Annotated in this window: 54 protein-coding genes (1 of these 54 running past the window's edge); 27 read left to right on the forward strand and 27 right to left on the reverse strand. The window is 46.5% G+C overall.

Annotation, left to right across the window (positions count from 1 at the left end):
• Positions 1-115: 115 nt before the first annotated feature.
• Both porU2 and AC5FX6_RS20945 read right to left on the reverse strand, forming a co-directional pair.
• Entirely contained in the window at positions 116-5,164 is a 5,049-nt protein-coding gene (porU2, locus tag AC5FX6_RS20940; RefSeq protein WP_493598916.1) for a putative type IX secretion system sortase PorU2, read from the reverse strand.
• A gap of 28 nt (positions 5,165-5,192) precedes the next feature.
• Complete coding sequence (locus AC5FX6_RS20945) at positions 5,193-6,287, reverse strand: putative type IX sorting system protein PorV2 (RefSeq protein WP_493598917.1); 1,095 nt, start codon at positions 6,285-6,287, stop codon at positions 5,193-5,195.
• A gap of 281 nt (positions 6,288-6,568) precedes the next feature.
• On the opposite strand from AC5FX6_RS20945, the gene AC5FX6_RS20950 reads away from it, so the two are divergent.
• Positions 6,569-6,913 carry a PadR family transcriptional regulator gene (locus tag AC5FX6_RS20950; RefSeq protein WP_493598918.1) on the forward strand — a complete coding sequence of 115 codons (345 nt, stop codon included), beginning with the start codon at positions 6,569-6,571 and terminating at the stop codon, positions 6,911-6,913.
• On the forward strand, positions 6,910-9,429 hold the full coding sequence (locus AC5FX6_RS20955; RefSeq protein WP_493598919.1) for a GIN domain-containing protein: 2,520 nt from the start codon (positions 6,910-6,912) through the stop codon (positions 9,427-9,429). The genes AC5FX6_RS20950 and AC5FX6_RS20955 overlap by 4 nt, the downstream gene beginning before the upstream one ends.
• Positions 9,430-9,544: 115 nt before the next feature.
• Here the strand turns inward: AC5FX6_RS20955 and AC5FX6_RS20960 are convergent, their stop codons facing one another.
• From AC5FX6_RS20960 to mce, 3 genes are all read right to left on the reverse strand, one after another.
• Positions 9,545-10,972 (reverse strand): CCA tRNA nucleotidyltransferase, encoded by a 1,428-nt coding sequence (locus tag AC5FX6_RS20960; RefSeq protein ID WP_493598920.1) that lies wholly within the window; start codon positions 10,970-10,972, stop codon positions 9,545-9,547.
• Positions 10,973-11,123: 151 nt separating this feature from the next.
• Entirely contained in the window at positions 11,124-11,696 is a 573-nt protein-coding gene (locus AC5FX6_RS20965; protein ID WP_493598921.1) for an L-threonylcarbamoyladenylate synthase, read from the reverse strand.
• A 62-nt stretch (positions 11,697-11,758) separates the two neighbouring features.
• The gene (gene mce / locus AC5FX6_RS20970; protein ID WP_493598922.1) at positions 11,759-12,160 is read right to left on the reverse strand and encodes a methylmalonyl-CoA epimerase; all 402 of its coding nucleotides are present in this window, start codon (positions 12,158-12,160) and stop codon (positions 11,759-11,761) included.
• 117 nt (positions 12,161-12,277) lie between these two features.
• Here mce and AC5FX6_RS20975 point away from each other — a divergent pair, with 117 nt between their 5' ends.
• The 4 genes from AC5FX6_RS20975 (at position 12,278) to AC5FX6_RS20990 (ending at position 14,748) form a co-directional block, all read left to right on the forward strand.
• On the forward strand, positions 12,278-13,492 hold the full coding sequence (locus AC5FX6_RS20975; RefSeq protein WP_493598923.1) for an IscS subfamily cysteine desulfurase: 1,215 nt from the start codon (positions 12,278-12,280) through the stop codon (positions 13,490-13,492).
• An 80-nt stretch (positions 13,493-13,572) separates the two neighbouring features.
• Positions 13,573-13,986 (forward strand): Fe-S cluster assembly scaffold IscU, encoded by a 414-nt coding sequence (gene iscU, locus AC5FX6_RS20980; RefSeq protein ID WP_196116176.1) that lies wholly within the window; start codon positions 13,573-13,575, stop codon positions 13,984-13,986.
• Positions 13,987-14,001: 15 nt separating this feature from the next.
• On the forward strand, positions 14,002-14,409 hold the full coding sequence (locus AC5FX6_RS20985) for a hypothetical protein (protein WP_493598924.1): 408 nt from the start codon (positions 14,002-14,004) through the stop codon (positions 14,407-14,409).
• Positions 14,410-14,421: 12 nt separating this feature from the next.
• Positions 14,422-14,748: a HesB/IscA family protein gene (locus AC5FX6_RS20990; RefSeq protein WP_007656691.1), complete on the forward strand. Its 327-nt coding sequence runs from the start codon at positions 14,422-14,424 to the stop codon at positions 14,746-14,748.
• Positions 14,749-14,852: 104 nt separating this feature from the next.
• On the opposite strand, the gene AC5FX6_RS20995 is transcribed toward AC5FX6_RS20990, so the two are convergent.
• Positions 14,853-16,145, reverse strand: coding sequence for a T9SS type A sorting domain-containing protein (locus AC5FX6_RS20995; protein ID WP_493598925.1), 1,293 nt, complete (start codon positions 16,143-16,145; stop codon positions 14,853-14,855).
• A gap of 289 nt (positions 16,146-16,434) precedes the next feature.
• Here AC5FX6_RS20995 and AC5FX6_RS21000 point away from each other — a divergent pair, with 289 nt between their 5' ends.
• The 3 genes from AC5FX6_RS21000 to AC5FX6_RS21010 are packed head-to-tail and all read left to right on the forward strand — an operon-like array spanning position 16,435 to position 19,546.
• On the forward strand, positions 16,435-17,166 hold the full coding sequence (locus AC5FX6_RS21000; protein WP_493598926.1) for a glycosyltransferase: 732 nt from the start codon (positions 16,435-16,437) through the stop codon (positions 17,164-17,166).
• Positions 17,167-17,217: 51 nt separating this feature from the next.
• Positions 17,218-18,240, forward strand: a complete 1,023-nt coding sequence (locus AC5FX6_RS21005) for an STELLO glycosyltransferase family protein (RefSeq protein WP_493598927.1) — start codon at positions 17,218-17,220, stop codon at positions 18,238-18,240.
• 1 nt (position 18,241) lies between these two features.
• The gene (locus AC5FX6_RS21010) at positions 18,242-19,546 is read left to right on the forward strand and encodes a hypothetical protein (protein ID WP_493598928.1); all 1,305 of its coding nucleotides are present in this window, start codon (positions 18,242-18,244) and stop codon (positions 19,544-19,546) included.
• Between the two features lie 28 nt (positions 19,547-19,574).
• Here the strand turns inward: AC5FX6_RS21010 and nuoK are convergent, their stop codons facing one another.
• The 8 genes from nuoK to murI form a co-directional block, all read right to left on the reverse strand.
• Entirely contained in the window at positions 19,575-19,889 is a 315-nt protein-coding gene (nuoK, locus tag AC5FX6_RS21015) for an NADH-quinone oxidoreductase subunit NuoK (RefSeq protein ID WP_493598929.1), read from the reverse strand.
• Complete coding sequence (locus AC5FX6_RS21020) at positions 19,889-20,401, reverse strand: NADH-quinone oxidoreductase subunit J family protein (RefSeq protein ID WP_493598930.1); 513 nt, start codon at positions 20,399-20,401, stop codon at positions 19,889-19,891. The genes nuoK and AC5FX6_RS21020 overlap by 1 nt, the downstream gene beginning before the upstream one ends.
• 45 nt (positions 20,402-20,446) lie before the next feature.
• Positions 20,447-21,007 carry a 4Fe-4S binding protein gene (locus tag AC5FX6_RS21025; protein ID WP_493598931.1) on the reverse strand — a complete coding sequence of 187 codons (561 nt, stop codon included), beginning with the start codon at positions 21,005-21,007 and terminating at the stop codon, positions 20,447-20,449.
• Positions 21,008-21,209: 202 nt separating this feature from the next.
• Positions 21,210-22,313 (reverse strand): complex I subunit 1/NuoH family protein, encoded by a 1,104-nt coding sequence (locus AC5FX6_RS21030; protein WP_493598978.1) that lies wholly within the window; start codon positions 22,311-22,313, stop codon positions 21,210-21,212.
• An 86-nt stretch (positions 22,314-22,399) separates the two neighbouring features.
• On the reverse strand, positions 22,400-23,158 hold the full coding sequence (gene map / locus AC5FX6_RS21035) for a type I methionyl aminopeptidase (protein ID WP_493598932.1): 759 nt from the start codon (positions 23,156-23,158) through the stop codon (positions 22,400-22,402).
• A 28-nt stretch (positions 23,159-23,186) separates the two neighbouring features.
• On the reverse strand, positions 23,187-24,374 hold the full coding sequence (locus tag AC5FX6_RS21040) for a glutathionylspermidine synthase family protein (RefSeq protein WP_493598933.1): 1,188 nt from the start codon (positions 24,372-24,374) through the stop codon (positions 23,187-23,189).
• Between the two features lie 170 nt (positions 24,375-24,544).
• Complete coding sequence (locus AC5FX6_RS21045) at positions 24,545-25,096, reverse strand: Cj0371 family chemotaxis-regulating polar lipoprotein (protein WP_493598934.1); 552 nt, start codon at positions 25,094-25,096, stop codon at positions 24,545-24,547.
• A 226-nt stretch (positions 25,097-25,322) separates the two neighbouring features.
• Positions 25,323-26,138 (reverse strand): glutamate racemase, encoded by an 816-nt coding sequence (gene murI, locus AC5FX6_RS21050; protein ID WP_493598935.1) that lies wholly within the window; start codon positions 26,136-26,138, stop codon positions 25,323-25,325.
• Between the two features lie 309 nt (positions 26,139-26,447).
• Here murI and AC5FX6_RS21055 point away from each other — a divergent pair, with 309 nt between their 5' ends.
• The 3 genes from AC5FX6_RS21055 to AC5FX6_RS21065 all read left to right on the forward strand — a co-directional run bounded on the left by AC5FX6_RS21055 (position 26,448) and on the right by AC5FX6_RS21065 (position 29,421).
• Positions 26,448-26,975: an RDD family protein gene (locus tag AC5FX6_RS21055; RefSeq protein WP_493598936.1), complete on the forward strand. Its 528-nt coding sequence runs from the start codon at positions 26,448-26,450 to the stop codon at positions 26,973-26,975.
• Between the two features lie 87 nt (positions 26,976-27,062).
• Positions 27,063-27,452, forward strand: coding sequence for an SPW repeat domain-containing protein (locus AC5FX6_RS21060; protein WP_493598937.1), 390 nt, complete (start codon positions 27,063-27,065; stop codon positions 27,450-27,452).
• A 97-nt stretch (positions 27,453-27,549) separates the two neighbouring features.
• On the forward strand, positions 27,550-29,421 hold the full coding sequence (locus tag AC5FX6_RS21065; RefSeq protein WP_493598938.1) for an ABC-F family ATP-binding cassette domain-containing protein: 1,872 nt from the start codon (positions 27,550-27,552) through the stop codon (positions 29,419-29,421).
• A 56-nt stretch (positions 29,422-29,477) separates the two neighbouring features.
• On the opposite strand, the gene AC5FX6_RS21070 is transcribed toward AC5FX6_RS21065, so the two are convergent.
• Both AC5FX6_RS21070 and AC5FX6_RS21075 read right to left on the reverse strand, forming a co-directional pair.
• Entirely contained in the window at positions 29,478-30,566 is a 1,089-nt protein-coding gene (locus AC5FX6_RS21070; protein ID WP_493598939.1) for a hypothetical protein, read from the reverse strand.
• A 48-nt stretch (positions 30,567-30,614) separates the two neighbouring features.
• A complete protein-coding gene (locus AC5FX6_RS21075) occupies positions 30,615-31,667 on the reverse strand; it encodes a sulfatase-like hydrolase/transferase (protein WP_493598940.1) in 1,053 nt (350 codons plus the stop codon).
• Between the two features lie 242 nt (positions 31,668-31,909).
• Here AC5FX6_RS21075 and AC5FX6_RS21080 point away from each other — a divergent pair, with 242 nt between their 5' ends.
• Together AC5FX6_RS21080 and AC5FX6_RS21085 are read left to right on the forward strand one after the other, a co-directional pair.
• Positions 31,910-32,083 (forward strand): hypothetical protein, encoded by a 174-nt coding sequence (locus AC5FX6_RS21080; protein WP_493598941.1) that lies wholly within the window; start codon positions 31,910-31,912, stop codon positions 32,081-32,083.
• 103 nt (positions 32,084-32,186) lie between these two features.
• Complete coding sequence (locus tag AC5FX6_RS21085; protein WP_493598942.1) at positions 32,187-32,945, forward strand: phenylalanine 4-monooxygenase; 759 nt, start codon at positions 32,187-32,189, stop codon at positions 32,943-32,945.
• Between the two features lie 71 nt (positions 32,946-33,016).
• On the opposite strand, the gene AC5FX6_RS21090 is transcribed toward AC5FX6_RS21085, so the two are convergent.
• Together AC5FX6_RS21090 and AC5FX6_RS21095 are read right to left on the reverse strand one after the other, a co-directional pair.
• Positions 33,017-33,688 (reverse strand): hypothetical protein, encoded by a 672-nt coding sequence (locus AC5FX6_RS21090; RefSeq protein ID WP_493598943.1) that lies wholly within the window; start codon positions 33,686-33,688, stop codon positions 33,017-33,019.
• Between the two features lie 121 nt (positions 33,689-33,809).
• Complete coding sequence (locus AC5FX6_RS21095) at positions 33,810-34,967, reverse strand: CaiB/BaiF CoA transferase family protein (protein WP_493598944.1); 1,158 nt, start codon at positions 34,965-34,967, stop codon at positions 33,810-33,812.
• A gap of 709 nt (positions 34,968-35,676) precedes the next feature.
• On the opposite strand from AC5FX6_RS21095, the gene AC5FX6_RS21100 reads away from it, so the two are divergent.
• From AC5FX6_RS21100 to pncA, 6 genes are all read left to right on the forward strand, one after another.
• A complete protein-coding gene (locus AC5FX6_RS21100; protein ID WP_493598979.1) occupies positions 35,677-37,107 on the forward strand; it encodes a DEAD/DEAH box helicase in 1,431 nt (476 codons plus the stop codon).
• A gap of 322 nt (positions 37,108-37,429) precedes the next feature.
• The gene (locus AC5FX6_RS21105; RefSeq protein ID WP_493598945.1) at positions 37,430-39,877 is read left to right on the forward strand and encodes a TonB-dependent receptor domain-containing protein; all 2,448 of its coding nucleotides are present in this window, start codon (positions 37,430-37,432) and stop codon (positions 39,875-39,877) included.
• 160 nt (positions 39,878-40,037) lie between these two features.
• Positions 40,038-40,601: a hypothetical protein gene (locus AC5FX6_RS21110; RefSeq protein ID WP_493598946.1), complete on the forward strand. Its 564-nt coding sequence runs from the start codon at positions 40,038-40,040 to the stop codon at positions 40,599-40,601.
• Positions 40,602-40,927: 326 nt separating this feature from the next.
• A complete protein-coding gene (locus tag AC5FX6_RS21115; protein WP_493598947.1) occupies positions 40,928-41,440 on the forward strand; it encodes a DUF5025 domain-containing protein in 513 nt (170 codons plus the stop codon).
• 85 nt (positions 41,441-41,525) lie between these two features.
• The gene (locus AC5FX6_RS21120; RefSeq protein ID WP_493598948.1) at positions 41,526-42,239 is read left to right on the forward strand and encodes a PIG-L deacetylase family protein; all 714 of its coding nucleotides are present in this window, start codon (positions 41,526-41,528) and stop codon (positions 42,237-42,239) included.
• Positions 42,240-42,396: 157 nt separating this feature from the next.
• Positions 42,397-43,005 (forward strand): bifunctional nicotinamidase/pyrazinamidase, encoded by a 609-nt coding sequence (pncA, locus tag AC5FX6_RS21125; RefSeq protein WP_493598980.1) that lies wholly within the window; start codon positions 42,397-42,399, stop codon positions 43,003-43,005.
• Positions 43,006-43,011: 6 nt separating this feature from the next.
• On the opposite strand, the gene AC5FX6_RS21130 is transcribed toward pncA, so the two are convergent.
• From AC5FX6_RS21130 to rocF, 4 genes are all read right to left on the reverse strand, one after another.
• On the reverse strand, positions 43,012-43,947 hold the full coding sequence (locus AC5FX6_RS21130; RefSeq protein WP_493598949.1) for a 1,4-dihydroxy-2-naphthoate polyprenyltransferase: 936 nt from the start codon (positions 43,945-43,947) through the stop codon (positions 43,012-43,014).
• Between the two features lie 52 nt (positions 43,948-43,999).
• Positions 44,000-44,497, reverse strand: a complete 498-nt coding sequence (locus AC5FX6_RS21135; RefSeq protein ID WP_493598950.1) for a glutathione peroxidase — start codon at positions 44,495-44,497, stop codon at positions 44,000-44,002.
• A 246-nt stretch (positions 44,498-44,743) separates the two neighbouring features.
• Positions 44,744-46,534 (reverse strand): arginine--tRNA ligase, encoded by a 1,791-nt coding sequence (gene argS / locus AC5FX6_RS21140; protein WP_493598951.1) that lies wholly within the window; start codon positions 46,532-46,534, stop codon positions 44,744-44,746.
• 8 nt (positions 46,535-46,542) lie between these two features.
• On the reverse strand, positions 46,543-47,514 hold the full coding sequence (gene rocF / locus AC5FX6_RS21145; protein ID WP_493598952.1) for an arginase: 972 nt from the start codon (positions 47,512-47,514) through the stop codon (positions 46,543-46,545).
• 306 nt (positions 47,515-47,820) lie between these two features.
• Here rocF and AC5FX6_RS21150 point away from each other — a divergent pair, with 306 nt between their 5' ends.
• Both AC5FX6_RS21150 and AC5FX6_RS21155 read left to right on the forward strand, forming a co-directional pair.
• Positions 47,821-49,215 carry a type III PLP-dependent enzyme domain-containing protein gene (locus tag AC5FX6_RS21150; RefSeq protein ID WP_493598953.1) on the forward strand — a complete coding sequence of 465 codons (1,395 nt, stop codon included), beginning with the start codon at positions 47,821-47,823 and terminating at the stop codon, positions 49,213-49,215.
• 90 nt (positions 49,216-49,305) lie between these two features.
• A complete protein-coding gene (locus tag AC5FX6_RS21155) occupies positions 49,306-49,464 on the forward strand; it encodes a hypothetical protein (RefSeq protein WP_155800585.1) in 159 nt (52 codons plus the stop codon).
• Positions 49,465-49,530: 66 nt separating this feature from the next.
• On the opposite strand, the gene AC5FX6_RS21160 is transcribed toward AC5FX6_RS21155, so the two are convergent.
• From AC5FX6_RS21160 to AC5FX6_RS21180, 5 genes are all read right to left on the reverse strand, one after another.
• Positions 49,531-49,971, reverse strand: coding sequence for a hypothetical protein (locus tag AC5FX6_RS21160; protein ID WP_493598954.1), 441 nt, complete (start codon positions 49,969-49,971; stop codon positions 49,531-49,533).
• A gap of 27 nt (positions 49,972-49,998) precedes the next feature.
• On the reverse strand, positions 49,999-50,544 hold the full coding sequence (locus AC5FX6_RS21165) for a GNAT family N-acetyltransferase (RefSeq protein WP_493598955.1): 546 nt from the start codon (positions 50,542-50,544) through the stop codon (positions 49,999-50,001).
• Between the two features lie 46 nt (positions 50,545-50,590).
• Complete coding sequence (locus AC5FX6_RS21170; RefSeq protein WP_493598956.1) at positions 50,591-50,965, reverse strand: hypothetical protein; 375 nt, start codon at positions 50,963-50,965, stop codon at positions 50,591-50,593.
• Positions 50,966-51,033: 68 nt separating this feature from the next.
• The gene (locus AC5FX6_RS21175; RefSeq protein WP_493598957.1) at positions 51,034-51,501 is read right to left on the reverse strand and encodes a hypothetical protein; all 468 of its coding nucleotides are present in this window, start codon (positions 51,499-51,501) and stop codon (positions 51,034-51,036) included.
• 322 nt (positions 51,502-51,823) lie between these two features.
• Positions 51,824-52,345, reverse strand: a complete 522-nt coding sequence (locus AC5FX6_RS21180) for a D-glycero-alpha-D-manno-heptose-1,7-bisphosphate 7-phosphatase (RefSeq protein ID WP_493598958.1) — start codon at positions 52,343-52,345, stop codon at positions 51,824-51,826.
• A gap of 114 nt (positions 52,346-52,459) precedes the next feature.
• Here AC5FX6_RS21180 and hemG point away from each other — a divergent pair, with 114 nt between their 5' ends.
• From hemG to AC5FX6_RS21205, 5 genes are all read left to right on the forward strand, one after another.
• Positions 52,460-53,806 carry a protoporphyrinogen oxidase gene (gene hemG, locus AC5FX6_RS21185; protein ID WP_493598959.1) on the forward strand — a complete coding sequence of 449 codons (1,347 nt, stop codon included), beginning with the start codon at positions 52,460-52,462 and terminating at the stop codon, positions 53,804-53,806.
• Positions 53,807-53,822: 16 nt separating this feature from the next.
• Complete coding sequence (locus AC5FX6_RS21190; RefSeq protein ID WP_493598960.1) at positions 53,823-54,557, forward strand: polyprenol monophosphomannose synthase; 735 nt, start codon at positions 53,823-53,825, stop codon at positions 54,555-54,557.
• Between the two features lie 151 nt (positions 54,558-54,708).
• Entirely contained in the window at positions 54,709-55,659 is a 951-nt protein-coding gene (locus AC5FX6_RS21195) for a TerC family protein (RefSeq protein ID WP_493598961.1), read from the forward strand.
• Positions 55,660-55,921: 262 nt separating this feature from the next.
• Positions 55,922-57,034, forward strand: a complete 1,113-nt coding sequence (locus tag AC5FX6_RS21200; RefSeq protein ID WP_493598962.1) for a chorismate mutase — start codon at positions 55,922-55,924, stop codon at positions 57,032-57,034.
• A 305-nt stretch (positions 57,035-57,339) separates the two neighbouring features.
• Positions 57,340-57,671, forward strand: partial view of a hypothetical protein gene (locus AC5FX6_RS21205; RefSeq protein WP_493598963.1) — the beginning only. It continues 511 nt past the right edge of the window; the window shows 332 of its 843 coding nt (coding positions 1-332); its start codon is at positions 57,340-57,342; the stop codon falls past the right edge of the window.

The raw sequence follows: 57,671 nt of genomic DNA on the forward strand, positions 1-57,671 counted from the left end.
AGCCGCAAGGTATAGCCGCAAGGTATAGCCGCAAGGTATAGCCGCAAGGTATAGCCGCAAAAAAGGAGCACTGTTGGGTGCTCCTTTTTATTATTAATATTAAATGCTATGGGCTTTAACGCAGGATGTAAATCTTGCCATAACCATTCACGAAGCCCTTATCACCTTTCTTCCAGATGTGCTTCATCTCCTCAGTATCTTTTGGCATCACCACACGGTACAAATAAACCCCGTTGGCCAGCTTATCGCCGAAGGTATCAGTACCATCCCAGGCATACTCTGTCTTATTGTTGCCAATTCGAATAGGTCCTATTTCTTCTCGCATAATCTCCTTCACAATTTTACCTGTCACGGTCATGATCTGTATTTTAAAATCCGTTGGAATCACACCGCCTGTTAAGGTGAAGATAAATTGTGTCTTCGAAGAAAAAGGGTTCGGATAAGGGTAGAAGTTCGTAATCTTCGACTCATTTTCAACTTCGAAGTTGATTCGGTAAGGCGAAACCCCTGAGGCTTTACCTGTCACGTCCTTACCCCTTACTTCTAAAGTGTAGATACCATTTTCTAAATGTTCTGGTTTATACTCAAATCGAAAATCATTCTTATCGTCAGCTGGGAAAACGCGCAACTCGCTTGACTTCGCAGTCTCTTTTACATCTACCGATACGTTGGTTGCATTGTTAGTTAAGTACACCTCCATTGCATTTGCGTTCTCTAGGTAAATATGCCTGTTTTCGTCCTTTACAGTAATACTAATAAGCGGGCTTGGCGCTACAAGTTCTCCATCCATGATGTGCACGCCATCAAAGGCTACGTCCATTATCGGATGAAGCTTTGACTTTACAGCAAAGTTCACTTCGTAAATGTTGTTTTGATACTGCTGTTCCGGCTGCAAGCGCGGATTCACATACATACTCAGTTTATAATTACCATCAAGCTCAAGAGATGACATAGTATAATTGAACATGGCCGTTTTATTCCCCTCCAGCGCCTCAATTTTGAACTGCGATATTCTTGGCTCTATCCCTTCCCCTGTTAAGGTTACTTCCACAGTGATAGAGTCTCGGAAAGCATAAGGCGTGACATTCTGGAAAGCCATCGGTACATTAATGGCACCTCGCTCAGCCTGTGCTGTTATGATCTCCTCACTTATTTTTACTAAGTCTGGCCGTATTACTCCTTCTGGTGCTGCTTGATAATAAATCATCCATTGTTTGAGCTGTGGAGCCGTTCGGTCATCTATATCTGTCAATTGAGCTTGCAATTGTAAATATGGATACTTTGTAGCACTTACCTGGCTTAGGTCAAACATTTTTGATGTCACTGCATCATTTAGTAATTCTCGATTACCTTCCTCATCAAGACCATACACGCTCAGTTTGTATTTATCGTCGCCTGACTTGTACTTCTCTATATTATGGTGCAAGCTACCCCAGCTCAGGGCAGGTCCTATAGTAGTTGAGGTGATGGAGCCTTGGGTGTTAGTTGTTTCCATCAAGTAACGGAGAGCAATCCCTTGTGCTGTCGGAGGTATATCACTACTTAAATCGGCTCCTAATTCTTGAATGGTCCCGATAGCAGCACCTTTTTGACCTATGATGGCTAATGGGTAGCCTGTTTTTATATTATCGATTAATTTAGACCCTATTTTACTGAAAGCAGCTTTCAATTCTGGAGTAAATAAATCAAAAGGAACCTTATTAACAGTAACACCGACCACATATTGCCCTTCAGGAATGGCATCCAAAAAACGCAGCATATTTGCTCTAATCGTTGGATTGTTAAGATCCCCAAATTGGTAAAGATTCCACATGAATCTACAAGGTGAGAATCCCGGAACTGTTACGTGATTCAGGTTCTTACTATCAAGCACAAAGAAAAACATTCTGGGTACGGATGAAGCTTTGAAATTACCACAAGCTGCGTCAATTTCGGATACCCCATTTATATAAATCCCATGTGGGGGCATATCAAACCTCTCATCACCTCCAACTGTTCTAATTTCAAAGTTTTTTGTAACAGGGCTGAACTCGATTTTGTCTTGAGCATTCAAACGAAGTCCATCCATCTCTGCTTCCATATACTGACCAGCATGGCTCTGCGACCACCCTTCCTCATTGCCCTTCATATACCTGAAAGAACCATTTACCCAGACAGTATCTTCTCCCTGCTCAAATTGGTCAAATCGAGCTCGCCAAAAGAAAACAGTACTGTCGGCGCCTGGCTTCTGAATTGGAAGATTCACCTCCCATGCCGGTAGCACACCAGGACTTGCCCGGTGGGTTAATTTCATACTTGAAGTAAAGCTGTAAGTGGTATCTAATTCAAAGTAAACTCCTTTAGGCTCAGCTCTTAGTTGGGTTGATTGAACGACCAAATTGACACTCGGACTATTCACGATTGAGTAATTCATCGGTGCCAATAATGAAATTCCTGAGCGTGGCAAGAAATGTGATATCACCAGTACATTGTTACTTTCATTCAGTTCATCAATTTGACCTGTGTTATCAAGGGTTATCTCAAACCTGTTCATACCTGCCCCGGTTGAGTCAGTGTTAGGAATCGATAACTCAAACTTCTCTTTGTAGTAAATAGGCTTAACCTTGATTGAAACAGGATCTTGTGCAGTGCCATTGGGTAGAATACGTTTTACACCAATGCTAACTGAATCATTGATAGCTTTCCCGAGGTTAATGGTATTCACACTAAGTACAAACTTCTCAGAGAGGGCAATCGCAGTTTCACCGGCTTGATCCTTAACTGTAGCAGCGTTATTTGCAAAAGCATAATCAGGTTTGCTTGGAGTATATAATCTAACTGCAGGATCTCCCTGAAGCACCATTTGTGTCATGGTAGCTACATGATCTCCTCTTTGATAAAGGGAACTCGATGTGATATACCTTCTAATAGTTTCTTTATGAACATCACCAATTGTACGTCCATAATACTGATTATCAGTAAAAGCAATTTGATAGAATCTATTTGAAAATTCATTCAATGGCCCATCACCGCCAATGTAGGATTGCGCCATAAATGATATTGCACCCCGATCAGGTGTAATTAACCAGTCTTCACCAAACGATATCTTGTTATGAATAAATGCATCACCGCTATAACATCCATTCATTATAATAGCAGGGTACTTACCTTTATTTCTATAACCATTAAGATTAGACGACGCGAAACCTATTTCAATGTCAGTCACATCTATAGCACTATGTCCAAAAAAAGTAAGTAGTGACAAGCCAGCATTCACTTCATCAGAAACATTGATGTATGTCGTATAATCTCTAAAATCTCTTCTGTATTTTTCAATTACATTGGCTCCCAATAGCGGACCTTCAGCAATACGCCTGTAATTTGTTAACCAATTCGCATATTGATTTTGCTGTATCTCGTTTGCTCCTCCACCAAGCTGTAGAATATTTTTTCTCCACGCTAAGCCATCTGGCAGAGCTTCATGCTCTTTGACTTTATTTAGATAAGCAATTATGTTTTCAGGTGTTGTAGCAGACAAACGCCCTGTCGGAACTCGGGGCTCGTACCTGTTATTTCGAAAGTCAGAGGAAAAGAATACATCAGAGGAAGGAATCATTCCTGTAGGTACTAAGTCCATCTCATGGACTTTAGGATGCCGGTCTCCTATGTGGTAAAAGCTATACTTATTGTTATGTATACTTCTATAATCTTCCCAAGCATACTTAAGTCCTTTTCCGATAATGAATAGCTGCTTTTCCCGATCTGAGGTAAGCATAAAGGACATAAACTTGCGAACAGCATTAGATGAAAATTCGCCATAGTGAAATTGATTCGCAATTTGATCAATATGCACAATTAGAGTATCATAACCTCCACCAGCTGCAGAAGCTCTATAGGCGGCATACTCAACCGGTGCTGGTCGTGATGATCCTGCAGGCTTCATTAATCTTTTATTCGTGAGAATAATGTAGTTGTGAGCACTTGCGTCAATGTTCCGGAAACGCATGGTCTCCGTTTTCCCAGCTGCCTTAAATGCTTTATTAGTTTTTGCGAGTAGAACCTTATGAGTTTTGTTTTGTGTAGGAATTACAACTCCTTTGAGTTCTCCACTAACATGGCCTTCTATACGAATAGGATTGTAAGGATCAGAGACATCATATGCCACTGTATTAGCTTCAGTGCCATTAAAGAGGTAATAAGGATTATCTGAGCGTGTAGAGTCTGTATGAAATACTAAAGAGTTTCCGGTTAAAATATTCTTTCGGGCAAATGTTACCGTTACATAAGACAACGTTACATCATTCGACGGAGTGGCATCAGGCAATGTCTGGAATCTAATTTTACCGTCTGTATAAATATCTGCATTCTCAAGATTGCCTTTCACTTTTTGGAAGCTATCTCCTGTTATCTCAAAGCGGGTCAGCTGTCTAATTGCGCCTGATGGGGTAACAACATTTAGGGCGCCTGCATGCAAATTAGCGTTAACACCTCCAACTACTGCTTCAAAACTTGGTTTAGGCCCTGTTGCTTCAGCACTCGTAATTTTAGGAATGTCATAGTTTTTTGCCACCCTGGCAGCTACTGATGTATATCCCTCGCCCTCATCCATCCAGGCTAGTAGCGCATTGATTGTACCGTGCTTCTTACCATAATAGTACCTATCCACAAAATGATGCGCCACCTTTTGCAAATGATACGGCTCCGGCGTCTTTCCCGCAGGTGAAGGATTCACCTGCTGCATCCGCTTGCCGCCTGCAGGATTTATGGTCAGAAAATAAGCTGCGGTATCAGTGTAAAGACTATATAACTGATGTGGCTGATGCGCCGGGTTCTTATAAAGATCTTGATCTAACCTACCGTCGTTTCGCTCACCGTAAAATTCGATGAAGTCTTGAGTATCCAATCTACCGTCGGCTTCGCCGGCTACGTGAATAGCTACTTCCTTACCTCTTCTGAAAAGCTGGAAGTGCTGTGGGTTGGTCCCTGCCAGTCCGAGGCTGTCCAGAAAGCCGTGGCTCAAGCGGTGCAGTCCTGTGTTAACAACTTTCAGCTTGTAGTAGGTTTTGTTGTAATCAATCCATTCGTTGCCGTAGGGTGTCGGAGACTGGGCAAGCGCCACAGACTGCAGGCCTAACAAAAAGGTGCATACAAACAGGAATTGCTTTATGAGTCTACTTATATTCATCGGCTGTAAAACTTGAAACCGTAAATTTTTAATTAAAAGAATAACCTAGCGAGATGATAATGGAGTAATGTCCATTCGCGTTGGCTGTATTACCATCGTTACCATTCACACGTGACATGGCTAAGTCGATATTCAACCCGTTGTTCTCAAAGCCTACCCCAAAGTTAGGCTGTACTTTAGAGGACATGCTTCCATTAAAGTTTCGGAACTGCTGGTAGTTGTTAATGCCACCACGAATAAATACTGTCTGGGCATAAGCCAACTCCATCCCTACATGTGGATCTACAGAGGCAAAGTCTGACTTTAGCAGCACGTTGCGCTTTCCGTCAAAAGTGAAATCGATATCGGTGGCAAGTATACCTGTAATCTTATCGGTGAATGTGAAGTTCTTAGCAGCTCCCAGCACAAGACGGGGCAGGGTAAGTTCGGCCGTGCTCTCAGGCAGGTCATTACCAGTTTGCAGGTAGGTTTCTTCTAATGCTTCTACGTTGTGGGTCCAGGCGGTGAAGGTGGTAGTCACATCTTTGGCCATTACACCAAACTGCCAGGTACCACGACGTAATTGAGCACCTGCATCAAAGCCAAAACCCCAGGCGTTGGCAAATTCCCCTACATTTCTATAGATAATCTTTGCATTTACGCCCAACTGTAGCCCCTCGATCAGGTTGCTCTTGCGTGCATAAGAAAGCAACATGGCATAATCGGCGACTGAAAAGAAACGGATGCTGTCGTACTGGATATAGCCGTACTCATTCTGTAAGCGGCGGGTATCCACAATGTCGTCCACGCCGAGACGAATAACGGAAACGGCTAGTGCACTACTCGAGTCAAGCGGCATAGCGAAGCTACCAAAATCGTTTTTGGCGATACCGGCGAATAGCTCAGAGTGCATCAGTGCGATGTTATACTTGTTGCGCAGCTGCAGTAAGCCTGCCGGATTCCAAAAACCGGCAGTAGCATCGTCAGCTATGGCTACCTGTACATTGCCCATACCCAGGGCCCTAGCCCCCACGCCAATATTTAAAAACTCATTGCTATACTTAGGAGTAGCCACCTGCGCCTGGGCAACACCGCTGACCAAGCATAGCATTAATAATAAAACTGAAAGGGTAAATCTGGTCATAGGCACAAGACTACAGTCTCAAATAGGCTTTAATGGACTTCAAAAAAATTTTGGGGCATATTTTTACCCTCTTCAATGGATGCAGTTTTGCCTGCTAACACTCTAAAAGCCGAATAAGTTGATTTTAAACGACATTTTTTCGCATCCAAAAATAATCATTTTTATCCACAATTAACTGCCACTTAAACCCTTTGAAAAAAGATTCGTAATTATTTTTAAACAGTACCTTGTTTTACATAGTACCTTTTAATAACTTTGCTTCAACATTAAACGGAATCATCATGAAAGTAGAAAACACACAAGTGCAGATGCGGAAGGGAATTCTGGAATTCTGCATACTGGAGATTATCGCTCGTGGTGAGGTATATGCATCCGATATGTTGGAGGAGCTGACAGCTGCCAAGATGATAGTAGTGGAGGGTACTTTGTATCCCCTGCTTACTCGCCTCAAGAACGCGGGGCTTCTCGACTATAGTTGGGTCGAATCTACCTCAGGGCCACCCCGCAAGTATTACACACTGACCGAGACCGGTCGCTCATTTCTGGAACAACTCCGGGACACATGGGGCGAACTGGTAGCTTCCACCGAATTCATCATCCAAAACAAGAAAGCGCAGCAATCATGAAAAAGAACATAAACATTAATCTGCAAGGCATCATCTTCCACATTGAGGAAGATGGGTATGAGCAACTTAGCCGCTATCTTACTTCGATCAGACAGTACTTCTCAAGCTATGAAGGGCACGAGGAGATTGTAGCTGACATTGAAGCACGTATCGCGGAGATCTTTTCTATGCGCCTTTCTCCTGGCAAACAGGTTATTACAATGGAGGATGTGCAGGCGCTGATCACTCAGATGGGTGATGTAACTGACTTCGAAATACTGGAGCCAATGGAAGAGGAAATGCCTCATGCCAGACAAGCGTACCGAGCTGGTGCTCCTGAACCGGAATATGCCGAGGCTGGAGGCGCTGCAGCAGCAGCCACCACAGCTGGCCCAAGACGCCTGTATCGCGACGTTACTCGCAAAGTAATCAGTGGTGTATCAGCAGGTATAGCTAACTACCTGAACGTAGACCCTGTTTGGATCCGCCTGATCTTCGTTTTCCTGGTAATAGGCACGCCTCTTACTGATGGCATCTCGGGTTCATTTGGATTGATCCTTTATATCATCCTCTGGATCGCACTGCCTGTAAACTACTCGTTGCCTGAGATTACAGTGAAGAAACTGTTCCGGGACCCGGCTGACAAGAAACTGGCTGGCGTGGCAAGCGGTATTGCGAAGTACTTCGGTGTGGATGTGGCAGTTGTTCGCATTCTTTTCCTTGCCTTGATCTTCGCAGGCGGTTTTGGTTTGCTGGCTTACATCATCCTCTGGGTAGCTGTCCCAGAGGCAGCCACCCTTACAGAGCGTATGCAGATGCAGGGAAACCCGGTTACGCTGGCAAGTATTGAGCATTCACTTAAGGAGAACCTCAACATAAAGGACCATAATGGGGAGGAAAGCACTGCTGCCAAGGTACTGCTACTACCATTCCGCCTTATTTCACAGGTAATCAACTGGCTGGGCAGAGCACTGGGACCTATATTGGCCGTTCTGATTACACTGATCAGAGTAGCTGCTGGCATTACGCTTCTGATGATCTCCTTAGCCCTTACAGTGGCTCTTTTTACCTCCCTGTTTGTGTCTTTGGGCATAGTTGATAATGACACAGCGTTCATGATGGGTGATTTTCCGGCCTCCGTTCTTCTGGAGGGCTTTCCCCGGCTCGGATTGGTGGCAGGTTTTTTTGTAGGTCTTATCCCTATCCTATTTCTGATCTTGTTATCCATCGGCCTCCTGGCGAAGCGCTTTTTCATGCGTCCATTGGTAGGCTGGTCATTGTTCGGCATCTGGCTGATCAGCTTGTTCACCATGATCGCTTTCATCGCGGCGCATGCTGAGAACTACCGTCGCTCAGGAGAAGTGATTACTTCACAGTCGTTCCCGGTTGGTCCGTACTCAACTATTACACTGGACGGGTATAACACGAACTCTTCTTATGAAAACCGCATCTATTTTGATGTGCAGGGACATGGAGGTTCTAATCTGGAAGTGCAGCAACGTATGCAGGCGAAGGGCAAAACCGAAGCCGAAGCACAGGAAAATGCCCGCATGGTTACTTACCGTGTAGTGCAAAACGACTCTACGCTCCGTTTCGACGATGGCTTTGAGTTTGCATCTGGGGCAGCTTATCGCAGCCAGCGTATGGATGTGACCCTGATGATACCGCAGGATAAGCAACTACGCCTGACCAACAACTTCCTGCGCATGGTACCAAGCAGCGCTTTTGAGGAAGAGTACAGCCGCGAAAAAACCCTGCGCAACCTTTGGCAGGTAAAGGGCAACCTACTTAGCTGCATCACCTGCGCATCGGACACGCTTGACGTAGCTGAAAGCGATTTCACTTACAATGCAGCCGCAACAATGGGTTCCGGCGGTAGTGTGCTGATGAACGAAGCCGAGTACAGTTCCAACAAACAGACCTACGATTTCAGTGACTTCGATGCGATTACGGTGAACGGTGCATACCATGTACAGATTACGCAAGGCAGCAACTATAGCGTAACAGCCAGCGGTAACGCAGATGACTTAAAAAAGCTTGAAATCAGGAAGGACGGCAATGAACTGGTTGTTGAGCACGAAGACAGAACTATTAAGCTTTTCGAAAGGCAGAAGACAGTGCTGATTCAGATTACAGTACCTGAATTGCGAAGCCTTGATCTGAGCGGCGCCATTAAAGCCGATATCGGCCACATAAAAGCCAATAGCCTCACTCTGGGTTTGACTGGCGCTACGCAGGCTTTTGTGGATGTAAATGTAAGCAGACTAAAAGCCGATATCGCCGGAGCCTCTAAAAGCACATTTACAGGTCGTGCAGACGATGTGGATATGGAAATTGCGGGAGCCAGCAAGATGGACGCCACCAGACTGGTAGCCAACACAGTGGAGATTGATGCAGTAGGTGCTTGCTCTGCCGATGTACATGCCACGAACACGCTTCGCGCCAATGCTGCAGGCGCCAGCAAAGTGCGCTACAGAGGCAACCCAAGTAACGTGGTGACTGATGTGGCGGGCGCCAGCAAGATATCCCGCCTGTAACAAGTCTACAAAAAAAGGGATAAGCTTATTTGCTTATCCCTTTCTATACCTGCTCTTAGTACAAAATAAAACTTTATACCGACTTGCAGGTTCTATACCTGAGTGTTTTGTTAGTTTAGTTGTTTGGTGAGTTTACCTGGCGAAGTCCCAACTCTTCCCCCTTCTTGAGGAGGAAAGCGAAGGCTTCGCCAAACTCGTTTTTAACAGTTCCTTCCAGTATCGCCTCTGTCAGTAACTCCTTTAACTCTCCTACTGTTTTCGACGGCTTTAGGTCAAAAGTCTCCATGATGATCTCACCCGTAATAACCGGTTGGAAGTTGCGCAGTTTATCGCTTTCTTCTACCTCTACGAGTCGCTTCTCCACTTTATCGAAGTTCTGAAGGTAGCGTTTTACTTTGCTATCGTTTTTAGAAGTGATATCGGCACGACACAGCTTCATCAGTGCATCAATATCATCACCTGCTTCAAACAGAAGTCTGCGTATGGCTGAGTCCGTGACGGTGTCTTTCACCAGCGCAATAGGCCGAAGGTGCAGGCGTACCAGCTTCTGCACAAACTTCATGTGGTCATTCAGAGGCAGTTTCAGGTCTTTGAACAACTTGGGCACCATACGGGCGCCGCGCTCTTCGTGACCATGAAAGGTCCAGCCCACTTTTTCGTGGTAACGCTTGGTGTCAGGTTTGGCAATATCGTGCATGATGGCTGACCAGCGGAGCCAAAGGTCATCGGTTACCTCGGCCACATTGTCCAACACTTGCAAGGTATGGTAGAAGTTATCTTTATGTGAGTTACCCTTGATAGTATCCACACCCTGCAATTCTGCCATTTTAGGAAATATCAATTGCAGGAGGCCTGATGCAAAAAGCAACTTGAAGCCATAGGAAGGCTTCGGTGAAAGCACAATTTTATTTAGTTCGTCGGTGATGCGCTCCTGCGACACAATCTTGATGCGCTCCTTGTTGTCAATGATCGCATCGAAGGTTTCAGGAGCAATGTCGAAATTGAGCTGAGAGGCGAAACGAATGGCCCGCATCATGCGAAGTGGGTCGTCGGAGAAGGTGATCCCCGGCGCCAGCGGTGTACGGATGATCTTGCGCTTCATATCTTTTATTCCTTCGAAGCGATCAATCAGTTGACCGTAGGTGCCCTCATTCAGACTTATACCTAAGGCATTGATAGTAAAGTCACGACGCTTGAGGTCATCTTCGAGAGTGCCTGTCTCTACTTCAGGCTTGCGGGAGTGCTCCAGGTATGACTCTTTGCGGGCGCCCACAAATTCTACTTCCCACTCGTCAGAGCGCAGCATGGCCGTTCCAAAATTCTTGAAGACCGACACTTTCGGTTTGTGAGGCAATTTATGCGATACACGCTCAGCGAGTTCGATGCCATTACCTACGCATACCACGTCAATATCTTTAGAGGGTCTTTTCAAGACCAAATCACGCACAAAGCCCCCAATCACATAAGCGTCTACACCTACCTCAGCGGCTGCCGCAGCCACTGTATCGAATATGGGGTGCTCTGGTAATTTTATTGTATCCATTCAGAAAAATCAAAACCTCGGGCTGTACTGAACCGCACACCCGAGGCACAAAAATAATGAGATAAATTCAGAGCGTGGTCAAAAAATCGAATACGGCTCTAAATCTCAGGTATAGCGCACAGCGTAACATTGCTTATACCTGATCCTGATCTTATTCTCTAATGATAGTCTGTTTACCGTTTTCATCGATTTTGATGATGCGTGACGGACGTGACTCCACTTCTTCGTCTTGTCGCCATTGCACTATGTAGTCAACCCGTTCCTTGATCGTATCGGAAACCTCCCGAAAAGCTTTCGGGGAGGGTTCGCCGCTCACGTTGGCTGAGGTCGATACGATTGGACGTCCTATCTGTAGCATCAGGCGATGGCAAAACTCTTCTTTCACAACCCTAATACCAATGCTGCCATCCGATGCGATCAACTCCTCCGGCAGGTTTTGAGCACCTGACAGCACAAACGTTGTTGGCCTCTCCTGGGTCTCCACAAGCTTTTCGAAATCCTTGGGCACATCCTGTACATAGCGGCGAAGCATCTCCACGCTGTTTACCAACACGATCATCGACTTTGATTCTTCGCGCTCTTTGATTTTGAAAATCTTTTTAACGGCAGCGGCACTTTCGGCATCACAGCCTATCCCCCACACCGTATCTGTCGGGTATAAGATTACATTGCCAATCAGCAGTTCATCTTCTGCCGCCTGTATCTCTTTCAGAAAGTGTTTCATCTCTTTGATGGTTAAATTGTTTGATTGTTAAATGGCGGTGGGTGGTGCAGTCAATTCACCATTTACTTAATCTCCTGCGTCAGTTCAATCAGCACGCCGTTGGCACTTTTGGGGTGCACAAAGCAAACCAGCTTGTTATCAGCGCCTTTTTTAGGTTTATCATTCAATAGCGTGAAGCCCTCGTTTTTCAACCGCTCCATTTCAGCCAATATATCTTTCACCTCAAAAGCGATGTGATGTATTCCTTCACCGCGCTTTTCAATAAACTTACTGATGGCACTATCAGGTGTTGCGCCTTCCAAAAGCTCTATTTTAGTGCCTCCAACCCTGAAGAATGAGGTGTTTACAGCCTCTGACTCCACAAACTCTGTTTTGTAGGGCTCCACACCCAGTAGTTTAAAATACAGGGCATTTGCCTCACTGAAATTTTTAACCGCTATACCTATATGTTCTACGTTTACCATTTTCAATTTGTAATTAGTCTAAGTAACCTTTTTTTGTTAATTTTGCAGGGAATTCAAAACTAATAATTTCTCACAACTGTTAATCAGACAGGACAAAAAGAGATAAAAAATAGTGATATGCTAACATTTCCGATATACTTAGACAACAACGCCACTACGCCCATGGATCCACGTGTGCTGGAGGCCATGATGCCATACTTCACAGGTAAGTTTGGTAACGCCGCTTCCCGTAACCACGCGTTCGGATGGCATGCAGAGGAGGCTGTTGACTATGCACGTGAGCAAATCGCCTCACTTATTAACTGTTCTCCAAAAGAGATCATCTTCACTTCAGGCGCTACTGAGTCAGACAACCTGGCTATAAAAGGTGTGTTTGAGATGTACGCCTCTAAAGGTAACCACATCATTACGGCTACCACAGAGCACAAAGCGGTACTGGATACTTGTAAGCACATTGAGAAAATCGGTGGCAAAGTAACCTACCTGCCTGTGAACGCAGAAGGTCTGATCGACCTGAAGCAACTGGAGGAATCCATCACAGACAAGACCATTCTGATCTCGATCATGTATGGCAACAACGAAGTGGGTGTAATTCAGCCGATCCGCGAGATCTCTGCTATTGCTAAAAAGCATGGTGTGCTGTTCTTCACAGACGCAACGCAGGCAGTAGGTAAGATTCCGGTGGATGTAGAAGCTGACGGCATTGACCTGATGGCTTTCTCTGGCCACAAGATGTACGGTCCAAAAGGTGTTGGCGCGCTGTACGTACGCCGCAAGAACCCGCGTGTGAAAGTAACTGCCCAAATGGACGGTGGCGGTCACGAGCGTGGCATGCGTTCTGGTACGCTTAACGTAACAGGTATAGTTGGCCTGGGCAAAGCCTGCGAACTAGCCAAGCAAGAAATGGAAGCTGATACGGCCCGCCTTTCAGCTATGCGTGACCGGTTGGAGAAAGAGCTTCTGACAATTGAGGAGTCTTATGTTAACGGTTCGCGTGAGCACCGTCTGCCACACGTTTCTAACATTTCCTTTAAGTATGTAGAGGGCGAAGGCCTGATGATGGGCGTGAAAGATATCGCCGTTTCTTCGGGATCTGCCTGTACATCAGCCTCTTTAGAACCTTCTTACGTACTAAAAGCGTTAGGATTAAGTGACGACCTTGCACACTCTTCATTGCGTTTTGGTTTGAGCCGCTTCACTACTGACGAAGAAGTAGACTACGCCATCGACCACGTGAAAGAGGCTGTTGCCAAACTACGTGAGATGTCCCCACTTTGGGAAATGTTTAAAGAGGGCATCGACCTGAACTCTATTGAGTGGGCAGAACACTAAGATCTAAATTATAATTAGGAATGAATATTGCTTAAATATTCATTCCCGTTAATCAGTAACAAAAGTAAACATAAATAGCCATGGCTTATTCAGATAAAGTAATCGATCATTATAACAACCCACGCAACGTAGGTACGCTTGACAAAGCGAAAAACAGCGTAGGTACTGGCCTAGTAGGTGCGCCTGAGTGCGGTGACGTAATGCGCCTCCAGATTGAAGTAGACGAAAACCAGATCATCACTGACGCGAAGTTCAAGACTTTCGGTTGTGGTTCTGCTATCGCTTCTTCTTCGCTAGCAACTGAGTGGCTGAAAGGCAAGTCTGTTGACGAGGCTCTGGCCATCGACAACATGGACATCGTAGAAGAACTGGCATTACCTCCGGTGAAGATTCACTGCTCTGTATTGGCTGAGGATGCCATCAAGTCTGCTATCAACGACTACAGAGTAAAGAATGGCCTTCCAGCTTTGGAAATGCCTAAGTCACACCACTAAGACCTGGACTCACGAATGGAGTCAACGACCGAGGTGCACGTAGAAAGTGCACGCATTCAAAAGCAGATTGAAAACCACTTAGGCTTAAGCGGTGACAGTCTGCTTTTTGAATTCAGACAAATGGACAGCAAAGTCCGTCTGGATCTGATTACGGTAAACCCGCGTCATCATCAGTCCTTCCTGTTCCACACGGAAATAGGGTATGACAAAGTGGATGCACTCCGTAAAATGCTAGGCTATGTGCAAAGCTATAAGGAGAAAGAGAGCCCTTATACAGTACAGTGGATGGCACGTGGAGACAAGGAACTGAACACCTCCTATTTCCGTGCTCGCAACATGTACGAGGCTCTTGACAAGCTATACTTTGGACGCGACATGAACACGATTACTGTTTTCAGTGTGGTGCTGAATCCGGTATCTTAAAAAAGAATTGTTATGATAACAGTATCAGATAAAGCAAAAGAGAAAGTATTGAAGTTGAAGCAAGACGCTCAGCTCGACGATACCTTTCGCCTGCGCGCATCTGTAGCCGGAGGCGGTTGTTCCGGGCTCTCCTACAACCTTGACTTCGATGACGAAGTGAAGCCGATGGATCAGGAGTTTGAGGATAAGGGTATAAAGGTTGTGGTTGACATGAAGAGCTTCCTATACCTGGCCGGCACCGAACTCGACTTCTCGGATGGCCTGAACGGCAAGGGATTTTATTTCAACAACCCGAATGCTTCCCGTACCTGCGGTTGCGGCGACAGTTTCTCTGTTTAACTAAACAGTATTTTATAAAATTAGAAGGGCCTGCTACTAGTAGCTGGCCCTTCTAATTTTATGCTCGCATCATTCCGTATACCTGTACCTTGTCAGGTATAGCTTTATTTCTTCAGAAATCTTAATGCCTGCCGCTCTCCCATATCATTAGAAAGTACTAATGTATAATTTCCATGACCCAAGCGACTGACATCCAGCGAGTGGGTATAGCCTTTCAGACTTCGGTGCATTACGATGCGCCCCATCTTGTCGTAGACAGCTACGTTGTAAGTTAAGTGAGCAAGCGGCAATTCAACTCTTAGCTCCTGTTGTGCGAGCGTAGGGTATACAGAGGCAGCCTTAGCTTGTTGATTAGATACTGCAATTATATTTGTGTAGGTATAGGTCAGGTCTTCATCTACTTGCTTGAGTCGGTAATAGGATGTGCCAATCAATGGCTCTCGGTCATGAAAAGTATAGTTTGTGGTCAGACTCGTAGTGCCCTGCGCATTTACAATACCTAATGTTTTAAAATTTCTCGCATCAGCGCTACGCTCTATTTCGAAATGGCGGCTATCTTGTTCAGAAGCTGTTGTCCAGTTTAAATCAACTGTTTTTCCTTTTGTCTGCGCCGTGAATTTGGTCAGTTCAACTGGCAGCGGGATGTAGTCTGGCTGTAAATTCCATGTCACTTTCACATCGTCAATTGCCAAGCCATGGTCTTGATGCAGCTCATCCGGGTCGTACCAGCGTAACATCACATAGTATCCATCTGGTATCACTTCGGGCAAGGTATAAGAAAATTCTTTTCGGTTTTCAGCTGCATTACCGTCCACATGACCTGCTGTTCGTTTAATTACAGGACTATTAAACTGAAGGGAAGGCACTGTGGTCCAGCCTGGTGTGCTCAGCTTAACTGTGACATCAAAACTAGAGGGGTACTCGGCAATGGCATAGGCAAAGAGCAATCGTTGAACATCTGTATTGGCACTTCCGGAACGCCATTGCTCTGCAACATAACTTAAGTCCAGTGCGGTAATCGTTCGGCCAGAAGTATTTTGCAAAAGAAGATTGTATGTTATTTCAACGCCTGATGCGGTCAAAGCACCAAGTGCTCGGTCGGTTGCATTCGTGTGACCGTAACTGTAAAGACCACCTGTGTTGTTGGACCCGTTGTTTACCAAAATGACGTTGCTTGAAGTAGATCGGTGAACGGCCCAACCATCCGGGATAAATGCATTAACTCCCAATTCCGCCTGTGTTCCAGTGCGCGGCAACGTATTAAAATCTTGTGCGTAGGTCGTTACAAAACTACCCATCTCTATTGTTTGTGCTTGAGCAGGCATAGCAAAGCCAGCTGCAGTGCACAGCACTCCCAGCACTGCAAACTTTGCAGTACGGGTACAAAACCTTTTCATGTTATTGGCTAAAAGTAAAGTTGTAAATACCTATAGTAAAACTATTCCGTCAGAAAATATTTACACTAACTCTTAGCATTTTGTGAAAGTTCAATAATGCTTTAAAAAGAATATGCGTTGATTAACTTCCGCTTATTCTTATACCATTCATACAAACGACAATTTAGACAACCTACAATGGTGACATTTAGTGCTACACTTGCAGTAAATCTGAATCAATAAGAATTATTATCTTAAATTCGCCCATTAACCTGACAAGTACTATAACTCACGCCTTCCATTAAATTTAATGAAGTACAATTTTGCCATCATCATTCCAATGGCTAATGAAGAGCAAGACTTTTATCCTTTTGTAAATGTCTTGAAGGAAGTATTAAATAAGCAAGAATGCGGTAAGGCTTACTTCATCGTGGACAAAGCGTCAAAGGATAGGACTTTACAATTATGCCAGCATTTGTCCTCAACCGACACTAGATTTATAACTGTATGGGCGCCCAATTCCAAGAATGTTGTTGATGCCTATATAAGCGGCTATAAGGCCGCAGCCGAAGCAGCACATGATTATATAATAGAAATGGATGCTGGACTGTCTCATGACCCTCACATAATTCCTAAATTTCTATCAGCATTAGTTAATGGTTATGATTGTGTTTTCGGAAGTAGGTTTATAAATGGAGGTGCTATTATAGATTCAACTTGGCAGAGAACATTTTTATCAAAAGGTGGCACCATGCTTTCTAATCTTTTGCTAGGCACAAAAATGCATGACATGACTTCTGGGTTTCAAGGATTCAGTCTTGAAATAGTGAAAAAGTTTTTAGCTTACAACTTATTATCACAAGCTCATTTTTACCAAACAGAGCTTCGTTACCTGTTGCGTAAAACCCAGTTTATTGAAGTGCCAATTCAATACAAAACCCCATCACCCAGAGTTTCTAAGAAAGCTATTTTAAACTCTATTTATGTACTGTTCTATTACACATTCAAAAGGATAGTACTTAAAGCTCCAGCTATTAAATAAGACATTATATGTTCAATTCGTCAAATTAGGTTTTCCTCTTACTTCATTTAAATGGATAATACTTTCATTGTGATTACTTCTATTGCTGACGAACATCACCCTGTTTTAAAAAAAATAGCAGCGAGAGCCATAAATCATCAAGTGCCATTGATTATAATCGGCGACAAATCCAGCCCTAAAGAATTCATATTAGAAGGTTGTGATTTCTATTCACTAGATGCTCAAGCCAGGCTTCCTTTCAGCTTGTCTGATAAATTGCCTATTGGTCATTACTCCAGGAAGAATCTTGGTTATTTATTAGCTATTGAAAGGGGGGCAGAAATTATAATTGAAACAGATGACGACAACATACCCCTCGCGTCTTTCTGGGATGATAGGTCAATTGAGGCTGAAGCTCACCTTTTAGAAAATACAGGCTGGACGAATGTTTATCGCTATTTCACTAATATAAATATTTGGCCAAGAGGATTTGCATTAGAACATTTACATGCGCCTCTGCCAGAAATTGGCAAAATCACTTCAGTAAAAAGCCCTATACAACAAGGCTTAGCAGATGAAAATCCTGACGTGGACGCGATTTATAGACTCACAATGCCTTTGCCTGTTTATTTTGAAATGTCTCAAAATATAGCACTTGGTATAAACACTTTTTGCCCCTTCAATAGCCAAAACACAACTTGGTTTAAAGAAGCATTTCCTTTGTTATATCTACCCTCTTATTGCAGTTTCAGAATGACAGATATCTGGCGGTCTTTTGTGGCGCAACGGATTGCGTGGACCTGTGGGTGGACCATCTTATTTCATAACTGCACTGTTCGCCAAGAACGAAATATTCATAACTTAATGAATGATTTCAAAGATGAAATTAGCGGTTATATCACTAACGATAAGATTTTCAATTGCTTGAAAAATTTAACATTAAAAGATGGAGTGAGCCAAATTCCTGAAAATATGCTTATCTGCTATACTAAACTTGTTGAGCTCGGCATTATGGATTCAGCTGAAATAAGTTTGCTTAGAGCATGGCTTAAAGACATTGAAGCCTTACTAAATCCAGGCTTATCAAAGCAATAAAATGAAAAGGGTTCGGTTAGTTAATCTATTTTATTTCTTATTTATACTTGCTCTAGCATTTAAACTATTTGAAAGTTTAAGGAACGGCTATGAAAAAGAAAGCTGGCACATCACAGAATTCCTAATCAATTACCAAGGTGGATATGTAAGAAGAGGCTTATTAGGTGAAATTTTACACTTAATAACTCAAAATATAACAATCAGCCCCTATTACACTATCATTTCTCTAAGCTTAACTGCTTACCTATTTTTATTGTATTATTTCACAAGGTCCTTCATCAGAAATGGATACCCGATATTTACACTGCCTTTTGTTTTCTTCCTTGGAAATCCAATCATTAATGACTTTTGGGTAAGAAAAGATATAATAGAGCTACTATTATTTATTCTGACATTACATCTGATAACTAAAAGAGGGAAACAAGCTATAGTCTTAGTAAACTTAGTATTAATAATAGGAATTCTGATTCACGAATCTATTGCATTTTTTGGCTTACCATTGTTGGCTTTATTTCTATATCATAAGAATTTAAGACTAAATACTGATCATTCATCTTTTTCTTATCATAGTTGCATCACTACACTTCTACAATTATTACCAGCTATCACAGTTTTCTTTAGTGTAATTTATTTCAAAGGTTCACCTGCTATTGCATCCAACATATGGGAATCATGGAAAGATGTAAGATTCCCTATAGAACAAGGAGGGCATATACAGCCGCCAGCAGCTGTTGATGGAATTTCATGGACATTGACAGAAGGCCTTAGCTATTTTGGAAAAACTCTAAAGAATTTCGATTTTGATATATATGCTCCTTTTGCTTGGATGCTTATTGTAAGTGCTGTTTACTTTATTATTATTAATATTAATTACCTGAATTTTAAAATACTATCATATAAACCTAGTTCAAGTGTAGATAGGACAAACTTAGCTAGTGTACTGATAATACAATTAATCGCTGTTATCCCACTTTTTATACTTGGCTGGGATTATGGACGATGGGTATTCCTATGGACTTCTTCCACGTTTGCTATATTATTGTTTATACCAAAACAAACATTATCAGAAATTTTGCCTAGTATGATTCTAACCACAACTATATATGTTAATAAACAATTAGACGATTACTTAAGTCATTCTAAGGCATTTCTTATTTTGCTGTGTTTAGTTATTGGTGTGCCTTCCCATGGCTGGAGTATGTGGAATTTTGTCGATACAGTTGCTCCTATACTTATACTCCAATTTATTTCGGAGGTATTTTACAATGGAGTCGTCTTGTTAAAGTGTTTATACACACTTTGCTAGTTAAAGTGCATGTAACTGTTTGAAATTGTTACCCCTCTTTACTAACAATCTGATTAAGATTGGCGGTCTTGAAATGCTGGTACACCCTGAGCACAATCGCTAAAGCAACGGCCGCTTCGGCGGCGGCAACCAGGATAACGAATAGGGAGAACATCTGTCCTTGCATCATCTGTGGATCGTGACGGCTTAAGGCGACGAGATTCAGGTTGGCGGCGTTAAAGATTAACTCTATACCCATTAATACGACTACTGCGTGGCGTTTGGTAATGACAGCCAGGACGCCTATTGTGAAAAGGGCAGCGCTTAGGAGCAATATATGTTCGAGCGGTATTTGGGTCAGCATTATATTTTTTGTTTGTCTGTGGCGATGTAGGCTGCTCCCATCAGGGCAATAAGCAATAGTAGTGAGGCTATTTCGAAGGGTAATACAAAATCGGTCATTAATTTTATACCTATATGCTGCACCGTGCTTTTCTGGCCAGCCAGAACATCGGTATCCGCCTGCTGTAACCAGGGCAGGGAACTGAAGCCAGCTTGCCAAATGGTATAACTCAACCCGATTAGGGTAAGAAGTGAGATAGTCATCCCCCAACCCACATTCACATTTTCTGACATTACAGACTTGTCGTGCACCCGGCTACTCAGCATGATGCCAAACAGAATCAGCACCAGTACACCTCCCACGTAAACCATCAATTGGGTAACAGCTACAAAATCGGCGAAGAGCAGTACATATATAGCAGCCACACTCAGCAAAGTGAGCAACAGTGAAAAGCCGGCATACAGCAGGTTGCGTGTCAGCACCATGTAGGTTCCAGAAAGTATAGCTACCGAAGCGAAAATGTAGAACAACATCTTTATCAGGATCAATTAACGGTCATCATTCTCTTTAAATCAACTCTACTGCTTGCGGGCGGCTAAGGCTGCTGCTTTGGCTGCGGCCATTTCTTCCTGTTGTTTAGCTAGCAAATGCTTTTTCTCTTCAGCTTCTTCAGGTGTGAGATCTGTGAAGTGATAGATCATATTCTTGATGTCAACTTCCGCAAAATCATACACCGGCGTCATGGTCAGGCAGTCGGTTGGGCAGACAGTCGTGCACAGACCGCAGTAGCAGCACTTGGCCATGTCAATATCAAACACAGGTGCATACAGACGCTTTTTAGTACCGTCAGACGTCATCCCAATTTCCTCGGTTGCCTTCACCGACTCGATCGTGATGCAGTTTACCGGGCATATTTTGGCGCAAAGGTCGCACACAATGCAGTCGTCAATTTCGTTGTGAAGTCGGTAGCGGCCATTATCAGGAACAGGTATAGCTTCGTAAGGATAGGTGAGCGTCACGAGGCCTTCTGGCTGATTAAAATAGTTTTTGTCCATTACTGGCACCGGCGCACGCCGCTTGTCCGCATTACGGAAATGCTGCCAGGTCAGCCGTAAGCCACTCAAGAGTGACTTTACCACCTCCCAAAACCCAGTTTTATATCTAACGGACGATTTTTCCATCTCTGTGATAATATAGGCATAAGCAGAAATCACTTATCCCTTTAAAGAGAGCAATTAACAACTTAATACTCTCTATGATATTCTAACTTATTAGGTATTTGACTTATACCTTGAAACAACTATTTATCTCTAAAAACCCTAACCTCTCCGACTCTTAAACTCAAATCATTAACAACCGCCAGATGCCAGCCAGCAACACCAGTCCAAGTGCGATCGGCGTCAACACTTTCCAGCATAGGTGCATGAGTTGGTCTACTCGGAGGCGAGGGTAGGTCCAGCGGATTTGCAATTGCAGGAAAAGCAACACGAAGGTCTTACTCAATAGCCAGAAACCTCCCCACAATATGCCTGATATCTCCCCTACCGTACCAGTTGTCCAATTGGCAAACTTCAGCGCCGTTAGGTTAGGTAAAGGTGTGTTCCAACTCCCGAGAAAGAGAATGACCGCTACCAAGCTTACCAGTACCATCATGCTATATTCTGCCAGAAACAACACCGCAAACCGGAAACCCGAGTACTCCACATGAAAGCCTGCTACAAGTTCTGATTCCGCCTCCGGTATATCAAAAGGCGCCCTGTTACTCTCAGCTAGGGAGGCAATAAAGTAGATCACAAAAGCTACTAACAGAAGCGGAGCTCTGAAGATGTTCCAGGTTGTGATGCCGCCAATATTTGTCGTGTTTATACCGAGTGCCTCAATACCGAACAGCCAGTTGGTCTCAAACTCAAGTCCGGGGAAACGGTTTAGCAGTATACCTTGCTGATAACTGATCTCCTGAAAATCGAGCGACTGGCAGATCATTACAACAGAAAGAATGGCTAGTCCGGCCGGTATTTCATAAGACACGATCTGAGCAACGGAACGCATGGCACCCAACATGGCGTACTTGTTATTAGAACCCCATCCTGCCATCAGCAAACCTACTACATCCAGTGAGATAATAGCAAGCAGGTAGAACACGCCTATACCGATGCCAGCAGGTATGAGGTTAGGCGTAAAAGGTATAACAGCAAAGCCAGCGAACACAGCGGCAAAGATCAATATAGGCGCCAGTTTGAAAAGCTTCTTATCTGCAGCGGCAGGCACAATATCTTCTTTCTGCAACAGTTTCACGACATCCAGAACCGACTGTAGCGATCCGTAAGGTCCGGCTTCTGTAGGTCCCAGTCGATCTTGCATAAAAGCAGCCACCTTGCGCTCCGCATACGCCAACACAATGACGATACCCAGCAATAGCATAAGTGTCAGCAGAAAGGCAAGCATAAGCGTTTCGTGTGGATGAAGGGGCAAAGGTAGTTTTTAATGTGCTAATGTGCTAGTGAGACAGACTTGCTTCCCAGTAAAACCACTTATATACCGTTAGCGGCTGTCAGGATGATCGGCTCTCCGTCTGTTATCAAAATGGTATGCTCGTGCTGTGCAACATAAGCTCCGGCATCAGCCAGCAATGTCCAACCATCACCTTTCTCATGCACATAGCTTCCTTTAGTCGAGATAAAAGTTTCGACTGCCACTACCGTATTTTTGCGGAACCTGCGGGTCTCGTGCTTGTCATAGAAACAGGGAATCTCGTGTGGTTCTTCGTGCAGGCTACGCCCTACACCATGACCAACCAGGTTCTTAATCACTTTAAAGCCGTTTTTCTTTGCTTCTGTCTCTATTATACGACCAATTTCGGCTATTTTCTTTCCTCCTTTAATTTCCCTCAATGCCTTGTGCAGCGCCGAAACAGATGCATCGACCAACTTGCCCAGGCCATGGATGTCATCTCCCAAAATAAAAGAACCACCGTTATCTGCGTAATAGCCGTCTAGTTCAGCAGACACATCAATGTTCACTAAGTCACCTTCTTTCAAAACGGTTTTCTCTGACGGTATGCCATGGGCAGCCTCGTTGTTGATGCTGATACAGGTATAGCCGGGAAAATCATAGGTGATCTTCGGTGCCGACTGAGCACCGTAAGACTGCAGTATTTTATAACCAAAGTCGTCCAGTTCCTTTGTCGTCATACCTGCTTTTGCATGCTCGCGCATTTGCTTAAGGGTCAGGGCGACCGCCACACTTACCTTTGTTATACCTTGCAGGTCCTTTTCTGAATCTATTGACATAGCTATACCTTTTCAGTTTTATCTAACTTTACCCTTCAATAAGATGCGGCACAAACTGTGAAAGGTTTGTGATAATACCCTTTTCGCGACGGAAACCAATGGCTGCTCCTTCCCCAGACCAAAATACACCGGCTTGGTATTGATACCCATTGTTGTCCTCAGGAAGTTCACACCAGCGCTGGTATACCTGCTGCTGTTTGTCATACTCGCCACGCACTTTAGTTACACGGCCGCGGTCTACCACTTCCACACTCTGCCCTTCACGGCCGAAATATGGCTTCTTGATGTACTTGCCCGTCAGGGGTTCTATGTCTGCCTCCAGCAATAGTGGGTGGTATGGAAAAGCTTTCCAAAGCCAGGCCAGCATGCCTTTACTCTGAAACAGCAAGGTATAGGCGGGGTTGGCAATCGTAACGGTGCGGGAGCGGGCTAGCAAGGTCAGAGCCTGTAGTAATTCGGGCTCTTCCCAGGCGATTTGCTCCCACGGCAGCAGCTTGAACAGGAACGGAAAGTGCCGCCATTGCTCCGATTCTACTTGTGCCCATACGCCTTTTTCTTCGCCCTCTGTTGTAAAATTCACGTCCTCTATCGGACAAAGATGAGCATCAAAACCCGCTTCTGTCGCAGCCTGTGCTATTACAGAGCAATTGGCTTCGTCTTCAGCGCTGGCTCCAATATAGGTGACCAACAAGGCAGGTGCTAAATCTTCGTTGCGTTCACGCCATACCTTAAGTTGCTCTACTAAGGCTTCGTATAAGCCTGAGTACTGCAGCGCGTCGTTTTTCCCGGCGGCAGCCAAGCTTGCCCATTGCACAACAGCAGTTTCAGGTATGGAAGTGGCAGTATCGGCATTAAACTCCAGCATCTTTGGTCCGTCCGGGGTCATGGCCAGGTCAAAGCGGCCATACAGGTGCACCTGGCGATCGTCATTCCAGGAAAGGCGCACCAGCTGCCACAGGTTCTCCGGTATACCCAGCACTTGCAGGAAACCGTCCGGAAGGTCGCTCGGTATGGCCTGTACCATCATGTCGTAAAGCGAACTGGCCGCGTCAAGCAGTTCCTCAGCTTCGTCTTCCGTAATCACTACCGCCTCGCCGGGCACGTAATTGGCGCAGCCATCTTCCACGCACCACTCCCAGCCCAGACCGCGTACGGCTTTCTCTACATCACCCTTGTGAGGTTTTACCTGTATATTCGTTTTAGAATTTTCTAACATGGGATGCTCTGCTATAATAGGGTGAAAACGCGAAAAAAGGTATCGGCACAAGCAGAGTGGCTTATACTAATACCTTCAAACTAAGGTAAAGGCTTTCGGTTTGTGTTGCGCTATACCTGTTAGATGTATGACTTCTCTGCGAGGCAGCAATTGCTCTCCTTAAAGGCAGATTAAGCTCCTGCACCACCGCTACGCCCACGGAAGTAGCCACTACGACCAGAACGCGGAGCAGTGGATTGCTGCCGGTAAGTCTGCACGTTTTGACGCCATGCGGCTGTGTTGTTCATCACACCCGGGTTGGCATAGTAAGCAGGCCTTGGTGACATCATGCGACCGGCCATAAAGCCCATACCGCTCCACCACAGCACACTGCCAAGTCCAAAGCCGCCTTGATTATATTGTTGCTCATTTCGGGCAATGTCACGCATTTGATTTTCCAGCGCCAAACCCTGCAGTGTATCCACGCGACCGTCATTGTACTTTAGGATTGCCATACTCTGGCCTGGTGCGGTGGTACGCTCGTCAGTGATCTTCCACTGGTCGGGTGCCTCTTCAGTCAGTTCAGTCACAATGCCGTCTGGGGCTGGCACTTCTGTCCCGGCATTCCATTCATCGTTTGTCTGCGTGCTTGAATCACAACCAGTCAGCCCAAGGGTAGCTGCTGCTGCCACAATAAAGGCATTGCGCTTAAAATCCCCAATGGTCAAATATCGCTTTTTCATAAAATTTTCTCCGTTGCTGTATAAAGGTACTCTTTTTACGGGATTTTTGGAAGCACGGGATTGGTGAGCAAACTGTTAAGCAGTTAAATTTTGTTCGTGCTTGATTGAACAGGTCGCTAACTGTCACTACGGTTAGTTGATTTATACCTGCACGGTACGACGTTGTATTGTAACGTCGCTGCCATCTAACTCCTAAACTCTCTAACTTCCCAACTCCTAACTTTCCTTACTCCCATAGTGGATAATGCTCCAGGTGTACTTCACGCTTAAAGAAAATACGGGTGCTTTCTTCGAACGATCTGGTAAAGTCAGAGACATAGAACGCATGGTCTCCTTGCAGTTCCTGAGAAGCCAGTCCATTCATCTCCAGAAAGTTTCTGACATGCTTCGCTACAATCTGACTGGCATCGAGCACGTCCACCTTTCCCTGGTAATAATTTTCGATCTGTTTTTTGATGAGCGGGTAATGCGTACAACCTAGTATGAGCGCCTCTATACCTTGCAGGTCCGGGTCTGAAAGGTAAGCATGAATCACGCTCTCTGATATGGAATCATTGAAAAAGCCCTCTTCTATCATGGCGGCTAGTAAAGGCGTTGCGTGTGATTTCAGAGTAATATCCAGATCCAGTTCATCTACCTTTTTGCGGTACACGTTGGAGTTGACAGTTTGCTTCGTTCCTATCAGTCCGATCGTTTTGCCAGCATAGGTTTTGCCTATGTGCTCTACCACGGGGTCTATTACATTCAGCACGCGGGCTTTACTGCCCACATATTCCTTTACGAGTTCGTAAGCGGCAGCTGAGGCAGAGTTACAGGCGATCAGAATCACTTTACAATGCTGTCGCAGCAACAGGTCACAAATCTTCACGGCGTATGCCTGTATGGCCGCCGTAGACTTATCTCCATATGGCAAATGAGCCGTATCGCCAAAGTATACTAACTTTTCGTTTGGCAGCTCGGCCACGATGGCTTGCGCTACGGTCAGCCCGCCTATCCCACTATCAAAAACCCCAATGGGGCGCATGTTATTTGTATCTCCCATGAGGCACGAAGTTATAGCTAAAACCCACAAAATACGACGTTCACCATTATTTTATGGACATTCACCCATTTTGAAATTATGATTGAATTTTTCTAACTTATTATTGAGTTATGAAACTGAATCGACTATCTGAATAGAATTTTAAATATTATTTTTACAATATATTTTGTTGATTAATTTTTAATAATTATATTTAGATACCTTATACCCAAGGGATTACTACATACTACCTTGGGAGTCTCCAGACACCCCGTTGGCTTTATCAATAGCGCAGATAAAGCAGATTATCCACCACTTAGCCTAGCCCTTATGTCTACAGCTATAACTAACTCTGCTTTCATCATCACACCTGCTTCGCCAGTAGTAAAACGCGCCCCTCTATACGGTAGTTTTATCAGCCGTTTTGTGGCGTTTCTTATCGACATGACCATACTGGTATTCTGGTATTCGATCATTCTTTATTCCATGGCTGAGAATTCCTTGCAATTCAACACCTGGAAGCAGATGATGTTTGACGGAGGCATTAGCATGATGGAGTTTGAGGCGGTGATGCAGCTGTTCTTCTACAGCCTGTATTTTCCTGTGCTGCACTGGCTATACTATACCTTACTAGAGGCATCGCCTAAGCAAGCTACAGTCGGTAAATTCACCTTAGGGCTTAAAGTGACCGATCTGCGTGGAAAGCGCATTTCCTTCCTGCAAGCGAACGTACGCTACTTTTCACGGATCCTTTCTGCTTTGCCGCTGCTGCTTGGTTTCCTGCTTATTCAATTCACGCGCCGCAAGCAGGCGCTGCACGACTATGTGGCTCGCACAGTGGTCATGACCGATCAGTAAATTGCACTATTTTCCTGCTATATACTCAACACCCCTCGTGTTGCAACGTATATTATATCTTGTATAACAACAAGAAAGGAGGAAATTATGCGTTTTATCCCGACCCGTTTTCACGGAATATTGGATTATGTATATGGTATTTTACTTATTGCATCGCCTTGGCTATTTGACTTCGCCGCTGGTGGCGCTGAAACATGGGTACCTGTGGTGATTGGTGCGATGGTGCTCCTGCAGACCGTCTTAACAGACTTTGAAATGGGGCTGGTAAAGAAAATTCCGATGCAGACACACCTTATGCTCGATTTTGGTATCGGTGTCATCCTGGCACTTTCGCCTTGGCTCTTTGGGTTTGCTGACCGTGTATTTACACCACACCTGATTTTTGGTGTATTTTCGATTCTAGCTTCACTAACGACGCACCGCACACCAAGCAGAGCTTACAAAACAGATATGGCACACGAGGAAACAATGCGTTAAGCGACACAGTCCATCTAAAACCTGACAGGCTGGCTCTATAAAGTCAGCCTGTTTTATTTTGCCTACTGTATAGCGCAGAAATGTCTAAATTTGCATTATGAATTACCTATCTGCAGATAATATATCAAAAAGCTTTGGCGAACGCTGGCTTTTCAAAAACCTGAATTTCGGCATTAGTCAAGGGCAGCGCGTGGCGTTGGTCGGTGTAAACGGCTCCGGCAAAACCACCTTGTTGAACGTACTGGCGGGCAAATTACCTCCTGACGAGGGAAGTGTGAGCGTGCGCAAAGAAGTAAGCATCGGTTTCCTAGGCCAGAATCCAGAGTTTGACGAAGAACTCACAGTACAGCAGACCATATTTGGCGGACAGGGTGAAGTGCTCGATGTTATACGGGACTATGAGGTGGCTATCTCCCACCCTGACACCAGCGCTGATAGAATGCAGCACCTCATGGAGCGCATGGACGAACTGCAGGCTTGGGATTTTGAGATCAAGGTAAAGCAGATCCTTTCCAAACTAGGTATACACAACCTCGAGCAACAGATAAAGCACCTCTCAGGTGGACAACGCAAGCGTGTAGCCATGGCCCGTGTGCTGATCGAAGAGCCAAGCATGCTGATCCTTGACGAGCCAACCAACCACCTGGACCTGGATACCATCGAGTGGCTGGAAGGTTTGCTATCGACCCAGAACACTACCCTACTGATGGTAACGCACGACCGCTATTTCCTGGACAAAGTAGCGAACGAAATAGCCGAGCTCGACAACGGCGAACTCTTCACTTACAAAGGCAACTACAGCTACTTTGTCGAAAAAAAGGCATCACGCGAAGAAATGGCGGCCGCAGAAACTGAGAAGGCCCGCAACCTGATGCGCAAAGAGCTGGACTGGATCCGACGTCAGCCAAAGGCCCGTGGCACGAAAGCCAAGTACCGGGTAGATGCCTTTGAGGAACTGAAAGAGAAGGCCGCCAAAAAAACAGCAGCTCCTCAGCTGGAGCTCTCCGTAAAAACCACACGCCAGGGCGGCAAGATCATCGAAGTAGATCACATCTCGAAGTCTTTTGGCGACAAGAAAATAGTAGACGACTTCTCCTATGTGTTCAAGAAGAAAGACCGCATAGGTATCGTAGGCCCGAACGGCGCTGGCAAGTCTACTTTCCTGAATATGCTCACAGGCAAACTGCAGCCTGACAGCGGCACCATCGACGCTGGTCAGACCACTGTGTTTGGTTACTATACCCAGGACGAGCTTACTTTCCGGGAAGACCAACGGGTGATTGACATTGCAAAAGATATTGCCGAGGTGGTAGAGATGGCCAACGGCGAGGTGATCACGGCCAGCCAATTTCTGCAGCACTTTCAGTTTGCGCCTTCCCAGCAGTATACCTTCGTAAGCAAGCTGAGCGGTGGCGAGAAGCGGCGCCTGCAATTGCTGCGCGTGCTGATCAAGAACCCGAACTTCCTGATCCTCGATGAGCCTACCAACGACCTCGACATCATCACACTCAATATACTCGAGGACTTTCTGCTAAACTTCGGTGGCTGTTTGCTGATGGTATCGCACGACCGTTACTTTATGGACCGCTTGGTAGAGCACCTGTTTGTGTTTGAGGGCGAGGGCCAAATCCGAAACTTCCCGGGCAACTACACCGATTACCGTGACTGGTTGAAAGAGCAGGAAAAAGTGGTGCCGGAGACTAAGCAAGTAGCTCCTGTTGAAGAAAAGAAAACAGAAGTACCTGAAGGCAAGCGCAAACCTTCTTATCAGGAGAAAAAAGAATTTGAAGAACTGGAGAAGGAAATGCCACGACTAGAGGCGCTGAAGTCTCAACTGATAGAGAAAATGAACGCTGGCACCACCACCGATCATGAGCAGCTTAACAGCTGGGCTAAAGAATTGGAGCAGCTAAACGAGCAACTGGAAGAAAAGGAACTGCGCTGGCTTGAACTATCCGAAATTATGTAAATGATAGCACTGCTATACTTTGGAATCGCCGAAGCAACCTGTTTGTTTCGGCGATTTCATTTCAGGCCTTTCACAGTCACATAAGCTTTTTCGTTACGTTCCCCCACCTTCAAAATCTCCCGCTCAAACTTTCGGGAATTATTAAGAATACTGTAAAAGCCATCCAGGTAATTGAGTGACTGCTTCAGGCCTGACTTGCTTAATGGCTCACATTGCCTGTATACCGCATAGATCGGTGTGCGGTAAGCGTTAAAGGTGTTCACTACTTCACGATGCACGCTTTCCGGGAAACTATAAGCTCTGTAGAGGCGCTGCTTAACGGACTTTATACCCAGCTCCGGAGGAGGCGATGCATAAGGCGCGCCCACTATACCTGAGTAGTCAAAGTCAAAAGGGACAGGTATAGGTACTGCGGTTGAATCAGTTGCCAGTAGGTCGATGTTATGCCGATAGGGCACAGACCAGTCTGTGTTACCGATCATGTACTGAAAGAGTGCCAGCCGGGCCATGGCCTTCGGATCAACGTGGTCCATGCTTATGCGCCTTTTGCCAGGTATAAGTTTCATGTCCGAGCGTTTGGCCATTTTCTTATCATCTTCTATCAGAAAGGCGTAACGCACCTCTTCTTTGCGCCTCCCGGTACTATCAGAATAGGTTACCTGACACAGGCGCACCCTAAAACTTTCCTCTGCCAGGATGTTGTATACCTTGTACACGAGGTACTCCCGTAACACATATTCATCACCGACGCAGTGCGTCACCAGCTTGAGTTTGTTCTCCCCTTCGAAGATGGTGCCTTTGGGCATTTGCTTTCGGATCAGGTTGAGCATCAGCGGCGGAAAGCGGCAAACGGAGACATCCCGGCGGCGGTTACCCCGTACCATCACCCGCAGCGGCAAAGAGACCTCCCCACCTGCAGCATTTTTATAATAGAGCGTAGCCGCATGATACTTTCTCTCATCACCACGGTCCTTTAGCAGCTTCTGAAAGTCGGCAACGAGCTTGAATTGAAGAACTGTCTCATCCTCGAAGAGCGATTTTTCCTGTGCCCGCGTTGGCTGCCACCCCAGCAAAAGAAAAACCAACAGGTATACAAAGCGATCGGCCATGCGGCGATTATTCCAATGTATAATAGTTGGTAACATACTTTTAAACTTAACTGCCTGTGCTGCGACAGGTCTAACAAATTGAAGTTAGAGCCCCATTTGCCTCAGTGTTTTCCTGGAGAACAGGTCTTTCATCACATTCCCTTTTAACGTAGTGGTATCCATTTTCACCTCCAACCGAATGGAGTCTTTCCGGACAGCTGTCAGGGTCGTATCCATGGCAAGGTTTACGACCACGGTATCCACACGCGGCACCACGACAATTGAGTCCATCTCAAAATCGAGCATCCGGGACACCGTAGTGGAAATATCAACCAAGGTATACTTGGTTTCAACGATAGCATCTCTTCTAAAATCTGGTCCTAAGGCCAGCAGGCTTATATGCTGGCAGCCCTCACAATCATCGCCATGGTCTATCCAACCGTTCTTTACCGAATCCAGGTGACGGCCATGGTCTGTGGTGACCAGCAGTGTTGTTTTGCCCTTGTAGTGCGCATCTTTTTCCAGAAAATCCCAGAGCTGCTTCACATAGCGGTCGGACCGGGCGATACCTCTCAGGTAGTAATCCCAGTTTCCGGCGTGGGCATACCCATCCGGTTCCATAAAATTGATCAGCAGCAGGTTGGGCTTATGGGTGGACAGTACATCCAGCACCTCGACCAGTGTGAGAGAATCAGCCCGGTAGCCACTGCCAGGGCCGCTCACGCCACAGTTAAGCGAAGGCGTAAACTGGTCTTTCCAATCAGGCCGAAGTGTATTGCCCAGAATGTCCAGCTTGTCTTTACTTGATATGATCCAGGCGGCGGTGGCCGGTCTGCCTTTCTGCTTGAGCCACTGCTGAAACAAAGAGGGGTTAGCCGGAAGCTCTTCTCCATAGTTATCAATCGGCTGGTTTACCCCAGTCGTGATAGCCGCATGACCTGAGTTAGTATAGGTATAGCCCTCGTTCCTGAAATTGCTACAGAAGGTGCCTTTACGGAACAGGTCGGTAGACATATTGGGAATAATACCTGGCACTGCTCCCCAGGTCTCCGAATACCGAATGCCATCAATCACTACTATGATGACATTTTCAGTCTGTATTCTCTCTGTCTCCTCTCCAGTCGATGAAGTGGCACAGGATACTGCAACAACTACCACAACCCAAATCAGTAGATGACATAGCCAATTATTGCCTCTTATGTGAAATAGAGCTCGCCTGTAGGATTCGGATGCTCCCATACCAAATGCAATTAATAGAAAATAAACTCCTATAATCAGGTATACGAGTTCTATATAAGATCAGGTAAAAACGGCATCTCCAGCCATAGCCCCTGAAAAACCCTGCAGAAAAGTTTGCGTTTAAGCACAAGAATGTACTTATTGCGAACACTAAAAGATAAATGCATACACCAGCAGCCATAGCGACCCTTTCATTGCCTTTGCCACTCGGCACTGTGCTGCTGCATGCCGTTTCCGCTGATTGCTATCGTGCCGCCTATTATTGCTACGGTTATTATTACCGCTGCTCTACTGCGCTCTCTCAGGCAATCAGGCGACTCACTTACCGCACCTAACCAGGAAAAAGCCCAACCGGCAACCCTGACTGATAAAACTGAAGCAGAGCGAAAGCTCTGCTTTTTTCATTTTATACCTATTCAAAATCTAAAATCGAGCCATATGACAGCCATGAACCTTACACAGAACTACAGCAGCTACACACCAGAAAACCACCAGGTATGGGCCATCCTGTTTGACCGCCAACTGCAGAACCTTCCAGGCAAAGCCATACCTGAGTTTATGGAAGGACTTGAAAAAGTCGGTTTTAGCCGTGACCGTATACCTGACTTCAACGAGATCAACCAAAAGCTCAAGCCGCTGACCGGTTTTGAAGTGGTCGCAGCGCCCGGCATCGTCGACGACGCCCTGTTCTTTCAACTGATCGCCAGCAAGCGTTTCCCGGCTACTGTCTGGGTGCGTCGCATGGATCAACTTGACTACCTGGAGGAGCCCGACATGTTTCATGATGTATTTGGACATGTGCCCCTGCTCACTATACCGGTATACTGCGATTTTTTGGCCAAGCTCTCCGAGTTAGCCCTCACCCATATCGACCGACCTGATATCATAGACCGCCTGACGCGCATCTACTGGTACACGATTGAATTCGGCTTGTTCCGAAAGCCAGGCCAGAAGGCGCAAATCTACGGGGCCGGCATCCTCTCCTCTGTTGGCGAGAGCAACCTGTCTGTTTCAGATGAAAGCGTGAAATTTGAATTTGACATTGAGCACATCTTGAACACAGCGTACATCAAAGAGACATTCCAGAGCCAGTACTTCTGCATCGAAAGTTTTGAGCAATTGCTTGAGAGCCTGCCGGCAGTAGAGGAAGCCCTACAGAAACTACGTGCACAGGATGTGATGGAAACATCCCTCTAAAAACTAAAAATCCCGTCTGCGGCAGGCAAGCTATACCTACTGCAGACGGGATTTTCAGTTTTTTATTGCGCTTAGTGCGTTAGTTCGTGGTTGATCATAAAGCCCAGTTTGCGTGGTTTGGACAACTGAGAATTTTCAAGCTTCTGCTTGTAAGTGATGCGCTCTATATCTGACACATCCTGCCCCATCAGGTCGTTGTTCACAGCTGCCACCATGGCGCTCTCTACAATCAGGCGCAGCATATCGTCTGTGATGACGTTCCGGGAAATTCGATCATATGCCAGGTCCATCTGTTTCACCCCTTCAATCACAAAATGGTTTTCGATGTTGATAAGCATTCGGCCTACCAGGTAACCCGGGTCATCAAGCCGATTATACTTGATCGTGTCGGCCATAAAGTTATAAGCCATGATATGCCCAAAGAAACGGCGACGGAAGTCTTCATCGATGTAATCATTGCGCATGATCTCGTAATCGTCCGGGAAGGTAACGATATTAGAATGCATCACGAACACGAGTAAGTCACCCGAAAACTTGATCTGAAACTCCAGGTCGCTTATTGACTTGTATTCAATCACCACATCGGCATTGTGCGTAGTGATCCGGTTAGTCAGCTCCTCCACAATTTCCTGGGAGAGCTCTTTCATGCGTGTGAAAGTCTGGTACGTATTGCGGTAAATCGCCTGCTTGGTGGCCGACTTCTGCTGAAGGCCTTGTATTATATCGTCGAGTCTATCTTTCATACTTATATCCGTTTCGGGTGCTGTAATTTTTACTCTAATCTTTCAGAAATAGTTATTTGGCTACTTTTTATAAAATTCAACCATCTTTTGCATGAATCGGCTAATAACCGAAAAACTGGTATCAGACATTTTTGTTAGAGTCAGTCGCCATACCTAGCACCTGCTCCTGATGCTGCGCAAAAGCCGGTGGTGGGGTCACCTCGTTCATTGTCATACCCTCTCCCATAAAAGCGACTTGCTTAATACCGCTTGGGCCATCTGGCTGGGACAGCAACATGCGCCTGGCCTGAGGCTCTTCAAACACCTCAGGTATACTGTTGACGGCGCCCGCTGGCACATGCAGCTTATGCAGCGCTTGGAGCAGCCTGGCTCGCTCCTGTTGCCCTATAAGCTGTTCCAACTCGTGGTTTACAGCTTCCCGATGTTGCACCCTCGCTCCATTAGTGGCAAAGTCCGGATGATCAGCTAAAGAATCTTTTCCTAATGCTTGGCAAAGTCGTCTGAACTGCCGGTTGTCGCCTATGGCGAGCACCAGTTGCAGGCCATCCTGGCAGGTAAACACACGTCCGTAGGGGACAATGTTGGGGTGCTCTGAGCCCATGCGCTGCGGACTGTGGCCCGCTACCAGATAATTGGTCCCTTGATTTGCCAATGCTGAAACAGCAGCGTCGAATAGCGATACCTGCACATACCTGCCTTTGCCTGTCCGCTCACGCAGCAGGAGCGCTGTCAGTATACCTTGCTTGAGCTGATGAGCCGCCAATATGTCCATAAGCGCTACAGGCATCTTGGTCGGAGGGCCGTCTGCTGTGCCATTCATAAACATGAATCCGCTTTCTGCCTGAATTACCGCATCGTAGCCTGCCCGCTGATCCTCCAGACCATAGCCTGTGATATGTCCATAGATTAGCTTTGAATTAAGTTGAGCCAGGGTATGGTAGTCTACCTGCAGCTTTTCTGCATCACCGGGCTTATAGCTGGCAATCACTACGTCAGCTTTGGCGGCAAGACCATGCACGGTTTCCAGCGCATGTGGCTGCGTTATATCAAGCCCTACAGACAGTTTTCCCCAATTCGCTGCCGAAAAGTATCCCGACACATCCTGTTCCCCTTTTTCACCGGCCAGCTTCCAGGTACGGGTTACATCACCGCCAGTCGCAGCGTTTTCCAGCTTTACCACCGTAGCGCCTAGTTCGGCAAAGAACTGCCCTACGCTTGGGCCTGCCAGTACACTGGCTAGTTCCAGTACCAGCATATCTTTAAATACAGCCTCGTTCATACTGCCGGGTATAGAGATTCAGATTTGAAGTTAGAGATTAGCTTCCAGACAAAGCTATCAAAAAGGGCATAAAAAAAGCAGCCCTTCCGAAGAAGAGCTGCCTGTATATTTTTGCTATGTAAATAATTAACTTCCGATCAGAAGGGCTGCTAAATCAAAAAGAAGATAGCGTTGATAAGGTTAACACCCAATAGAAGATAGAAGTTCGGAGATTCTTGTATAGCTTTTTTCATTTTAATTTTAAATAAATCGGTCTTTTATATGTTTTAAGATGATTGTTTATATCACTCTGGGCTTGTTTACGCCTCCCTTATTCAAATGTTTCGGCGTTAATATAAAAAAATCTATGTAATTAAAAATCAATATTGTTTAAGTACTATAAGCTAATTTTATAATCTGTAATTCCAGTGAAATCTAAAACATTCTTTCTATATATCGATTTTCTAATGCTTAGAACTTTTTGAATGTCGTTTCAACTTTTTAAACGTATTGTTCTATTATTCGCTTTTCGATGATGCAATATTAATATAATTTTCAATATAAATAACATCACCTTTTAAATTTTTCTCAGATAAGGTAAAAAAAACGTATCTTTACCACAATAAAAGCGGTTTAAAGGCCGTAAACGCAGAAAAATAATTTTATAGAGATAACTTTGGATTTTCGTTCTTTTAACCTTCACGAAGACGTGATCACCGGAATTGAGTCGATGGGATACAATACCCCAACTCCGGTACAGCAGCAAGCAATTCCGCTCATACTGGAGCAGAAAGACATAATCGCCTGCGCTCAGACAGGTACCGGCAAAACTGCCGCTTACCTGTTACCGCTGATCGATCGCATTTCGCATGCCAACTATGATTTCACCAGCACCCTTATACTGGTTCCTACCCGGGAGCTGGCCAAACAGATAGATGAACAAGTAGAAGGCCTCGGCTATTTTGCCCCGGTAAGTTCTATTGCCATCTATGGCGGCAGCAAAGGCGATGAGTGGGACCAGCAGAAGCGCGCCCTCACGGGTGGTGCCGATATTATCATAGCGACGCCAGGCCGACTTATGTCGCATATGGCCCTGGGCTATGTAAAGCTGGACCAGTTAAAGTACCTCGTGCTGGATGAAGCTGATAAGATGCTGGACATGGGCTTTATGGATGACATCCTGAAGATCGTGCGTGCTTTGCCTGCGCAGCGTCAGACGCTCCTCTTCTCAGCCACCATGCCGAAGAAGATACGCGACCTGTCGCAGCAGATTCTGCAACAACCTGCTGAGATCAACCTGGCCATCTCAAAGCCTGCTGAAGGGATAGATCAGCGCCTATACCTGACATATGACAACCAGAAGCTTCCTTTGCTGGAGCATCTAATCCGGGAGTTGGAAGTTCAAAACATGATCATCTTCACCTCACGCAAGTCGAATGTGAACCAGATCGTGCGCTCACTGCGCAAGATGGGCTTCGAGGCTGAAGGTATCATGTCGGACCTGACCCAGGAGGAGCGTGAGAAGGCGCTACAGGGATTCAAGAACCGCAAGTACAAGATTCTGGTAGCCACCGACATCCTCTCCAGAGGTATAGACATTGACAGCCTGAGCCATGTGGTGAATTTTGACATGCCACAGGATGCTGAAGATTATGTGCACCGTGTGGGCCGTACCGCTCGCGCTGCCTCTACCGGTATGGCCATTACGTTCGTAAACGAGAATGACATGTACCGGGTACGTAAAGTAGAGCAGCTGATAGAGCGTGATCTGCCGAAGCTGCCGCTTCCGGAAGGGTTTGGTGCAGCTCCCGTATTTGACCCAAGCCGCCGTGACATGGGCCGTGGCCGTGGTGGCAAAAGCGGTGGAAGACCAGGAGGTAGCAAACAGGGTGGCGGCCAACGTTCAGGTGAAGGCAGAGATCGCCAGCGTTCCAGAGGGCCAAAGCCAGAAGGGTCAGCCCCACGCAACGAAGGAAATAATCGGCCAATAAAAGCAGCCAACCCTCAACCAAGAGCGGAAGGCGCTCCCAGAACTGAAGGGCAGGAAGGCGAACAGAAGCCAAACCGTAACAAGAATCGCAACCGGAACCGCAACAGAAATAAGCCGGGCAACTCAAACCCACAGAGCAACAACCCGACTGTTCCGCAGGATAATAACTAGCAATACAGTGATATCTAAAAAGAAAGGGCCACTCCTACCGGGGTGGCCCTTTCTTTTTAACAAAAGCTATACCTCATCAGCGAACTACTTCCGCATTCTTATCTCTCTGTACACCTTGTAGGTGTATGCACATATTTTCATCTACAGAAAACGGAGTTTTGTATAATATTTACAGATTAATATATATTATTTGATACCTTTCTCATCGTTACACATTACTCTGCACGGCATTTATTTTTGACTCAGGCCAAAGTGAAGTGAAGAGGCAGGGCTGTTACGGCCTATTGGTGCTCAACGTGTCATCTACACATTCTATTTCAATATGAAACAAACTTTACTGCTGGCACTGCTCTGGTGCCTGTCATGCACGGCTTTTGCCCAATCGCCAACGCCAACTGGCACCATCAAAGGTATAGTAGCTGATTCAGCGACACAAGCTACGCTGGGTTATGTGACAGTCGTGGTGCAGGAAGCAGGGAAAACCCAGGCCATTAAAAGTACTTTCACGAAAGACAACGGTTCCTTTGAGCTGACAGGCCTTGAACTGAAGCAGTACCAGCTGGTCCTCTCCTATGTAGGTTACAAACCCCAGATTATTCCGCTTCCTGCTTTTACAGGTACCACCATTGATCTGGGTAAGCTTCAGCTGGTTTCGTCAGCCAAGCAGCTGAAGGAAGTGCAGATCGTGACGGAGAAGCTGCTGGTGGAGCAGGACATCGACAAGCTGACCTATAACGTGGATGCTGATCCGGAGAGCCAGACCATGACAGCGCTGGACATGCTGCGCAAGGTTCCGTTGCTGAGCCTGGACGCGGAAGACAACATCAAACTGAACGGCAACAGCAACTACCGGGTACTGGTGAACGGCAAGACCTCTTCGCTTTTTGTGCGCAGCCCGAAGGACGTGTTCAGAAGCATGCCGGCCAGCACGATCAAAAGCATTGAAGTGATCACCAACCCACCATCCAAATACGAAGCCGAAGGCGTGGGCGGCATTATCAACATCATCACACATAAGAAGAACATAGGTGGCTACAATGGCTCAGTGAATGCGCAGGTTTCCAGCCCCAAGGGAACAAACTTTGGCGGCTACCTGACCGCTAAGACAGGCAAGGCTGGCTTTTCCGGATATTTTGGAACAGGCTCTTATTTCAGCCCTACCAATAGCAACAACCTGTACAGAGAAGATAAAATACGACAAACCGTACTCGAGCAGATTGGCGAAAGCCGCAATGACAATACCTACCAGTATGCCAGCGGTGAGTTCAGCTACGAAATGGATACGCTCAACCTGTTCACGGCTAACTTTAGCATGAACATGAACACAGGCAACAACGTCCTGACCCAGCGCGTCGACCTGTACAACGCTGCCGGTGCCCTGACACAGGCCTATACCCGCCTCAATAACGGCGACTTCACATGGAAAGGCAGTGACATTGGCGCAGACTACCAGCGCACTTTCAAGAAGAGTAAAGATCAGCTCTTCACACTGTCCTACCGACTTAGTAATAGTGCCAATGGCAGTGGCTCAGACTTTATCCTGGACCCCGTGCTCAACTTCAATGGTCAGATAAGCCAAACTGATAACGACGGTAGCTCTGTGGAGCACACCATGCAGGCTGATTATGTGCAGCCGATCAAAAAGCATTCGCTCGAATTTGGCGTAAAAACAATCTTCCGACTAAACAGCAGCGATTACTTCTACAGCAACCGTGACCCAGAAACAGGCAACTACATAATTGATCCGAACCTGAGCAACAGCTTTGACTATCGACAGGATATCTATGCGGCCTATACCTCCCTCAGCCTGAAGAAAGGTGATTGGGGTTTAAAAACAGGCGCACGTCTGGAAGAAACAAAGCTCGATGCAAACTTCAAGTCATCAGGTACAGTGGCTACTCCGGACTATTTCAACCTGATTCCGAACGTCACGCTATCCCGCAAACTAAAGGGGTCGAGTACCATGCGTCTGTCCTATACCCAGCGCATCGAACGTCCTAGTCTTTACTACCTCAACCCTTACGTGAACCAGATTGACCCGCGTAACATCAGCTTCGGTAACCCAAAACTGGATGCGGCCACGAACAATGTGTTTAACCTGGCCTATAATACCTTCGTGAAAGGGACATCCGTTAACGCCAGCATTTTCCACAATTTCACCAACAACTCTATCCAGAGCTACACTACGCTGGGAACTGATACGGTCGCCCGCACTACGTACGGCAACATAGGCCGCAACCAGACTTACGGTTTCTCATTGAGCGGCAACACCACACTGTTCAAGAAGCTCAGCATCAACCTGAACTCGACGACCAACTATGTAAAGTTGACCAGCGTGATTGACGGCGCACCTCAGAATAACGAGGGCTTCACTTATAATGTGTTTGGATACTCGAGCTACCGGTTTGAGAAAGGCTGGCGCGCCAGTGGTAACATCGGCTACTACTCGTCCCGCATTATGCTGCAGGGCCGCTCTGCCGGGTACATCTGGAACAGCCTCTCCGTGAACAAGCAATTCCTCAAAGACAACAAGGCAACGATCAGCTTCTCGGTGAACAGTCCGTTCCAGAGAAACCGCCGCTTCCTGAACGAGATCAACGACCCACGCTTCACTCAAAATCAGGAGAATTTCTTTGTGATGCGTCGCTATAGCCTGGGCTTCAACTACCGCTTCGGTAAGTTAAAAGGGGACATCGCCCGAAAGAAACGTGGCATCAAAAACGACGACGTCAAGGCTGGAGAACAGCAAGGCGGAGGCGGTGCCAATTAGACTTTGTTAGGCCAGCTCCGGGAGCCGCACGATGAGGTGGCTCCTGGTCTCACCTAATAACCCTAGGTGCAAACAAAACTGTATGTACCTCAACTTCCTTCTGGAATAAGCAAGTAAAAACCTGGCCACACTTTTACATCAAGACAAATAACAATCCTATATGAAAACACTCGTATTTACCCTCGCCCTTTTAAGTCTGACTTTTATAGCAAAAGCACAAGACGCCAGTGTGGAAAGGTCCACATCAGGTATCCAGGTGGGTTTCCTTGGAATTTGGGCCCACAATGAAGCCAGACTATCTAACAAGTTGGCTTTGAGAAGTGAAATTGGCTTTGACACCGGCATTATGGGAGGCAGCCTTCACAAGGATACATGGGTTATATTTGCGCCAACACTGATTGTTGAGCCTAAGCTCTATTATAACCTGAACAAGAGAATTCTTAAATCAAAAGACATCTCCGGCAACAATGGCAATTTCATTTCCCTAAGAACCACCTACATGCCTGATTGGTTTGTGCTGTCAAACTACGAGGATATCAATGTCCTGAACCAGGTATCTATCATACCTTCCTGGGGGATAAGAAGAAACATTGGCAGGCATTTCAACTACGAAACAGGAGTTGGATTAGGGTATAGACATGTCTTTGCCAAGGGGGCTGGCTATTCTGAAAACACAAAAGAAGCCGTGCTAGACCTGCGTTTGAGAATTGGCTACCGCTTCTAAAAAAACCGGCAGTCAAAATCATTCTTCCACTCATCACTCCAAAACTCAACTAGTAAGCACAAAGTATGTAGGATGATTTAGAAGTAATGTTTAAGTCAATCGCTTAGCCCCTTTCATCCTCAAAACAACTCGGGCAAACCAGTTGCCTCAAGAAACAACATAAGCGGCATGCCCAAGTAAATAAGTTGGTGTGTCACACAAGCTAATTAAAACAGATGCAGACTCCGGCTATTCGAAAAATAAGAATATTTACACTCCTATACCTGCTACTGTTTTTAGCAACGAGTTGTGATAAAAAGGCCCCTGGTCCGAAAGAGCCGACTGTTATGAATGAGCTTGTTCTGCAGCTCGACGGCAAAAACTGGAAGCCGACAGTATTGGACGGCGATAAGTGTAAGAGCAGGTTTGTAGGTGCCTGGTCATTTTTAACCCGTGACGATATTACTTCAACTGCTTTCACAATATCAGCCCACAGCAACTCTGGCAAAAGCACCGCGCAAGCAGATGACCTATTCGAATTCCAAATTACAGGGGTGAATCAAAAGGGTATTTACCACACCACAGGTACTTACCGAGATATTTTCGACTCTTACGCTTTTTATCTTATCACGCACTCTGACGGCACTTCCACCAGGTATGTGAGCACTCAGAATTCCTTTCAAGTAAAAGTAGACGAAATCTTACCATTACCTGGCTACGTCACACTAAAGGCTACAAAAGGAAGTTTTGAAGGGACCTTGTACAACGAGGCAAATCCTCAAGAATCCCTCAAGATCGAAAAAGGCAGCTTTAAGTTTAATAAGCCTAATAGTTACGATTTAAATCACTGCAATCCATAGTACCATCATTGCCCGGATCTTGTAAATCGTTCCTGCGCATTCCTCCGTTTAAGTACACATCCAAACACTTAAACCAGCCTACACCATGCGCATTCTCTACGTCTTTCCACATCCCGATGATGAATCCTTTGGCCCCGCTCCTGTCATGTGGCAGCAGCTCGAACATGGGCATCAGGTATACCTGCTTACCCTAACTCGGGGCGGTGCTACCAAAGTGCGGCACGAGTTAGATCTGAGCATAGAGGAAATGGGCGACGTCAGGTATAAGGAAATGCTGGCTGTGGAACGGACGCTCGGGTTATCAGGTATGACCGTGCTCGACCTGCCCGACAATGGTCTGGCCGAGATGGATCCCCGTGAGATTGAGAAAGTAGTAAAGGCACATATCCGACAGATCAAGCCGGAACTGATCGTGTCTTACCCAGTACATGGCGTGAGCGGTTTTCATGACCACCTGGTGATGCACGCTGTTATCAAGCGGCTATACCTGGAAATGAAAGAGGGAGACGCTGACTACCTGAAACGGTTGGCTTTTCTGACTCTTCCAAACAAAACAGAACAACCGCTGCAGCAAGGCAAGTTTGTAATGAAGCACAGCGACCCGAGCCTGATTGATTGCGAAGTAAAGTTGCGACCTGAGGACATCGAGATTATGAAAAAGGCACTCAGCTGTTACAAAACTTATCAGGATGTGATCAAGCAGGCAAATGTGGTGGAGTCAATTGGCGATACGGTCTACTTTGAAATTTATGGAGAAGAGCATCAGCCGCCCTTGGCAAACCTGACCGACGGGTTATAAATCTTTAGCCGTTATTCTTGGCTTATCTCAAAGCCGGGGCGCATGTGATCACATGAGCTACCAGATTAAGCGCTTTTGAAAACACAGGTATAGGTATACATGAAGCTTTGCAAAATTCGGCTTATACCTATACCTTGCCGTACCTGAAAAATACATGATGAAAGCACTTCTTCTGATCGATATACAAAACGATTTTCTGCCGGGTGGCGCACTGGCTGTGCCTGAGGGTGACCTGATCATTCCGGTTGTAAACCAATTGCAGGAGCACTTTGATTTAGTGGTAGCAACGCAGGACTGGCACCCAACCGATCATAAGAGTTTTGCATCCAATCACGAAGGCAAAGCCCCTTTTGAGATGACCGAACTGTTGGGATTGCCGCAAGTGCTGTGGCCCGACCACTGTTTGCAGGACACACCTGGCGCAGATCTGGCGCCGGCACTTGAATCAAAAAAGATAGAGGCCATTTTCAGAAAGGGTACCAACCCTGAGATCGACAGCTACAGCGGCTTTTACGATAATGGTCGCCTGAAGTCAACTGGCTTGGCTGACTACCTGCGGGGCAAAGGTGTCACGCAGCTATACCTAGCTGGCTTAGCCGCCGATTATTGCGTGTACTACTCCGCCAAAGACGCCCTCTCAGAAGGCTTTGAGAAATTTCTGATAGAAGATGCCACCCGACCCATCAGTCAGGAAGGCTACGAAGCCGCCCGGGCCGATTTGCTGGCTAAGGGCGGCAAGATCATCCAAAGCAGTGACCTGCTCTAGCGCCTGCTAACCTAGCACCTGGCCTATACCGAATAGCAAGACAAACAGCATGGTCGTAATGGCCATCTGCTTTAAATAAGGGTCAAGTTCGGCGGAGGTCTGCTTCTGCCACACCTTCACGCCGTTAAGCATCACCAATGGTATAGCCAGTAAGAACAGGAACTGCCAGGCGCTGTAGAAATTGAGCAGCACATAAGTCAGTGCACTTAGCACGCCTCCTGCCAACAAAAAGGCATGATAGATACGTGCCCGCACAGGCCCGAGACGCACAGGTATAGAGCGCTTGCCCGCCAGCACATCTGACTTAATATCGCGAATGTTATTCACGTTGAGCACGGCCGTCGAGAAGAAGCCGCAGACCATGGCCGGCAGTATCACCGATGCTGGCAGCGACTGTGCCTGCAGAAAGTAAGTGCCCAGCACGCCAACCAGGCCGAAGAACACAAATACGAAGATATCGCCCAGGCCGGCATAGCCATAGGGCTTGGAGCCAGCCGTATAATTGATAGCCGCCCAGATTGAAGCCAGCCCTAGTCCCAGAAAGATCAGGAACAGGTATAGCCCCTCCGTACCGAAGCTCACCCACAACAGCAGCAGCCCCGACACCAGCGACAGCAGGCTGAACACCGCCATCCCTTTTTTCATGTGCTCTGCTTTGATATGCCCGGCTTGCACAGCACGCTTCGGTCCTTCCCGGTGCTCACTGTCAGCGCCGTGTATGGAGTCGCCGTAGTCGTTGGCCAGGTTGGAGAGTATCTGCAGGAAGAGCGTTGTCAGCACGCAAAGGCCTACGACAGTCGCATTGAAGCTGCCGTATGCGGCCGCCATAAAACCGCCCATGCCGATGCAGGAAAAAGCCAATGGCAGGGTACGCGGCCTAAAAGCGGAAATCCAGGCCTTGACAAGACCTGGATTCTGCGGGATGTGTTGTGTTGTATTCAATGTGTTATGCAAAAAATTAACAGGTATACCTGAGCGCTATACCTGCCTGCTATTATTTTTGAATTGCCGTCAGGATCTCCTCTCCCATCGGCTTCACTTTGGACGGGTAGAAGGCCACTACATTACCGTTCTCGTCGATCAGGTATTTGCTGAAGTTCCAGCCTGGCTCCTCGTTGTTCGGGCTGTTCTTTTTAAGCCATTGGTACAGCGGGTGCTGATCGTCGCCTTTCACGGAAACCTTCTCCATCATTTGGAAGGTAACACCGTAATTTTTCTGGCAAAACTCAGCGATCTGCTCTTCTGAGCCCGGCTCCTGTCCGCCGAAGTTGTTTGCCGGGAAACCCAACACCACCACCTTATCGCCATGCGTTTCGTGCAGTTTCTGTAAGTCAGCATACTGTGGGGTATAGCCGCACTCCGAAGCGGTATTCACCACCAGCACTTTTTTGCCTTTGAACTGCGAAAAGTCAATTTCCTTCCCTTCGAGGCTACTCACCTTAAATGCGTGAAAGCTGGTTGCCTGTGCAGTCTGGTTTGTTTCTGTAGTCATTGTTTCAGTTGTATTGGTTGTTGTATTAGTCGTGTTTGACCCGCCGGAGCAGGCTGTTGTCAGACCTAATACAAGCCCTACGGTCAAAAGTTGTGCAGTGCGCTTCATGTTCTGTTTTATAAGGTGTTTATGTATCCTGCTTGTAACTAGTTTGAACTGCTTTTGTTTGTATAATTGATGAATCGCTCTACGAAAGTCCCCCTTGGGGGCTGAGGATGACCTACTTCTGCAGGTTATACCTCTCCCCTACATCCTTTCCGGCACGGCTATACCTAGCAGGCTCATGCTTTCGCGCACGAAGCGGGCTACCATGGCTGACAGGGCGATGCGGAAACTGCGGGCCTGCTCGTCGGTTTCGTTGAAGATCGAGATCTCCTGATAGAACCGGTTGTAGGCCTTAGCCAGTTCGTAGGCATAGTTTGCAATCACAGACGGTGCGTATAGCTTTCCGGCTTCCTGTACCACTTCCGGATAACCAACCAATAGCGTAATTACATCCTGCTCGGCTTCATGCAGGTTTTTGAAATCACCAAACGAAGCGGCGTCCACGGCGATACCCATCTCCCCAGCTTTGCGAAGAATTGCCGAGATACGGGCGTGGGTATACTGCACAAATGGACCGGTGTTGCCACGGAAGTCAATCGACTCCTGCGGATTGAAGAGCATTCGCTTCTTCGGATCCACTTTCAGCAGGAAGTATTTCAAAGCACCCATCGCCAAAGTGTGGTATAATTTCTGGGCCTCTTCCGGCGTAAAGCCTTCGATCTTGCCCAGTTCCTCGGTTTGCTGACGGGCCGTGTCGATCATCTCCTGCACCAGTTCGTCGGCGTCCACCACAGTACCTTCTCTCGATTTCATCTTGCCAGAAGGCAGGTCCACCATACCGTAAGACAGGTGATAGATGCCTTCCGCATACGGCTTGCCTAATTTCTTGAGCACCGCCTTCAATACCTGGAAGTGGTAGTTCTGTTCGTCGGCCACCACATAGATGGACTGGTCGTACGGGAAGTCATTGTGCTTGAGCTCAGCCGTACCCATGTCCTGGGTAATGTATACCGATGTTCCGTCTGAACGAAGCAACAGCTTCTCATCAAGGCCTTCATCAGTCAGATCAACCCAAACAGAGCCATCCGGTTTCTTGAAGAACACGCCTTTCTGCAGGCCTTCCTCTACACGCTCCTTGCCCAAGGTATAGGTCTCGGACTCGTAATAGAATTTATCGAAATCAACCCCGATGTTGCGGTAGGTGGCATCAAAGCCTTCGTATACCCAGCCGTTCATGGTTTTCCAGAGCGACACCACTTCTTCGTCGCCCTGCTCCCATTTCTGCAGCATGGTTTGGGCCTCCAAGATCAAAGGAGCTTTTTTCTTAGCCTCCTCTTTGTCCATACCTTGCGCTACCAGCTCGTCGATCTGCTCTTTGTAAGCCTTGTCGAAGAGCACATAGTACTTACCCGCCAGGTGGTCACCCTTGATGCCGCTGCTCTGTGGTGTTTCGCCGTTACCAAACATCTGGTACGCCAGCATCGACTTACAGATGTGGATGCCACGGTCATTCACCAGGTTCGCCTTCATCACGTCGTGCCCATTGGCCTTCATGATCTCTGATACAGAATAGCCCAGGAAGTTATTGCGCAGGTGACCCAGGTGCAGCGGCTTATTGGTGTTCGGCGAAGAGTACTCCACCATCACTTTCTTACCGGAATCTGCTGCCTGCCCGTGAGTAGGGTTAGTCATCAGCTCACGGAACAAACGTACCCATACCTCCTCCTCTATTTCGAGGTTCAGGAAGCCTTTCACCACGTTGTAGTTCTTCACCTCGGCAGCATGCTCTTTGAGGTAAGCACCCAGCGCCTCCCCAATCTGCTCAGGGCCTTTGCCGGCCTGCTTGGTGTAAGGGAAAGTTACGAACGTGAAGCTGCCGGCAAACTCCTTGCGGGTAGGCTGCAGGCTGATGGCAGAAGCGTCAACAGTAAGGCCGAACAAAGCCTCCAATGCTTGGCTGATGCTCTGGCTGATGGCGTTTTGAAGTTGCATTAAGTAGATTAATGTATAGCTGTTTTATTAAATTCTCGGTGTAAAATGGCGTCGGTGGCGGTCTCCAGTATATCGAAGGCGTTCTCGGCCATGGTGTTCTCAGTGTCGAGCGTCGGGTTGATCTCGGTCATCTCGTAGCATACAATCCGTGGGTCCTGTAACAGGTGGTAGTTCAGCAATTTCGCCTCCTCTACCGTCAGGCCCACTTCTACAGGTGTACCGGTGCCTTTGGAGAACTTCGAGTCGAGGCTGTCCACGTCAAACGACACATAGATGATGTCGCATTCTTTCAAACGATCCAACGCTTCGGCCGCTACCTGCTCAGGGCCTTTCTGACTGAGCTCCGCATAAGTAAAGTTCTTGATGCCGTGCTTCTCCATCAGGTAGTCTTCCGGCTCTTCAGTGTCGCGCACCACAATATATACCAGGTGCTCTGGCTTGAGTTTCGGGCCATCGAAGCCTAATTTCTTGAGGGAGTTCCAAAAGAAAACGGTCTCTGGTGCAGGATCGTTGATCTGACGATCGAGGTTGTCGATGTTCAGAGCCATGGCCAGCGGCATGCCGTGCACGTTGCCTGAAGGCGAGGTATACGGCGAGTGGATATCAGCGTGTGCGTCTACCCAGATCACTCCCAGTGTTTTGTCCGGGTAAGCGGCTTTTATACCTGCTATAGTACCATGGGCGTTGGAGTGATCGCCTGAGAGCACCAACGGAAACATGTCCAGTTGCAGGGTTTGCTCTACGGCATTGGCAATATTTTTTTGTACAGTCAGGATACTGTCGATGCGGTGGGCGTTCGGAAACAGGTCCTTGTCGAACAGGGTGTAGTTGAGGTCGGGTACGCTAACAGAGTTGAATCGCTTGAAATAATCGCAGCCTTTGTCCCAACAGGCTACCCGCAGCGCATCGACGCCCATACTCGCACCGCGAGTACCTGCGCCTAGTTCTGATCGTACTTCTATCAGTTTTATCTTTTTCATAGGTACTACTAGTCGGTTTTTTTGTTCAGTTTAATCTCTCCTGCATCACTAATGGTGCGCCATAAACAAATGCCAGCAGCCAACGCCAGCCTGATAGCTCACTCATCAAATGCAGGCGAGGAAATGAACGGTGCCAACTGAATTGCAAATATGCAGGAACCGTCGGCTCGCTTTATTTATTTTCCCGCTTTAAAGAGCGTGATAGAAATAAATAACTGAACGTTTCTTATAATTTAAACAAAGTTTTTGCAAAGATGGTAAATAACGAACAATATTGCATGTTTTCTTAAGCCCATAAGCACCAGAATGGATAAATACACCGACCTGATTCACCAAACTTTTGACTTTCCGACAGACGAATTTACCGTGGAGAACAACGAGTTGTACTTCAATGGTATTCCCCTGATGGACCTTATCAAACAGTATGGCACTCCTTTAAAATTAACATACCTGCCCAAGATTAGTTCGCAGATTCAGAAGGCGAAACGTCTGTTTAATGACGCTATCCAGAAGCTCGACTACCAGGGCACTTATACCTATTGCTACTGTACCAAAGCTTCGCACTTCTCTTTCGTGATGGAAGAGGCCCTCAAAAACGATATTCACATCGAAACCTCCTCCGGGTACGATATGCAAATCGTGAAGGCGCTGCACAAAAAAGGCAAAATCAATAAGAACACTTACATCGTTTGTAACGGCTTTAAGCGTGAGCGCTACCGCCAGTGGATCACAGAATTCATCAACGATGGTTTTGTGAACTGTATGCCCATACTCGACCATATTGGTGAGATTGAATACTACAAGGAGCATGTAAACGTGAAAACGAAGGTTGGTATGCGCCTAGCTTCGGACGAAGAGCCGAAGTTCCAGTTCTATACCTCCCGCCTAGGTGTGCGCTACAACGACGTAATTGACCTGTATGAGCAGCAGATCAAGCCGGACGATCGCTTCGAACTCAAAATGCTGCACTACTTCATCAACACAGGTATAAAAGACACTTCTTACTACTGGTCAGAGTTGAGCCGCTTTGTGCACAAGTACTGCGAACTGAAGAAGGTATGTCCGGAACTGGATACCATCGATATCGGTGGCGGATTCCCGATCAAAACTTCTATCCAGGCGGATTACAACTACCAGTACATGACGGAGGAGATTCTGCGCACCATCAAGCGTATCTGTAAGGAAGAAGGTGTGCCGGAACCAAACATCTTCACAGAGTTCGGAATTTTCACAGTAGGTGAAAGCGCTGCCAACATCTACTCTATTCTGGACGAGAAACTCCAGAACGACAAGGAACTATGGTACATGATTGATGGTTCGTTCATAACTAACCTGCCTGACGCATGGGCACTTAACCAGCGCTGGCCGCTACTGGCCGTCAACCATTGGGATAAGGAGTACCGCAAAATACAACTTGGTGGTATGACATGCGACAGTCAGGATTACTATAACTCTGAGATGCACTCGTTCCAGGTGTTTCTACCGAAAGCCCCGAAGCAGGAGCCACTTTATATTGGCTTCTTCCATACGGGTGCTTACCAGGAGCAGCTAAGCGGGTATGGTGGCATCAAGCACTGCCTGATCCCTTCGCCACAGCATATTTTGGTGGACAAGGATGAAGACGGGAAGCTGAAAAGCTGGCAATTTGCGCCAGAACAGACCTATGAGTCTATGCTTAACATTTTGGGATACGAAATTTAAAGCTGCGAGCGTTAAATTTCCGTATACTGTTTTGCATTTATAGTAAAAATTGTATTTTTGGATTACCATCGTTTATTTAAATATTTTACCATGAAGAAATTAGCAGCATTCGGCGCATTCATCCTGGCACTGGGTATGACTTCTTGCAAGACTTACTGCCCAGCCTACAACTTTGCCAGCGTTGAGGTGTCTGAGCAGAACGCCCCGGCAACTGACCTTGTGCAGGAAACTGAAGTAATCAAAGGCTAATCCGAGCGGATTACCCAGGGATATAAAAAAACCGGCCTTTAAGCCGGTTTTTTTGTTGCTATATACTTACCAAGCGGGTCTGCCAACTGCTGCCCTGCGCTTTCTCGTTGCAAGCCTACCTCCGAGGTATGCCATTGGCAGGTAGGCTATGGTCAGGTCTACCACGGCGAACCACATTGGCGAAGGCAGCAGCATCACGCTGGCTATACCTCCGGCCAAAAAGAATACGCCTATACCTAGTGCAAATTTCATCTTATGAGTAGCTGCAACTATAGCTGTCACCCAAGCGCCGACTAATGTACCCAGGGCGTGTGCCAGAAAGGGCATCACAAAATGTTTCGGCTCAAACAAGTGCATACCAGCCGTTAAGCCTTCGGTAGTGGTTGTGTCAACTCCGGGAGGCGGCGGAATAACGGCGCCACTCAGCATAATGATGCCCATGTTGACCGCGCTGCCAACTACGACACCAGCCACAACTGCTAAAACGTTTCTCAGGATTGGGTTCATTGGGATTTCTATAGGTTAGATGTAAGGCTATTCTTTTGAGTCTGTTATCGAATCATCAGCTTTGAATTCATATAAGAGCAGCTCTTCCGGATCGTTAGGCAACTGTACCTGTTTGCTATACCTGAGGCCGAGCTTCTCTAGCAGTTTTTGTGAAGCCACATTGTCTTTCACTGTAATTGCCTGCAGCGTAGAAATGCCAAATTCTTCTAAGCCAGCCCGCTTTACTTCCAGTGCGGCTTCAAGTGCATAGCCTTGCTTTTCATGCTGCGGCAGGAATGCGAACCCAATGTCAATTCCGTCAAGCCCCTCCCGGTCGTAGAGCCCGCAAACGCCCAGCTTCTGCTGATCAGATTTCCGGATAACGGTATAGTTTGCGTACCCCAGCCGCTCTAACTGGGCACTCACTTTATTTCGAATGTAGGTAGCTGCCTCCTCCTCCGTTCGCACATTCCTGTCCCCGATATATCTGAGCCAACTCGGGCTGTTGAGCAGTTCCAACATAAAAGCAGCGTCTTCTTCCGAAGTTGGTTTCAGCAGCAGGCGCTCGGTTTCAAAGGATTTGTATTGGGTCATATCAGATTATACTTTACACTAGCGCAGCTAACGTCAGGTTTGCATTTTATTTAATTAACTTGAAAGCAATGACCACAGGAACTACCAATGCTAAAAACCAGAAAATAAAATTGAAAATACCTGATCTCATCAACTTTATGTTCATTGACCCAAAAGTATCCACTGGTTCTTGGTTAAAAGCTGACAAATAAGACCAGAATAAGAATCTATAGATCATGTATGCCATCAATGGGACCATTAGAAGTGGCAAAGTTTTTATTTCGGCACCATACATGTTACCCAAAACAAACCCGGTCACGAACAATATTGAAGTCCCTCCCCAAAGCCAAGTTTCGTTTTTTTTATCTGTCAACATTTCCCTCTTGAAAAGGAAAATGAGTTGTATAAAAAGCCCTAAAAATGCAAAGAGAAGCTCAATCATGGTTTTAAAATAAGCATAATGGTTTTGGCTACGCTATAGAGTGCTTTAGGTATAATTGGTAGAATTTATCATCTGATAATGTACCCTACCTTCAGGCCCATGGACACATGCGGACGGTAGAAGACCCCTTCATTTCGGTCGATGGGTGGAAACCAAACATCCGATTCTTCAAAATACTCATTTTCTACTAACCCAACAGGTTGGTGCGCTATAGAAAGCCGTCGTACTCCTAAACCAAAGAAATGGTCGAATACAAAATTGTTGACTTTAACCTCTAATCCATACTTCAGACTTGCAACCCATACGATCCTCTTTATATCAGAATAGTCATACCTATAATATGAATTATTTGTAATCAGATAACCATTCTCTTTTACATACTTCTGCGGGAAATACATGCCCTCTACGGATAGGTATGGAAAAGCAACAGATGCATTTTTCCGGATGAAGTATTTTAACTCCGCTTTCGTTTTAGAGTACCTGTAATTCTTCCTTTCGCTTTCACCGTCAGTCATGAGATTTCGAAAAGTCTGCATTCTAAACCCGTGGTCTAATGAAAAGGCCAACCGCTGATTTATGTGCTTCTGGGCTCCGAACTGCAGAACACCTGTAATAGGGTCAAAAAAATTATAGGGTGCAATATGAAAACGTATTCTTTCTTCTGTGCTTTGACTAAAAGAACTGTAGCTAATCAATAGCAAAGTGAGAAGAACAAATGGGAATGCATTATCTTTCATAGCTTATAATTTTTACCCACTATCCCAAAAGCAAAAGCATACGCTTTTCCAACATCCCCCTGTTGGTTAGACGCAACTCCTCTTATGTTAAATATAAGGAATTATATATAAACAAAGTCCCTTACTTCCCCTCTTCTCCCAAAATAAACTGCGCTGCCTCCCACAAATCATCGACCTGCCAGGTATAGCTGCCGGGTGCGTACTTATCTCCTACTATAATAGAGCGTATACCTACCTTCTCAGCAGCTTCCAGGTCGCGGTGTGAGTCGCCTACCATCCAGCTTTGAGCGGGGTCAATGTTATACCTAGCCATGGCACGTTCGAGCATCAGGCTGTCGGGTTTGCGGGAGAGTGACTCGGAAGAGTTGGGGTGCGATGGAGCATAGTAGAGCGCGTCGATCAGGTGATCACAGTTATCCTGCAGTTTCTGGTGGCAGGCCAACACGTCAGCCTTGGTATACAAGCCTTTAGCTATACCGCCCTGGTTTGTAACCACAATCAGCAAATAGCCGTTTTGCTTCAAAAGCGCTAAAGCCTCCGGCACGTTCGGCAGCACTTCAAAATCTTCCAAGGTATAGGTATAGTCTCCTCGTTCGCGGTTAAGCACACCGTCGCGGTCCAGGAATACGCACTTTCGCTGCATTGTATTTGATAGGTTCAGGCGCTAAAATTAGAATTATTACGTTGGATATGCATGTCCGAGCAGAAAAACCACTGCACAAAGGCATAAATTATAACAGCTTACAGGCAGGAAATCATGAGAGTAGCGATAATCGGAGCGGGAATTTCGGGCTTGTCTTTGGCCTATTATTTACAGCGGCAAGGTATTGCCTACGACCTGTTTGAGGCCAGTAGCGAGGTGGGAGGCAACATGCGTACCCTGCGCAAAAGCGGCTATACCTTTGAGCTCGGCCCTAACACCTTGCAAATGAACGAAGAGCTCCTGCAGCTCATCACTGAACTGAAGCTTGAAACTGAACTGCTCCCGCTAACTCCTCGCAATAACAAGCGGTATGTGCTGCACGACGGTGAGCTGCATCCGGTACCTTCCAGTCCTAAATCTTTTCTGGCCAACGGACTATTCTCGAAAGAAGACAAGTACAAGATCCTGCAGGAAAGAAAGCAACCACCTGCCGAGATCGAAAACGAAACCGTATCAGATTTCTTTGAGCGGCGCTTTGGAGTTAAACAGATGGACTACCTGGCAGCTCCCATGATCAGTGGCCTTTATGGTGGCGACCCCAGACAACTGCTGGTCAACAAGGCGCACCCGGAACTCAAAAAGCTTGAAACAGCTTACGGCTCTGTGCTCGAAGGCATGGTGCAGAGAAAGAAACAGGGCGTATTCCAACGTGCTTTCTCTTTCCAAAACGGTATGTCCACCCTACCGCAAGCCATAGCTGACAAATTGATTTCACTGCACCTGGATCATAAGGTTGAGTTTATCACCCGCATCAAGGGCAGGTTCATCATCAGCTGTGCTTCCAACGGCGACCATGACAATGAGGAGTATGACAAACTGGTGCTAGCCCTTCCTGCCCACCAGGCGGCCGAGCTGATCGAGTTCACCTACCCGGGTATGTCGGCAGCTTTGCAAAACATCAATTACCCGCCCATGGCAGTGGTGCACACAGTATACAACCGGGCTGAAGTTGGACATTCGCTGCAAGGCTTCGGAGCACTCCATCCCTGGGAGGAGCAGTCCTTTACGTCGGGCTCTATCTGGACAAGCTCCCTGTTTGAGGGACGTTGCCGTTCCCACGAGGTTATGATCACATCTTATGTTGGAGGCACACGCTTTGCCGAGCATGCCCAGCTTGACGAACGCAGTCTGCTCGAGCAGGTGCATCAGGAGCTTTGCGAAACGTACCAGATCAAGGCGCTGGCCCCTGTGCACCAGCACCTGCACCTGTGGTCTCACGCGCTGCCGCAGTTTGATCTTTACATAGAAGATGCCCACCACATGGCCGAGGTACTGGAGCAGGATGGTCTGTTTATAGCAGCCAACTGGCATGCGGGTGTTTCGGTGCCCGATTGCGTGCGCCAAGCCAAAACCATCGCTACCAAAATTAATACCTCAGCTGTTTCCCGCTCAATAGCCTAATACCTATATTTGCGGTATGAATGACTCGCTGGTGATCATACCAACCTACAACGAAAAGGAAAACATTGAGGCTATTGTCAGGAAGGTGATGTCACTCCCCCACCCTTTCGATCTGCTGATCGTGGACGACAGCTCCCCCGATGGCACAGCTGATATTGTACGCTCGTTGCAGCAGGAGTTCCCGGAGCAGCTATACCTGGAGTCACGCACCGGAAAGTTAGGATTGGGCACTGCTTATATTCATGGCTTTAAGTATGCACTGCGCCAAGGCTACGAGTACATCTTTGAGATGGACGCTGACTTTTCGCACAACCCCGACGATTTGGTGCGCCTCTACCAGGCCTGTGCCGAAGAAGGACACGACATGTCTATTGGTAGCCGGTATGTGCAGGGCGTTAACGTAGTCAACTGGCCTATGAGCCGGGTATTGATGTCCTGGTTTGCCAGCCTTTACGTACGTCTGATCACCGGCATGCCTATCGCTGACACTACTGCTGGCTTTGTATGCTACCGCCGCAAAGTGCTCAAGACAATCCAGCTTAACAAAATTCGCTTTGTAGGCTATGCTTTCCAGATCGAAATGAAGTTTCTCACTTTTAAGTATGGCTTCAAGATCAAAGAAGTGCCGATCATTTTCACGGACCGTACCAAAGGCACATCCAAGATGTCGAAGGGTATATTCAAGGAAGCGGTGCTTGGCGTCATCCGGATGAAAGTGAATAGCTTTTTCCGACATTTTGACCGCTATTAGTCGTCGGCTATACCTGACCGACTTTATTATAATTTTGAAATATATTCTCGCCGCAAAGCTGCATATCCCGCGCTAAATAAATTAACTTTACGGATTAGGTACAACTCCTATTCAAGGGAGACTGTCTATACCTGTCAAGTTTCGTTAGCCTATGGATACCATTATTTTTTGGGTCATATTCAACGCATTCATCCTGCTATTGCTGGGTCTTGACCTCTTTGTGTTTCACAAAAAGGAGCACGAAGTCAAGATAAAAGAAGCCCTCTTGTGGAGCGCCTTTTGGGTGGTGTTATCGTTGGCATTCAATGCGATCATCTATTATTGGAAAGGCCCCGCTCCCGCTCTGGAGTTTTTGACTGCTTACCTCATAGAGAAATCACTGAGCGTTGACAACCTTTTCGTTTTCATCCTGATCTTCAACTTCTTTAAAGTACCGCTCCAGTACCAGCACAAGATCCTGTTCTGGGGTATTATCGGGGCTTTGGTGCTGCGCGGTATTTTCATTCTGGTGGGGGTAGCGCTTATTGCCAAGTTCCACTTCATCATTTACATACTGGGAGCTTTCCTGATCTACACGGGCGCCAAAATGGCCTTCACGAAAGATGACGACGAACTGCATCCTGAACAGAACCCCTTTATCGTTTGGATCAGCCAAAAGCTGCCCTTTACGAAAACGGCCGTAGGCGGTAAGTTTTTCACCAGAATAGACGGCAAGCTTTATGCAACACCACTCTTCTTGGTGTTAATTATGGTGGAAACGACGGATGTGGTGTTTGCGGCTGACTCTATACCTGCTATTCTGGCCATCTCGAAAGATCCTTTTATTGTATATACCTCCAATGTGTTTGCTTTGCTGGGATTGCGTGCCCTATACTTTGCCTTGGCGGGTATTATGCAGTTATTCCATTACCTGCACTATGGTTTGTCACTGATCCTGGTCTTTATCGGCGCTAAGTTACTGCTGAGCGATATCTATCACCTGGATATGCGCTATGCGCTGCTGGTAGTGGGTAGCATCCTGACGGTGTCTATTGTAGCCTCGCTCCTCTTCCCGAAGAAGGACAATGAGCTACCACCGCCTCCTGATATCACGCTCCCTTAGAACTGAATTCAAAATTTTCCACTAAAATTCGTTCCATATATTTGTTTTTGTCAGTATTAATTACTTCAATTGCATATTAATTAAGAAGAAATGATTTTCGCTAACGCCTCTATTTTTACAAATTCTATGCTGGTGCCTCCGACGGGGCTCCCTGGTAGAACTTTGTGCGTTAGGTAAAACATCAACATACACAGATACCACAGGAGCCCCGCCACAAGCGGGGCTTTTTTGTTTTAAGGCATATTCTAAATTACATATACCCATGAATACAGCAGCACACAGCAGCATGAAATTAGCAGGACAGCAGAGCCAATTGGTAAGCCAGAAGCGCCCCATGGTCATTGCAGGTCCGTGCAGCGCTGAGAGTGAAGCGCAAATGTTGCAAACCGCCCTTGGCCTGAAAAAGGTTAAAGGAGTATCGGTGTTCAGAGCGGGCATCTGGAAACCACGCACACGCCCTGGAAGCTTCCAGGGAGTAGGCACAATCGGGCTGGAGTGGTTGCGCACCGTAAAATCCGAAACCGGACTGCGCACCGCCTGCGAAGTAGCCAATGCCACGCAGACACAGCAGGCCCTACAGCATGGTGTGGATATCCTGCTGATCGGTGCCCATACAACAGTAAACCCATTTCTGGTGCAGGAGATAGCCGATGCCCTGAAAGGTGTGCAGGTGGCTGTACTTGTAAAAAACCCGGTAAACCCGGACCTGGCCTTGTGGCTCGGGGCTTTGGAGCGCTTGCATAACAGCGGCATCACGGAGCTTGGTGCCATGCACCGTGGCTTCTCAACCCTGGATAGTGCTCCTTACCGTAACCATCCAAAGTGGGAGCATGCCATGGAGTTGCGCCAGCAGGTACCTGACCTGGCCATGTACTGCGATGCCAGCCACATAGCAGGTCGCCGTAGCCTGTTACGCCCGGTGAGTCAGCGTGCCCTCGACCTGGGGTACGATGGCCTGATGGTAGAGTCGCATCACAACCCTGTAGCTGCGCTGAGCGATGCCCAGCAGCAGATCATGCCACAGGAATTGCACATGCTGTTGCAAGCGCTGAAGCAACAGCAGGCTCCTGGCGAAAAGTTGAAGCAGAACGCCCAGTTGGAAAAGTTGCGCAAAGAGATTGAGCACCTCGACGACGAGTTGTTGACTTTGCTGTCACGTCGCACCAAAGTCACAGCGCAGCTCGGCGACTATGGCAAACCAGTTGATCAGAACGCTGAGACGCCTGATCCGGTACGCTGGGATTTGGTGTTAGAAAATCTCTTGCACCAGGCCAGCAGTGCAGGTATAGACCAGTCTTTTGTGAAGACCATATTCCAGGAAGTGCGCTCGCAGTATGCCCGTACACACCTTTATAACTATGGCTTGAGTTCGTAGTCTGAACACCGAAAAAAAAACAGCCTGACAGCTTCTTATTCAAGATCTGTCAGGCTGTTTTTTTTGTGCTATTACTGCTGTATAGCTTATCAGTATTTATCATTTGGAGCCCGTTATTGACTCCTTATCATTAATCAATAGACGAGATTTCAGTGCAATTTTTCACACAAGACTATAACTATTAGGCTTTTATTTAAAAATATTTCTATAATAATATTTGAATATTAAAATTAATTACATCAATTTTACCATAACATAAGTTGAAGCATAACGATCACTTACACCTAACCCTTAAAAGAATCAATATGAAGAGATTATCTACTATTACAATCGCGCTACTCATGCTAGCCGGAACATTTACAAGCTGTACGAAGGACCTGGATGAGGTAGGCCTGAATGCAACATCTATTGATGCTGCTAAAAAAGGAACACCTGTTACATCAAGCAACACTCCAAGAGTAAATGCTGACATTAACTTAACCTTCTCGTCCGCAACACAAATTGTTGGTAACGCCGTTACAATTACAACTAGCTTTGGTACTAACGCGCCTACTAATGGTAAACTTCACTTGGAGCAGGCAACAGGTGTTGATACTGAAGGTAATACTACATGGGAAATGGTAAAGGCTTATGAAGT

The organism is Pontibacter sp. LHS2, from assembly GCF_058932845.1.

Excerpts from the sequence above, each read along its gene's own strand:
- porU2 (WP_493598916.1), bottom strand. The coding sequence starts at position 5,164 with ATGAATATAAGTAGACTCATAAAGCAATTCCTGTTTGTATGCACCTTT.
- AC5FX6_RS20945 (WP_493598917.1), bottom strand. The coding sequence starts at position 6,287 with ATGACCAGATTTACCCTTTCAGTTTTATTATTAATGCTATGCTTGGTC.
- AC5FX6_RS20950 (WP_493598918.1), top strand. The coding sequence starts at position 6,569 with ATGAAAGTAGAAAACACACAAGTGCAGATGCGGAAGGGAATTCTGGAA.
- AC5FX6_RS20955 (WP_493598919.1), top strand. The coding sequence starts at position 6,910 with ATGAAAAAGAACATAAACATTAATCTGCAAGGCATCATCTTCCACATT.
- AC5FX6_RS20960 (WP_493598920.1), bottom strand. The coding sequence starts at position 10,972 with ATGGATACAATAAAATTACCAGAGCACCCCATATTCGATACAGTGGCT.
- AC5FX6_RS20965 (WP_493598921.1), bottom strand. The coding sequence starts at position 11,696 with ATGAAACACTTTCTGAAAGAGATACAGGCGGCAGAAGATGAACTGCTG.
- mce (WP_493598922.1), bottom strand. The coding sequence starts at position 12,160 with ATGGTAAACGTAGAACATATAGGTATAGCGGTTAAAAATTTCAGTGAG.
- AC5FX6_RS20975 (WP_493598923.1), top strand. The coding sequence starts at position 12,278 with ATGCTAACATTTCCGATATACTTAGACAACAACGCCACTACGCCCATG.
- iscU (WP_196116176.1), top strand. The coding sequence starts at position 13,573 with ATGGCTTATTCAGATAAAGTAATCGATCATTATAACAACCCACGCAAC.
- AC5FX6_RS20985 (WP_493598924.1), top strand. The coding sequence starts at position 14,002 with ATGGAGTCAACGACCGAGGTGCACGTAGAAAGTGCACGCATTCAAAAG.
- AC5FX6_RS20990 (WP_007656691.1), top strand. The coding sequence starts at position 14,422 with ATGATAACAGTATCAGATAAAGCAAAAGAGAAAGTATTGAAGTTGAAG.
- AC5FX6_RS20995 (WP_493598925.1), bottom strand. The coding sequence starts at position 16,145 with ATGAAAAGGTTTTGTACCCGTACTGCAAAGTTTGCAGTGCTGGGAGTG.
- AC5FX6_RS21000 (WP_493598926.1), top strand. The coding sequence starts at position 16,435 with ATGAAGTACAATTTTGCCATCATCATTCCAATGGCTAATGAAGAGCAA.
- AC5FX6_RS21005 (WP_493598927.1), top strand. The coding sequence starts at position 17,218 with ATGGATAATACTTTCATTGTGATTACTTCTATTGCTGACGAACATCAC.
- AC5FX6_RS21010 (WP_493598928.1), top strand. The coding sequence starts at position 18,242 with ATGAAAAGGGTTCGGTTAGTTAATCTATTTTATTTCTTATTTATACTT.
- nuoK (WP_493598929.1), bottom strand. The coding sequence starts at position 19,889 with ATGCTGACCCAAATACCGCTCGAACATATATTGCTCCTAAGCGCTGCC.
- AC5FX6_RS21020 (WP_493598930.1), bottom strand. The coding sequence starts at position 20,401 with ATGTTGTTCTACATTTTCGCTTCGGTAGCTATACTTTCTGGAACCTAC.
- AC5FX6_RS21030 (WP_493598978.1), bottom strand. The coding sequence starts at position 22,313 with ATGCTTGCCTTTCTGCTGACACTTATGCTATTGCTGGGTATCGTCATT.
- map (WP_493598932.1), bottom strand. The coding sequence starts at position 23,158 with ATGTCAATAGATTCAGAAAAGGACCTGCAAGGTATAACAAAGGTAAGT.
- AC5FX6_RS21040 (WP_493598933.1), bottom strand. The coding sequence starts at position 24,374 with ATGTTAGAAAATTCTAAAACGAATATACAGGTAAAACCTCACAAGGGT.
- AC5FX6_RS21045 (WP_493598934.1), bottom strand. The coding sequence starts at position 25,096 with ATGAAAAAGCGATATTTGACCATTGGGGATTTTAAGCGCAATGCCTTT.
- murI (WP_493598935.1), bottom strand. The coding sequence starts at position 26,138 with ATGGGAGATACAAATAACATGCGCCCCATTGGGGTTTTTGATAGTGGG.
- AC5FX6_RS21055 (WP_493598936.1), top strand. The coding sequence starts at position 26,448 with ATGTCTACAGCTATAACTAACTCTGCTTTCATCATCACACCTGCTTCG.
- AC5FX6_RS21060 (WP_493598937.1), top strand. The coding sequence starts at position 27,063 with ATGCGTTTTATCCCGACCCGTTTTCACGGAATATTGGATTATGTATAT.
- AC5FX6_RS21065 (WP_493598938.1), top strand. The coding sequence starts at position 27,550 with ATGAATTACCTATCTGCAGATAATATATCAAAAAGCTTTGGCGAACGC.
- AC5FX6_RS21070 (WP_493598939.1), bottom strand. The coding sequence starts at position 30,566 with ATGTTACCAACTATTATACATTGGAATAATCGCCGCATGGCCGATCGC.
- AC5FX6_RS21080 (WP_493598941.1), top strand. The coding sequence starts at position 31,910 with ATGCATACACCAGCAGCCATAGCGACCCTTTCATTGCCTTTGCCACTC.
- AC5FX6_RS21085 (WP_493598942.1), top strand. The coding sequence starts at position 32,187 with ATGACAGCCATGAACCTTACACAGAACTACAGCAGCTACACACCAGAA.
- AC5FX6_RS21090 (WP_493598943.1), bottom strand. The coding sequence starts at position 33,688 with ATGAAAGATAGACTCGACGATATAATACAAGGCCTTCAGCAGAAGTCG.
- AC5FX6_RS21095 (WP_493598944.1), bottom strand. The coding sequence starts at position 34,967 with ATGAACGAGGCTGTATTTAAAGATATGCTGGTACTGGAACTAGCCAGT.
- AC5FX6_RS21100 (WP_493598979.1), top strand. The coding sequence starts at position 35,677 with ATGGGATACAATACCCCAACTCCGGTACAGCAGCAAGCAATTCCGCTC.
- AC5FX6_RS21105 (WP_493598945.1), top strand. The coding sequence starts at position 37,430 with ATGAAACAAACTTTACTGCTGGCACTGCTCTGGTGCCTGTCATGCACG.
- AC5FX6_RS21110 (WP_493598946.1), top strand. The coding sequence starts at position 40,038 with ATGAAAACACTCGTATTTACCCTCGCCCTTTTAAGTCTGACTTTTATA.
- AC5FX6_RS21115 (WP_493598947.1), top strand. The coding sequence starts at position 40,928 with ATGAATGAGCTTGTTCTGCAGCTCGACGGCAAAAACTGGAAGCCGACA.
- AC5FX6_RS21120 (WP_493598948.1), top strand. The coding sequence starts at position 41,526 with ATGCGCATTCTCTACGTCTTTCCACATCCCGATGATGAATCCTTTGGC.
- pncA (WP_493598980.1), top strand. The coding sequence starts at position 42,397 with ATGAAAGCACTTCTTCTGATCGATATACAAAACGATTTTCTGCCGGGT.
- AC5FX6_RS21135 (WP_493598950.1), bottom strand. The coding sequence starts at position 44,497 with ATGACTACAGAAACAAACCAGACTGCACAGGCAACCAGCTTTCACGCA.
- argS (WP_493598951.1), bottom strand. The coding sequence starts at position 46,534 with ATGCAACTTCAAAACGCCATCAGCCAGAGCATCAGCCAAGCATTGGAG.
- rocF (WP_493598952.1), bottom strand. The coding sequence starts at position 47,514 with ATGAAAAAGATAAAACTGATAGAAGTACGATCAGAACTAGGCGCAGGT.
- AC5FX6_RS21150 (WP_493598953.1), top strand. The coding sequence starts at position 47,821 with ATGGATAAATACACCGACCTGATTCACCAAACTTTTGACTTTCCGACA.
- AC5FX6_RS21155 (WP_155800585.1), top strand. The coding sequence starts at position 49,306 with ATGAAGAAATTAGCAGCATTCGGCGCATTCATCCTGGCACTGGGTATG.
- AC5FX6_RS21160 (WP_493598954.1), bottom strand. The coding sequence starts at position 49,971 with ATGAACCCAATCCTGAGAAACGTTTTAGCAGTTGTGGCTGGTGTCGTA.
- AC5FX6_RS21165 (WP_493598955.1), bottom strand. The coding sequence starts at position 50,544 with ATGACCCAATACAAATCCTTTGAAACCGAGCGCCTGCTGCTGAAACCA.
- AC5FX6_RS21170 (WP_493598956.1), bottom strand. The coding sequence starts at position 50,965 with ATGATTGAGCTTCTCTTTGCATTTTTAGGGCTTTTTATACAACTCATT.
- AC5FX6_RS21175 (WP_493598957.1), bottom strand. The coding sequence starts at position 51,501 with ATGCAGACTTTTCGAAATCTCATGACTGACGGTGAAAGCGAAAGGAAG.
- AC5FX6_RS21180 (WP_493598958.1), bottom strand. The coding sequence starts at position 52,345 with ATGCAGCGAAAGTGCGTATTCCTGGACCGCGACGGTGTGCTTAACCGC.
- hemG (WP_493598959.1), top strand. The coding sequence starts at position 52,460 with ATGAGAGTAGCGATAATCGGAGCGGGAATTTCGGGCTTGTCTTTGGCC.
- AC5FX6_RS21190 (WP_493598960.1), top strand. The coding sequence starts at position 53,823 with ATGAATGACTCGCTGGTGATCATACCAACCTACAACGAAAAGGAAAAC.
- AC5FX6_RS21195 (WP_493598961.1), top strand. The coding sequence starts at position 54,709 with ATGGATACCATTATTTTTTGGGTCATATTCAACGCATTCATCCTGCTA.
- AC5FX6_RS21200 (WP_493598962.1), top strand. The coding sequence starts at position 55,922 with ATGAATACAGCAGCACACAGCAGCATGAAATTAGCAGGACAGCAGAGC.